A 52,815-nucleotide genomic window follows, 5' to 3' on the forward strand; every position below is an offset into this window, starting at 1 on the left:
TCGGCGACCGCCTCGCGGTGCGGCCCGGCGAGCGTGTGCCGGCCGATGCGCGCGTGATCGAAGGTCAGTCCGAGGTCGATGAATCCATGCTCACGGGCGAGCCGCTGCCGGTGGCCAAGGGGCCTGGCGATGCATTGACGGGCGGTGCGGTCAACGGCGACGGCCGCATGGTGATCGAGGTGAGCGCGGTCGGTTCCGAAAGCGTGCTCGCACGGATCATCCGGCTGGTCGAGGATGCACAGGCCGCCAAGGCGCCGATCCAGCGCCTGGTCGACAAGGTCGCGGCCGTGTTCGTGCCGGTGGTGCTGGTGATTGCACTGGTCACGCTGGTGGGTTGGCTGATCGCGGGCGCGGGCATCGAGACCGCGTTGATCCATGCGGTGGCGGTGCTCGTCATCGCCTGTCCTTGTGCGCTGGGCCTGGCTACGCCGGTGGCAGTGATGGCGGGAACCGGCGTGGCGGCGAAGCACGGCATCCTCATCAAGGACGCCCGCGCGCTGGAGATCGCGCACCGCGTCGACACCGTGGCATTCGACAAGACGGGCACTTTGACGCTGGGCCGCCCGGTGCTCACCGCGCTCGTGCCGGCGGCGGGCAGCGATGCGACCGAAGACCAGTTGCTGGCCATCGCTGCGAGCCTGCAGGGCGGCAGCGAGCATCCGCTGGCCAAGGCCGTGCTGAATGCCGCGGTCGAACGCGGCGTGCAGGCGCCGCCGCTGGGTGCGATGCAATCGATGCCGGGGCGCGGCGTGCGCGGCGAAGTCAACGGCGCCACCTGGGCCATCGCCAGCCTGCGCTGGTGCCGCGAACTCGATGCGATGCCTGAGGCCGCCGATGTCGATGGCCTGCAGGCGCAAGGCGCCACGGTCTCCGCGCTGCTGCGTTTCGATGCCGCGGGCACTGCGTATGTGCAGGCGCTGCTCGCCTTTGCCGACGAGCCGAAGCCGCAGGCCGCCGAAGCGATCCGCACGCTGCGTGCACGCGGCCTGCGCGTGGTGATGATCTCGGGCGACAACCTGCGCGCGGCGCAGGCCATGGCGGCGCGGCTGGGCATCGCGGCCGAAGACGTGCGTGCCGACGTGCTGCCGGCCGACAAGGCCGCGCAGGTTGCCGCGTTGCGCAAGAACGGACACGTGGTGGCCATGGTCGGCGACGGTGCCAACGATGCGCCCGCACTCGCGGCGGCCGACGTGGGCATCGCCATGGCGCCTTCGGGCGGCGGTACCGACGTCGCGATGGAAGCGGCCGGCATCACGCTGATGCGTGGCGACCTCGCATTGGTGGCCCAGGCCTTCGAGCTGTCGGGGCGCACCGTGGCGAAGATCCGGCAGAACCTGTTCTGGGCCTTTGCCTACAACGTGGCCGGCATTCCGCTCGCGGCCTTCGGCTTGCTGAGCCCGGTGGTGGCCGGTGCGGCCATGGCGCTGTCGAGCGTGAGCGTGATGGCGAATGCGCTGCTGTTGCGGCGCTGGAAACCTTGAAGATTTGTCAGGCGACCAGCAGCGCCATCAGGTGGTCGTCGATGGCTTCGGCATCACCCGCCCGCTTGTAGAACTTGCGCAATGTGCCTTCGCGCTCGAAGCCGAGCTTTTCGTAGAAGCGCAACGCGGGCGCGTTGTCGCTTTCGACGATGAGTTCGATGCGCTTGACGCCCTCGGCGATCAGCGTGTCGATGGCTTCGGTCACCATGGCCAGCGCGATGCCTTGTCCGTGCAGCGCCGGGTCGACCGCGAGCGTGCCGAGCGAGGCCACATGCCGCACGCGGCCCGGGTAGCGGGTGGCGCGGTAGAAGCCGGCGATTCTTCCGTCGCGTTCGTAGATGTAGAAGCAGCGGCTGTCGAGCAGGTCCTGGTAGATCGCGCGAAAGTCGTCGAGCGGCATCGGGTCGTAGCCAAGGTAGGGCACGACCTTCTCGTGCATGTAGAGAGCAAAGACGGTGTCGATGTCTTCCGGGGTGGCCAGCCTGCGCATGATGAGAGGAGCTTCGGAACGATGAAGCGCCCGAGCATAGCGAGGCGCCGGAACGCCGCTGGAAAGTCTCAGGCCGCTCAGGCCATTCAGGCCAGCAGTACGGCCGAAACCGCAACCAAGGCCACCTGCGCGCACCAGGCCCATCGCAGCCGCAGGCGCGAATCGAGCACCGCACCGATCGCCCAGAAGCCGCCGATGGCCAGGGCCAGAAGGATCAGCCCGGTCTGAAAAGCCAGGTCGTCGGCGCGCCACAAGAAGGCCAGCGTCACGCCGACCCAGGCGACGAAGTGGGTGGCGGCCGATGCGACCTGGGCGCGTGTCAGCACCGGGTCGTGAATGTGCTTGGCTTCTTCGAGCGAGAACGGCGCTTCGGGAAAACGTGCCGCCACATCGGCAGGGCGCCAGCCCGGTGGCTTGAACCAGACGGCGAGCTTGTCCTGCCAGCGGCGCGTGTGCCAGCTGTCGCGCAGCAGCGGCGCGTAGGGTCCGAGGATCGCGCGCAGCGGGTCGAAGCTTGCCAGCGTCTTGCGGGTGCCGTAGATGCAGCGCTCGCCTTCTTCCGCGAAGGTACCGAACATGCGGTCCCATACCACCAGCATGCCTCCGTAGTTGCGGTCGACATAGCCGTCGTTCACCGCGTGGTGCACGCGGTGGTTGGAGGGCGAGGAGAACACGCGATCGAACCAGCCGAGCTTGCCGATGTGCTCGGTGTGGATCCAGAACTGGTAGACCAGCACGATCAGCCCCGCCAGGCCGAACTGCTCGGGTGGCACGCCCACCACCGCCATCGGCAGGTAGAAGGCCCAGCCGAGAAAGGCCACGGCGCTTTCCTGCCGCAGTGCGGTGGAGAAGTTGAATTGCTGGCTCTGGTGATGCACCGAGTGCGCGGCCCAGAACACGGCCGACTCATGGCCCGCGCGGTGCAGCCAGTAGTCGAAGAAGTCGAACAGCAGCACCGCGGCGATCCAGCCCATGGCGCTGTCCCAGAAGCTGGGGCGCGTCCAGATCGCGACGACGGGGTAGACCATCGCGTACAGGCCGATCTGGAAGAGCTGGGTGCAGACGGCGAGCGCCTGGCTCAGCAGGCCCTGGCTCAGGCTGCCGATGGTGTCGCTGAAACGGTAGGTGTTGCGCCGCTTGAGCCAGCCCCATGCGAACTCGCACGCCATGAGCAGCGCGAACACGGGCACGACGAAAACGACCAGCCGGTGCACCGCGTTCGATTTTTCAGGAAGTCTTCAGCGAATCTTCAGCGTTCGGCCGCGCGACCGGCCACGATGACCGCGTTCGTGCCGCCAAAAGCGAAGGAATTGGACAGCGCATAGCGGATGCCCTTGGCCTGGCGCGCCTCGCCCTGGACGAAGTCGAGATCGAAAGCCGCGTCGGGCGTCTGCAGGTTGGCGATGGGAGGCAGGGCCTCGCGCGCCAGCGCACGCAGCGCCGCAATCAGTTCGATGGCACCGCCGCCGCCGAGCACGTGGCCGTGGATGGCCTTGGTGGCGCTCACGGGTGCACCCTTGCCGAACACTTCGCGGATCGACGCGGCTTCGGCGGCATCGCCGGCCGACGTGGCCGTGCCGTGCGCGTTGATGTGGCCGATGTCGGAGGCCTCGATGCCGGCATCGCGCAGGGCGGCACGCATGGCGCGCACCTGGCCGCCCGCATCGGGGTTGGTGATGTGCGTGCCGTCGCAGTTGGTGGCGTAGCCTGCGAGCACGAAGGGCGAGGCGTCGGCACCGCGTGCCAGCGCATGCGCTTCCGATTCGAGCACCAGCGCGGCCGCGCCTTCGCCGATGGCAAAGCCCGCACGGTCGCCCGAGAAGGGGCGGCAGGCGGACGACGGCGCATCGGCCGGCGGCGACGCCATCACGCGCATGGCGTGCCAGCTGGCCATCACGCCGGGGGTGAGCATGGCGTCATGGCCGCCGACGATGGCCACGTCGATCCAGCCGCCGCGGATGGCGCGCATCGCTTCGCCGATGGCCACGGCCGAGGAGGCGCAGGCACAGGCGTAGGCAATGGCCGCGCCGCGCGCGCCGAAGTGCAATGCCAGCTCTGCCACCGCTGCGTTGGGCATCACGGTGAGCACGGTCGTCGGGCGCATGCGGCGTTGTTCGCCGTAGAGCGCGCTGGTGGTGTTGTCGAAGGTGCCGGCGCCGGCCAGGCCGCTGCCCCAGTAGATGCCGAGGCGGTCGCGGTCGATGGTGTCCAGGTCGAGCTTGGCTTCGGCGGCGGCGTCTTGCGCGGCGGCCAGGGCCATGGCGGTCCCGCGGTCCAGCGGCAGGCGCGAGGTGCTGCGCACGCCGTTCGATTCGAAATCGCAGGCGGCAACGGCCAGCTGCATCGGGTCCATGCCCTTGATCTCGAGCGTCTGCGCACGCACGGCGGAACGGCCGGCGAACAGGGCGTCGTCGAAGGCTTCGACGGTGCGGCCGATGGGTGTGATGAAACCGAGACCGCTCACACGCACCGGCGTGGATGCGGCGCGCGCTGCAGAAGCGGCGAGCACGGCGTGAGCGGCTCCGCTGCTCATGCGTGTGCTTCGACCGATTGCGTGGAAGGGGCCGCCGCGCCGCTGCTTTCCGTGTCGATCACTTCGCACAGGCGCTGCAGCGTGATGCCGGCTTCGCGCGGGTCGAGGCGGTCTTCGGGAATGCGCAGGTGGAATGCGTCTTCGACGGCGAAGACGAATTCCATCAGCGCGAGCGAGTCGAGACCGAGGTCGGACAGCGCCGTGGCAGGCGAGATGGCCGAGCGCTCGACCTTGAAGTCGGTCTCGAGGATGGTCGCGATGCTGTTGAAAGTGGGCGAAGAGGAATCGGAAGAAGACATGGGGATGTTTTCCTTTCAGGCGGGTTCGAGCCGGGTCAGGCGTACAGGGGATGCTCAGGCATCGTGCCATGAGCCACGGCATCGGCGAAAGACACTGTTTCGCGAACGACCTGTTGACGGTCATTGTCGATGGTGATCATGTGGTAGCTGTTGGCGACCACCACGGTGCGGAAAGCCTGGCAACGCAGGCCGCGCGCCAGGATGTCGAGGTTGGCCACGCTGGCCACCTCGTCCTGCTGGGCGTGCAGTGCGAGTACGTTGTCGCATTGCACGCTGTTCAGGTTGCGGCGCACGTGGCGGATCAGCCGGTCGTGCTCGCGCAGGTGACCCACGCCGATCACCGAGCTGCCCGCGCGCGAGACCTTGCGGTGGCGCAGCTCGCGCTCGATCCAGGCGCGCACGCGTTCGTTCTTCACGCCGTAGGGCGGGCGTTCGCGGTATTGCCAGAGGCGGCCGAGCGGCGTGTAGAAGGCCAGCGGCAGCAGGAACTGCGTGCGCGGAATGGCCCAGCCGTCGAAGCGCAGCGTGGTCGACATGAGCACCAGTGCATCGACGTCGCTGCCGCAGCGGATGGCCGCGCCGAGCGCGAGCGAGGAGCCGGCCGAAATGCCGATGAGCACCACGCGGTCGTGCTGCGCACGCAGCGCCTTGACCTGCGCCTGGATGTTGTCGAGCCAGCGTTCGTACGGTGCCGCGCGCTGCAGGGGCGCGCTGGCATCGAACGAGTAACCCTCGATCGACAGCGGATGCACCGGGTAGCCACGGCTGCGCAGTGCCGACTGCACGGTCAGCAACTCGTCAGGCGTGCTGCATAAACCATGCAACAGGACCACGGCGGTGCGTTGCACCTCGGAAGGCACCACGCTCAACAGATCGGAGGGTTCGCGCGCACTCATCGTGTCGCGCCGGCCACGAAATTGGCCCGTGTTTCATATTGCTGTCGTATGCTCATGTTGCGTTTATCGCTGGAGCGACTGACCGGCTGCTGACCCGTCATTCGTAAGGGCAGATTACCCCAACCAACCAAATACCATGCGAATTCTGCTTGTCGAAGATGACGCCGTACTGCGCGACGTGATGCTGCGCAGCCTTGCGGATGCAGGCCACCGGGTCGACGTGTCGACCAATGTCGAGGATGCCGATCACCTTTGGCGCGTGCAACCCTTCGACGCAGTGCTGCTCGACCTGAACCTGCCCGCCACCGCGAGCCCCACCAGCGGCCTGGCCAGCGGCCTCACCGCGCTGCGGCAGGCACGGGCACGCGGCGACCGCACGCCGGTGCTGGTGCTCACCGCGCGCGGCCGCACCGAAGAGCGCATTGCCGGCCTCGATGCCGGTGCCGACGACTACCTGGGCAAGCCCTTCGACCTGGCCGAGGTCGAAGCCCGCCTGCGCGCGCTGGTGCGCCGCGCCAAGGGCACCGAAGACATCGTGGTGCTGGGCCAGCTCAAGCTGGACCGCAAGGCGCGGCGCTTCTCCACCACGGGCGGCCCGCTCGACCTGCCGGCGCGCGAGTTCGAGGTGCTGTGGGAGCTGATGAGCCCGCCGGGCCGCACGGTCAGCAAGCGTGCACTGTCCGACAAGCTTTCCAGCTTCGACGAATCGCTCGGCGACAACGCGCTCGAGGCCTTCATCTCGCGCCTGCGCAAGAAGCTGCTCGGCACCGGCGCGAGCATCCGCACGCTGCGCGGCATCGGCTACCTGCTCGAAGCCGAGGTGTGATCCGCGCGTGACCGAGCCGACCGCCTCGATCGAGGAAACGCCCGCCAAGCCGCGCCCGGCGCCCTCGCTCACGCAGCGCGTGCTGCGCAACGTGCTGGTGCCGCTGGCGCTCACATGGATGGTCGGCGCGGTCATCGCGCTGGTCATCGCCAACTACTTTTCGGAACAGGCTTTCGATCGCGGCATGCTCGACGACGCCTACGCGTTGTCGGCCAACGTGCAGGCGGGCGAGCGCGGCATCGAGCTGCTGCTGACGCCGCGCGAAGTGGCCACCGTGCTCTTCGACCAGGTCGACAAGGTGTACTTCGCGGTGCAGCGGCTCGACGGCACGCTGATCTCGGGCCAGGCCGGGCTGCAGGCCCCGCTGCCGGTGGACGGTTCGCGCTATCGCTTCTCGGATGTGGAATACGAAGGCAGCGTGCTGCGCGCGGTGGTGCTCGAGCACGACGCCGAGCCCGACCTCAGCATGCCCTACCGCGTGGTGGTGGCACAGACCACGCTGAGCCGCACGGCGCTTGTGCGGCAGCTGCTCGGCTACGCGCTGGCACCGCAGATCCTGTTGCTGGTGCTGCTCGCCGTGTGGCTCTGGTACGGCATCCGCAGCGACCTGCGGCCGTTGGCCGAGTTGCAGCGCGCGCTTGACCGGCGCGACGTGCGCGACCTGTCGCCGGTGGCGGTGGCGCAGACCTCGCGGGAGCTGCAGCGCCTGGGCAATGCGGTCAACTCGCTGTTCGACCGCCTGGGGCAGAGCCTGCAGGCGCAGCGCGAGTTCGTGGGCAACGTGGCGCACGAACTGCGCACGCCGCTCGCCGGCATTCGCGCGCTGGCCGAGTACGGGCTCGCGCAGCACGATGCCAAGGTCTGGCGCGAGCAGCTGGAGCGCGTGTCCGAACGGCAATCGCGCGCGAGCCACCTCATTGACCAGTTGCTCGCGCTGGCGCTCGCCGAAGAGGCGCGCACGGGCCTGGACCGCGTGCCGGTGCGGCTCGACGTGCTGGCCGAGCAGACGGTGCTGCGCCACCTGATGCGGGCGGATGCACGCGGTGTCGACCTGGGCGCGCGCGGCCTCGACGATGCCGTGGTGGTGTATGCCAACGAGGCGCTGGTCGAAGGCATCCTCGACAACCTGATCGACAACGCACTGCGCTATGGCGGCCGCACCATCACGGTCGAGCTGGCGGGACAGACACTGAGCGTGATCGACGACGGCCCCGGCATTCCCATCGAGGCGCAGCGCGATCTGATGCAGCGATGGGCGCAAGGCCCCGCCGGTGAAAAGCTGGGGCAGGGCTCGGGCCTCGGGCTGTCGATCGTCTCGCGCTATGCCGAGCTGCTGGGTGCGGAGCTGCGGCTCGATGCGGCCGAGCCCACCGGCCTGCGCGTGAGCGTGGCCTTCGGCGAAGTGCCCTGAAGGCCTGCGGTGCTCAGAGCGGTGTTCCCTGATGGAACGCCATGCGCCAGCGGCCGCGCCGCAGCCGCCACAGCGAGCTGCGCAGCGAGTCCGCCGAAGGCCGCTCTGCGGTGGCCTTGCGATGCACGCGGTAGGTGACCAGCGCGGCATCGGGTGCGATGCGCTTCACACGAAATTCCGACATCGTGCGCTCCGAAAAAGCCTCGTCGCGCAGGGCCTCGATGATGGCGGGGCGTGTCCACGCGGTGCCCGAAATACCGATCTCCTCGAAGTCTTCTTCGAGCAATTCTTCGAGTCGTGCGGCGCTCGCGCGCACCTCGCGCAAATGCAGATCGCCTTCGAGTTTCAGCAGCAATGCATCGAGGTTTTCGGCCGGCGCGGCTTCGTAGAGTTCCAGCGGCAGCCCGTCCGGATCGGCAAAGAAGGTGAAGCGCCGGCCCGTGTATTCGTCGGTGCGCAGCGGCTCGACCGCGATGCCTTGCGCCGTGAGTTCGTCGGCGGCGGCCTGCACGTCGTGCACCTCGAAGGACAGATGGCGCAGGCCCTGTGCCTCGGGCCGCGTGGGGCGCGCGGGTGCATCGGGGAAGGAGAAGAGTTCGATCTGCGAGCCATCGGGCAGGGCCAGGTCGAGCTTGTACGAATCGCGTGCGGCGCGGTAGTTTTCAGCGACGACGCGCAGGCCCAGAACCTCGGTGTAGAAGCGCTTCGACACCGCGTAGTCGGCGCAGATGACGGCGACGTGATGGATCTTTTCGAGTTGCATGGTGTTGAAGGTCACAGCCGCTTGCGCAGAAAGACGCGTGTGCGTTGCTCGAGCACGAGCCGCTTGTATTCGACATAGCCGATGCGTTCGTAGAGCGCGCGGTTCTCGGTCATCTTCTCGTTGGTGAAGAGGTAGATCGAGTCGTGGCCCTGCCGCCGTGCCTCACGCTCCGCAAGTTCGAGCAGCGCGCGGCCGACGCCCGTGCCCTGGTGCTGCGGCAGCACGGCAATGACGTCGATCAGGAAGCCTTCGTCGGTGGTGTCGAGCACCAGCGCGGCCACCACCTGCTGCTGTTGTTGATGCTGCTGCGTGGCGACCCACACCTGCGCGTTCGCGATGGCCGCGCCATAGTCCTTTGCCATCGGGGTCGGCGTGAGGCCCAGGCGCGGGATGTAGGTGCGGAAGGCTTCGATGGCGCACGCGGCAACCGCGTCGGCATCGGCGGCATCTGCGCGCCGCAAGGTCCAGGTGGCGGGGCTCTTCATGCCGCGAATTCCACTTCGCCTTCGATCTCGACCGGGATGTTGAACGGCAGCTCGGCCATGCCCACGGCGCTGCGCGCATGGGCGCCGATGTCGGGGCCGAAGAGTTCGAGGATGAGGTCCGAAAAACCGTTGATGACGGCAGGCTGCCTGTCGAAGCCAGGCGCCGAAGCGACCATGCCGAACACGCGCGTCCAAGCGGTGATGCGATCGAGATCGCCGAGGGCGCGCTGCAGGCTGCCGAGCATGGCCAGTGCCGTGAGGCGTGCGGCCGCGTAGCCCTGTTCGACGGTCAGTTCACGGCCCAGCTTGCCCAGTGGCGCGGCGATGGTGCCGTCGGCGTTGAGCGGGCCGTGGCCCGAGATCAGCGCGCGGCTGCCGGCCATGCGCACGAACTGAAAGGGCAGCACCACGCCGGGTGGCGGCGTGACGGTGGGCGGAAGCACGAGGCCGAGTGCGGCCAGTCGTTGTTCGATGCGGGCCATGGCGTTTCTTTCTCTTCGGTCGGAAGACGGATGCGTCGCCGCATCTTGCCATGGCCCATTTCACATCCGCGGCGCCTGAGCGGCGCCCCCGGGGCCTTGTCAGGCCAGTGCCGGATAGTCCGTGTAGCCCTTTGCGCCGCCGCCGTACATCGTGGCTTTGTCGAGCTCGTTCAGCGGTGCGTTCTCGCGCAGGCGGCGCACGAGGTCGGGGTTGGAGATGAAGGGCTTGCCGAAGGCCACGAGGTCGTCGCCTTCCTTCAGTGCTTCTTCCGCCAGCGGGCGGTCGTAGCCGTTGTTAACCATCCATGCGCCCTTGCCGCCGGCTTCGCGGTATGCGGCCTTGAGGGCTTCGTAGTCGAAGGGGCGGTCTTCGATTTCTCGCGGGCCGCCGGTGGCGCCTTCGATGATGTGGATGTAGGCCAGGTTGAGCTTGGCGAGCTGCTTGACCACGTAGGCGAAGAGCGGCTGCGGGTTGCTGTCGTGCACGTCGTTGGCCGGCGTGACGGGCGACAGGCGGATGCCGGTCTTGCCGCCACCGATGGCGTCGACCACGGCGCGCGTGGCTTCGAGCAGCAGGCGGGCGCGGTTTTCGATGGAGCCGCCGTAGTCGTCAGTGCGTTTGTTGCTGCCGTCTTTCAGGAACTGGTCGAGCAGGTAGCCGTTGGCGCCGTGCACTTCGACGCCGTCGAAGCCGGCGGTCTCGACCGCGCTGCGGGCTGCGACCGCATAGGCGTGGACGATGCCGGGCAGTTCACCGGCGTCGAGCGCGCGCGGCTCGGAGGTCTCGACGAAGGTCGGCACGCCGTCCTTGATGAGCACGGTCTTGGTCTTGGCGGTGATGGCCGAAGGCGCAACGGGCTTTCCGCCATCGGGTTGCAGTTCGGTGTGCGAGACGCGACCCACGTGCCACAGCTGCACGACGATCTTGCCGCCCTTGGCATGCACGGCGTCGGTCACACGCTTCCAGGAGTCCAGCTGCTCGGTGCCGTAGAGGCCCGGCACGTCGGCATAGCCCTGGCCCTGGTGGCTGATGGCGGTGGCTTCGGTGATGAGCAGGCCGGCCGTGGCGCGCTGGCTGTAGTAGGTGGCGGCGATGTCGGGCGGAATCGCATTGGGCGAGCGGTTGCGCGTCAGCGGCGCCATCACGATGCGGTTGGCGAGCTTCAGGTCGCCGGCCTGTACGGGGTCGAAGAGGGTTGACATCGTGTGAGAGCAAAGGAAGTGAAAACAGGCCGAAGGCTAAGCCCGGGGCCTCAACCCTGCTGCGACGGGGTTGTCCGGTTGGTGCTATGCGTTCGGCGGGAGCGCCAACGCCTCGGGGATCAGCGCGCCGTGGTAGTTGGCCCAGGTGTCGAAGGGCATCTCGACGTCGGACACGAAGCGGTCGCCCCGGTACCAGAAGCGCCCGGCGAGCGCGATGCGGCCCTGCGTGTCGAAGATGCGGCGCTCCATGTGGGCGATGGGCGTGGCGAAGGAGCAGTGCAGGTACTGCGCGAGCAGCAGGTCGGCCGGTGCGACCGTGAGCGTCTGCTGCACCTTGTGCATGCGGTCGGCGGCGTAGGTGTCGAGCAAGTAGGCGATCTTGTGATGCTGCTCGCCATCGGGCGGAAAGAGCGCATGGATTTCCGAGGCGACGTGGATCTCGACGAGGCAGAAGGGCTCGCCGCCGTGCACATGGATCTTGCGGATGAAGGCGTAGTCGGCGTAGGTGGCGCCACCGCGCGCCAGGCCTTCGGGCAATGGTTGCTGGCGGCGCTGCTCGAGGATGTCGAAGCGGATGTCGCGCGCACGCGGGTCGTTGATGGCGTTGCGTAGCAGGAGCGGATCGGTGCCCGTGGAAGGCTGTGCCGAGACGAAGGTGCCGCGCCCGCGCTGGCTGGTGAGGAGGCCCTCGCGCGCCAGCACGCCATAAGCCTGCCGCACGGTGACGCGCGCCAGCTTGTAGTCGGCCGCGAGCTGCGCGACGGTCGGCAGTTGCTGGCCGCTTTGCAGCTCACCGTGTGTGATGCGGTGGCGCAGCACGCTGGCGAGCTGCAGGTACTGCGTGACGCCCGCGCCGTGCTCGCCGCCGATAGGGGAAGAGGGGGGCGGGGCTGTGGGGTTCATGTCGGTCTTCAACTGCTTTGGTGGTTGGGCTCTTGCTCGGGGCTTTCTTCAGGGCGCGTGCACAGGACACCGGGTACTCCCCTCCGCGAATGTCCCCCGCTTCGCTCCTCCTTTATTTCGCTGCGGGGAGCACCCGGTGCCCTGCGCACAGTGGGCGCTGCGCTGGTGCTCGCCGATCAACAACTGCACTGCCCAACGATCACGCTGATGGGGTGCCTTGCGCACCGAAATAAAGGAGGAGGCCGCAGGCCAGAAGACATTCGCAGAGCAAGGTACCCCGTCGGCGTGAGCGCGCCCTGAACAGCGCACTCCAAGCACAACCCGACGAATGGAAGAACAGAAAGTCATCCTAGGGATTGTCGATGTGCAGCGACCGGATGAACGGAACCCACCGCACACGCTCGGCCCGGCCATAGGCTTCGGCCTGCGCGGGTGTCGTGGGCCCGAGCGGATCCGACGCACCCTGCGCGAGCCGCGCCTGCACGGCCGGCAACGCCAGTGCCTGATTGAGCGCGGTGTTCAGCTTGGCGAGCACCTCCGGCGGCGTGCCCGCAGGCGCCATCAGGTCGTTCCATGTGTAGGCCTCGTAGTCGCGCAAGCCTTGCTCGGCGAAGGTCGGCAGCGTGGGGGCCATCGGGCTGCGCTTGTCGCCCGAGATCGCGAGCATCTTCAGCTTTCCCTGCTTGGCGAGTGGCGTGGTCGAGATCAGGCCGTCGAACAGCAACTGCACGTGGCCACCCGACAGGTCGACCAGCGCGGCGCCGTTGCCCTTGTAGGGCACGTGCAGCAGCTGCACGCCCGCGGCCTTCGCGAAAGCTTCGCCGACGATGTGGCTGATGGAGCCCGGCCCGCCCGAACCGTAGCTGATCTGGCCCGGCTTGGCCTTTGCGAGCGCGATGAGTTCCTTCAGGGTGCCGGGCATGTCCGCGCTGCCCACCAGCACGAGCGGCGTGCGCGAGACGAGGCCGATGGCATGCAGGTCTTTCTCGACATCGAAGGGCAGCGAGCGGTACAGGCCCACGTTCATCACGAGCTGCGAGCTGGTGCCCAGGCCGATGGTGTAGCCATCGGGCGGGGCCTTGGCGACGGCCTCGGTGCCGATCACGCCGCCACCGCCGCCACGGTTTTCCACCACCACGCTCTGGCCCAGGCTCTGCGTCATGGCGATCGCGAGTTCGCGCGCGATGGTGTCGTTGCCGCTGCCGGTGCTGAAAGAAACGATGAGGCGGATGGGCTTGTTGGGCCACGCCGATTGCGCGAAGGCATGCAGTGGCGCACCGAGCGTTGCAGCAGCGGTCGCTGCTGCGGTGCAGCCGAGCACGAGCCGGCGCCGCTGGAGGTGCGCGGTGTTCATGGCAACAAGGCGAGCAAGGCCGTGCTCACGCGCACCGGCACTGCGAGCAGGATCTGCCCCATGCCCTTGCCGAGCGGGTCGTTGCGCAGCGACGCCATGCCACCGCCGCCCAACGCCTGTTCGCAGACGAAGTTGAAGGCGTCGATGCCGGGCACGTCGTAGCGCGTGACGCGGCCCTTCACCAGATGCGCAAGCCATTCGGCCACGCGGGCTTCGGTGAGTTGTTCGCGCAGCAGTGGCAGCAACGCGGGGTGGCGCGCGATGACGCCGATGTTCGAGGTGTCGCCCTTGTCGCCGCTGCGTGCCCATGCGAGGCGGATCAACGGGACTTCGATGCTGTCGGCGGTGTCGACTGCCGCGACGGTTGGTACGGGCGCTGCTGCGTTCGTCGCGCGTGGTGCGTCGTTGTTCGATGAAGCCTGCGCCTGCGGCACATCGACTTGTGCACCATCGAGCACAACGCGCGCTTGCACGCGGCCCTTGTCGAGCAGGAAGGCGTACTGCCGTATCGATGGCGACACCGATGCACGCCCGCCGCCCGACCCGGTGGTGCCCGGTGCCCATGACGTGCCGGCCGGCGCGACCTCGCGCGCGAAGAGTTCCAGTGCCTCCTTGCGCGGATGCGTCACCGCGAGCCGCAGGATGGCTTCGCGCGTTTGCGTGGCTTGTGCGTGGGGTCCGTAGCAGGACTCGGCACCGAGCACTTCGAGCTGCGTGCCGCTGTAGGGGCCGAATCCGTATTGAGCGAACAGCTCGCCCGTGCGCGCAAGAATGGCCTCGCCCGTCCGCCGGGCCTTCGCCACCGCATCGAAGCCCACGATGGTGAGCTGCGCGGAGGTCTTGAAGCCGTCGACATACGTGGCGCACACCTTGTAGGTGGCCGTCGGTGCGCGGCCGCGCGCGCCGTGCACCGCCACGCGGTGTTCGCCAGCCTGCGCGATGCGCACCTGCGTGAAGTTGGCCACCACGTCGGGCAGCAGATAGGCGGCGGGGTCGCCGATTTCGTAGAGCAGCTGCTCGCCCACCACCGCGGGCGTGAGCTTGCCGCCGGTGCCTGTGGGCTTGGTGACGACGAAGCTGCCATCGGCTTTGCACTCGACGATCGGGTAGCCGATGTGGGGCCAGTCGGGCACGGTGTCCCAGTCGGTGTGCAGGCCGCCCGTGGCCTGGCAGCCGCATTCGATGATGTGGCCCGCGAGGCTGCCGGCCGCCAGCAGGTCGTGGTCGCCGGGCTGCCAGCCGAACTCGTGCATCAGCACGCCGAGCGTGACGGCCGAGTCGACGCAGCGGCCGGTGATGACCACTTGCGCGCCGGCATCGAGCGCGGCCTGCACGGGCCGTGCGCCGAGGTAGGCGTTGGCGGTGAGCACGCGTTCGGGCAGGGCGGCGCCGCTTTGCAGTTCGCGCACCGGCGGTTGCGATTGCCGCAGCTCGGGCAGCAGCGGCGACACGTCGTCGCCGCTCACCACGGCGATCTTCAGTGCGATGCCTTGCTCGGCCGCGAGCGCGGCCAATGCATCGGCGCAGCCTTGCGGATTGACGCCGCCCGCATTGCTCACGACGCGGATGCCTTGCTTCACCACGTCCTTGAGCACGGCCTTCATCGCGACCGACACGAAGTCGGTGGCATAGCCCAGCTCGGGCTTCTTGAGCCGCGCGCCCGCAAGGATCGACATGGTGAGTTCGGCAAGGTAGTCGAACACGAGGTAGTCGATCTGCCCGCTGGCCACGAGCTGCGGCGCACCGACGCTGCTGTCGCCCCAGAAGCCCGAGGCGCCGCCGATGCGGACGACGCGGTCCTTGTTGTTGGTGCTTGTGTTGCTGTTCATCGGCCACTCCATTGCGGCTTGCGCTTTTCGCGGAAGGCGAGCTGGCCTTCGGTGGCGTCTTCGGTGAGGGCGAAGAGGGCGATCTGGCTTTCGGTGAAGGCCATCGATTCTTCAAAGGCCATGGCCTCGATCTTCTTCATCGTGTAGAGGCCGCGGCGGATGGCGGCGGGCGATTTGTCGAGCATGCGGCCGAGCAGCCAGTCGACGCTTTCATCGACGTTGTCGCTCACGCGGTTGACGAGCCCGTGTTCGAGCGCCTGCGCGGCGGTGATGGGTTCGCCGGTGATGCACATCTCGGACAGCACGCGGCGCGGCAGCAAGCCGCCGAGCACGCTGAGCACCTGCGCGGGAAAGAGGCCGACCTTGACCTCGGGCAAACCGAACACGGCCTGGCTGCTGGCCACCGCCATGTCGCACATGCCCATGATGCCCATGCCGCCGGCCATGCAGGCGCCGTTGACGCGCGCGATCAGCGGCACGGTCGATTGCTTGGCCTGGCGGAAGAGATTCGCGAAGCCCTGGTAGGGCTGCGAATAGTCGAACTTGAAGGCGCTGCCGCTTTGCAGGTCGGCGCCCGCGCAGAAGGCCTTTGTACCGGCGCCGGTGATGACGACGGCGCGCACGGCGGTGTCGGTGTTGGCGCGTGCGAGTGCGGCGGACAGGCCCGCGAGCACGCCGGGGCTGATGGCGTTGCGGCGCGCTTCGCGGTCGATGGTGAGCCACAACACGGACCCGCGCATTTCCTCGCGCAGTTCGGTGGTGGCAGGAGCGGTGTCGGTCATGCGGCGGGTCCTTGGTTCAAGAAGTAGAGGAGGGAGATGAAGAAGTCGCGGGCGTGGCGGGCCACTGGAAGCGCGCCGGCCGGCGTTGCGTGAAGTCGTCGATGGCCTGGCGGTGGTCGTCGGTTGCGAAGGCCAGGCCTTGGGCCATGGCTTCGAACTCGAACATCGCGTCCATGTCGCTGTCGTGCGTGCGTTGCAGGCCCTGCTTGGTGAGCGCGATGGCGGTGGCGGGGCCGTTCGCCAGCGCGGCGGCAATGGCCTGTGCATGCGGCAGAAGCGCATCGGCGGCGATGACTTCGTGGACGATGCCCCAGTCCATCGCGGTCTGCGCATCGAGTTCGCGTGCCGAGAGCATCAGCGCCTTGGCACGGTTCAGGCCCACGCTGCGCGCGAGCGTGAAGAGCGAGCCGCAGTCGGGCACGAGGCCGACCTTCATGAACGACATGCAAAAGCGTGCGCTCGGTGCGGCGAGCACGATGTCGGCCGCCAGAGCAAGGCCGAAGCCGCCGCCATAGGCACAGCCTTCGACGGCCGCTATGACGGGCTTGTCGCTCTGCATCAGCAGGCGCATGCCGGCTTGCGCATCCTTCATGCGAAGGCGGCCTGCAGCGGCTTCGAGGCGTTCGATCTCGCGCATGCCCTTGACGTCGCCGCCGGCGCAGAAGTGGCCACCGCGTCCGGTGAGGACGATGGCACGCACCTGCGGGTTGTCCACCGCGCCACGGATCGCATCGAACATCTGCGCGCGCATTTCGAGGTCGAAGGCGTTGCGGCGTTCGGGCCGGTCGAGCGCGATGGTGGCGACGTGGCCGTCGATGTCGCAAGCGATGAAAGAGGAAGGAGAAGATGAAGTGGTCATCAGGATGCGCGCACGGCGCCGTTGTGAATAAGGGCGTCGATGCGCGCGTCGTCGTAGCCGGCTTCGCGCAGCACTTCGCGGCTGTGCTGGCCCACGCGCGGGGGCGGCGTGGCCTGGCCCGGCGGCGTGCCGGACCATTCGCTGGGCACGGCCATCTGGCGGATGCGGCCGACGTCGGGGTGGTCCATCTCGCTGAAGAAGTCGATGTCCTGCAGGTGGGCGTCGTCCAGCAGCGTGTCGAAGGTGTGCATCGGAAAGACGGGGATGTCGGTGCCGCCCAGCAGCGCCTGGCACTCGGCGGTGGTGCGCGTGGCAAGCGCTTCGCCGACCATCGCATAGAGCGCATCGATGTGCCGTGTGCGCACGCGGATGTCGGCAAAGCGCGGGTCGGTGTCGAACAGCGCCGGCTGGCCGATGGCCGCGAGGAAGGCGCGCCACTGCAGGTCGGTGTAGATCAGGCAGCAGACGTGGCCGTCGAGCGTTTTGTAGGGGCGGCGTTCGGGCGAGAGCAGGCGCGGGTAGCCGAAGTCGCCCTGCGCCGGCACGAAAGTCTGGTTGTAGAGGTGGTCGCCCAGCACCTGCGGCACCATGGTCTCGAACATCGGTACGTCGATGCGCTGGCCGCGCCCGGTGCGCTCGCGGCCATAGAGCGCGGCGCTGATCACGCCGAAGGCATAGAGGCCCACCGAGCGGTCGGCGATGGTGATGGGCATGTAGCGCGGCGTGCCGTCGGCGCTGCCCATGGCCATGGCCTGGGGCAGAGCGCAGGCGGCCTGGATGAGGTCGTCGAAGGCGGCGCTGGCGGCGTGGCGTCCGCGCTGCGAGAAGCCGAACATGCCGACGTAGAGCAGGCGCGGGTTGATGGCGGCGAGCGTTTCGTAGCCCAGGCCCAGGCGCTCCATGGCCTGCGGGCGCACGTTGTAGGTCAGCACGTCGGCGTCGCGCACGAGATCGATCAGCGCGGCGCGGCCATCGGGCGATTTCAGGTCGAGTGCGATGCTGCGCTTGTTGCGGTTCATGCCCAGGAACAGCGGGCCCATCTTCTGGTGGCCCTGCGCGCCGATGCCGCGCACCACGTCGCCTTCGGGCGATTCGACCTTGATCACATCGGCGCCGAGGTCGCCGAGCATCTGCGTGGCCGAGGGGCCCATGAAGATGGTGGTGATGTCGATGACCCGCACACCGGTGAGGGGGCCGCGTGCGCAGGGTTCGTCGCCGCCGGGGCGCGGGGAGTTGGAAGAAGAAGACATCGGCCTCAATCTCTAAAGTTCTATTTATAGAGTTTATGAGGCGAAAGAAAAGCCGCGCAAGGCGGCTTGTGGCTGAATCGATCCGGGTTTTCCCCCGGATCGGAGCGCTTTGGCTTACTTCAGCAGGCCTTCTGCCTTCATTGCTTCCTGAACGGCCGGGCGGGCGCCCACGCGTGCGTGCCAGGCCAGGAGGTTGGGGTAGCCGGAAATGTCCACGCCGGTGGGCTTGGTCCAGTTGGTCACGGTGAACAGGTAGCCGTCGGCCACGCTGAAGCTGTCGCCCATCAGGTACTGCTTGTCGGCCAGTTCGTTGTCGAGCCACTTGAAGCGCGAGGCCAGCTTGTCCTTGAAGATGGTCTTGGCTTCTTCGGGCATGGCCGGGTTGAACAGCGGGCTGAAACCCTTGTGCACTTCGGTGCCGATGAAGGTCAGCCACTCCTGCAGGCGGTAGCGCTGCAGCGTGCCGGCGGCGGGCGCCAGGTTCTTGGTGGGTGCCAGGTCGGCGATGTATTGCAGGATGGCCGGGCCTTCGCGCAGGCGGGTGCCGTCGTCCAGCTCGAGCATGGGCACGTAGCCCAGCGGGTTGATGCCGTAGTAGTCGGTGCCGTCTTGCAGCTTGTGGCTCTTGGTGCTGGCCAGCACGGGCTCGGCGGCAATGCCTGCCTCATGCAGGGCGATGTGGGGCGAGAGCGAGCAGGCGCCAGGCGAGTAGTACAGCTTCATGCGAAAAACTCCAATGGATATCGAGGTTGGATTTTTGGAACCGAACCGGATGCTAGCGGGTTTGGCCGCATCGCGTTTTTGTCCTACGGCTGCATGCGCGTGCTGACTATCGGTGCGGCGTCGACGCCTTTCTAAGCTGCCGGCACGGTGGGCGAGGCCTGCCGAAGGAGTTGTGGAATGCTGAAGTACGCCATCATTTTTGCGGTGATCTCGTTGGTGGCCGGCCTGCTTGGTTTTGGCGGCGTGGCCGCCGGTGCCGCAGGCATTGCGAAGCTGTTGTTCGGCCTGTTCCTGGTGCTTGCGGTGCTGTTCGTGGTGCTCGCCGCGCTCGGCGTGGGCGCGGTGAAGAAGGCGCTGGATTGATGCTGCGCGTTCCTCTGAAGTGGCCGAAGGCGCGCTCGCTCGGGCTGCTGCTGCAAAGCCCCGCGCACCGCGTGGTGCGGGTGCTGCTGGTCACGCAGACCCACTGGCAATTGCCGGAGCATCGCTCGCGTCGACGCCGGGGCTGAAAGACCGGGTGCGCCTGTTTCACGCGGAAGGGCGTGGATCGCTGGCAGTGCGCGCGCGTGATGGGCAAGGCGCTGGTGGGCATGAAGAACCCCGCGCCAATGGCGCAAGTGGCCCAGATGACGAGCCGATGCGGGTTGTTTGCTATTAAATATATAGCAAACTATTCAATGAAGACGGGCGTATGACCCCTATTTGGCAAGCCCCTCTAGCTTGTCCACACAGGCGGCGCAAAGCGGCATCGACGATTAAAATTGGCGCCCCCTTTTGCGCCGCGCACGCGTCAGTTGTGCGCCCCCATTTCAAATGCTGTACCCCGAAGAATTCGACGTGATCGTCGTCGGCGGTGGCCATGCCGGCACCGAAGCCGCGCTCGCCGCCGCGCGCATGGGCGCCAAGACGCTGCTGCTCTCCCACAACATCGAGACGCTGGGGCAGATGAGCTGCAACCCGTCGATCGGCGGCATCGGCAAGGGCCACCTGGTGAAGGAGGTCGACGCATTGGGCGGCGCGATGGCGATTGCCACCGACGAGGCCGGCATCCAGTTCCGCATTCTCAATTCGAGCAAGGGCCCGGCCGTGCGCGCGACCCGCGCGCAGGCGGACCGGGTTCTGTACAAGGCGGCGATCCGTCATCGCCTGGAGAACCAGCCGAACCTGAGCTTGTTCCAGCAAGCCGTCGATGACCTGATGGTCGAAGGCGACCGCGTGGTCGGCGCCATCACGCAAGTGGGCATCGCCTTTCGGGCGCGCACCGTGGTGCTGACCGCGGGCACTTTCCTCGATGGTCGCATCCACGTTGGCCTGGACAACTACCAGGCTGGCCGCGCGGGCGACCCGCCGGCCATCAGCCTCTCGGCACGGCTCAAGGAACTGAAGCTGCCGCAAGGCCGCCTCAAGACCGGCACGCCGCCGCGGCTCGACGGTCGCAGCATCGATTTTTCGAAGTGCACCGAGCAGCCCGGCGACGGCATGCCGGGTGGGGCAGGGCCGATGCCTGTGTTCAGCTTCATGGGCCGAGCCGACATGCATCCGCAGCAGATGCCGTGCTGGATCACGCACACCAACGCGCGCACGCACGACATCATCCGCTCCGGCTTCGACCGCAGCCCGATGTTCACCGGCAAGATCGATGGCGTCGGGCCGCGCTATTGCCCGAGCGTGGAAGACAAGATCAACCGCTTTGCCGACAAGGAAAGCCACCAGATCTTCCTGGAGCCCGAAGGCCTGACGACCAACGAGTACTACCCCAACGGGATCTCGACCAGCCTGCCGTTCGACATCCAGTACCAGCTGGTGCGTTCGATGCCCGGGCTGGAAAACGCGCACATCCTGCGGCCGGGCTACGCGATCGAGTACGACTACTTCGATCCGCGCGAGCTCAAGAGCAGCTTCGAGACGCGTTCAGTCAAGGGCCTGTTCTTTGCCGGGCAGATCAACGGCACGACCGGCTACGAGGAGGCGGCGGCCCAAGGCCTGTTCGCCGGCATCAATGCCGCGCTGCAATGCCGCGGCGAAGACGCCTGGCTGCCGCGTCGCGACGAAGCCTACCTGGGCGTGCTGGTCGACGACCTCATCACCAAGGGCGTGACCGAGCCGTACCGCATGTTCACCAGCCGCGCCGAGTTCCGGCTGCAACTGCGCGAAGACAACGCCGACATGCGTTTGACGGAAGCAGGGCGCAAGCTGGGCTTGGTAGACGATGCGCGCTGGGATGCTTTCAGCCGAAAGCGCGATGCTGTTTCACGTGAAACAGAGCGCCTCAAGTCGATCTGGGTGAACCCCCGCAACCTGCCGGCGGCCGAGTCGGAGCGGGTGTTGGGCAAAGTCATCGAGCACGAATACAACCTGGCCGACCTGCTGCGTCGGCCCGACGTGAGCTACCAGACGCTGATGTCCCTGGACGGCGGCAAGTACGGCGCCCCGGCGGCGCTGAGCGAAACCGAGATCGAGCAGATCGAGATTTCGGCCAAGTACTCCGGCTACATCGAGCGCCAGCACGATGAAGTGGAGCGCGCCGCGCACTTCGAAAACCTGCGCTTGCCCGCCGACTTCGACTACGGTCAGGTCAAGGCGCTGAGCTTCGAAGTTCGCCAGAAACTGGACAAGCATCGCCCCGAAACCCTGGGCCTGGCTTCTCGCATTTCGGGTGTGACGCCCGCAGCCATCTCTCTCTTGATGATCCATTTGCGCAAGGGTGGGCACAAAGCCTTTGCCCGCGACACCGCCACCGAAGCTGCTGCCGAGCCGCAATCCGCAGAATGACGGCGCCCATCGACACGCTGCGCGCAGGCGCAGTCGCCCTGGGCGTGGCCTTGTCCGATCGGCAGGCCGAGCAACTGCTGGCCTACGGCACGCTGATGCTCAAGTGGAACAAGGTCTACAACCTCACAGCGGTGCGCGATCCGGCCGGCGTGATGACGCACCACTTGCTCGACAGCCTCGCGGCCGTGGCGCCGTTGCAGCGCGAGTGGGCAGGGAAGGGGAAGCTGCTCGACGTGGGTTCGGGCGGCGGTCTGCCCGGCGTGGTCATCGCGATCATGCGGCCCGACATCGAGGTGAGCTGCCTCGATGCGGTCGCGAAAAAGGCTGCGTTCGTCCAGCAAGTGGCGGCGGAACTGGAGTTGCCGAACCTTCGGGGCTTGCACGCCCGGGTCGAATCTCTGGCGGGCAGCTACGAAATCATCAGCTCCCGCGCCTTTGCTTCGCTGCCCGATTTCTTCAATGGCTCCGTTCATCTGCTCGCACCCGGCGGCGTGTGGCTCGCGATGAAGGGCAAGGTACCGACTGACGAACTCGCTGTCTTGCCCAAGGGCGTGGCTGTGTTTCACGTGGAACAACTGACGGTTCCGGGCCTGGACGCCGAGCGTTGCATCGTCTGGGCGCGCAAAGAAGCAGCCTGAATCTGCAAAAGAACGGGGCGCGCCAGCAAAAGCGCGCCACGGAACAGCCCTCGCGGCGTTGGCCTCGCTTAGACTCGACAGCTCCCCCTTGGCTCTCTTTTTCGAGGCAAATCCATGTTCGGCATCGCTGACTACGGCGCTTTCGTCGCCGCCATCGTTCTGTTTCTCCTGATTCCCGGTCCGGGCAATCTCGCGCTGATCACATCGACCAGCAAAGGCGGAATCCGAGGCGGACTGGCAGCGACAGCGGGGCTGATCATTGGCGACCAGTGCCTTCTGTGGGCGGCGGTGGCCGGCGTGTCGGCCGTGATGGTCGCTTACCCTGCAGCATTCAAGGCGGTCCAGTGGCTGGGCGCGGCATATCTGGGCTGGCTGGGCATCAAGATGCTGCTGGCCAAGCCGGGCGCGGCGCCCATTCTCAACATCAAGCCGGGCCATTTCATGCGCCAGGCGTTCACGATCACCTTGCTGAACCCGAAGGCGATCGTGTTCTACATGGCCTTCTTTCCGCTGTTCGTCGACCCGGCCCGTCATCAAGGCGTGGTCACTTTCGGCGTGATGGCGCTCACGATCGCGACGCTCACCTTCCTGTACGGCCTGACCTCGACGCTGCTCACGCACTTCCTGGCCGAGCGCATTCGTGCCAATCCGCGCATTTCCACCACGCTAGAAAAGCTGGCCGGCACCTTCCTGGTCGCCTTCGGCATCAAGCTCGCGATCACTCGCTGAACACCCTCCAAGACACTGATGCCCCCACACTCATCACTTCGTGTATTCGCTGCCCCCCAAGGGGGCGAGGTCTCCCTTGGGGCGGCCCTGCGGGAGACCTGACATGGCCAAGATTTTCTGCATCGCCAACCAAAAAGGCGGCGTCGGCAAGACCACCACCACCGTCAATCTCGCCGCCGGCCTGGCCAAGGTCGGTCAGCGTGTGCTGATGATCGACCTCGATCCGCAGGGCAATGCGACCATGGGTTCGGGCATCGACAAGCGTCAGCTGGAGCTGACGGTGTACGACGTGCTGCTCGAATCGGCCTCGGTGGCTGAAGCACGGGTGAAGGCCGACAAGCTGGTGGAGGGCGGTTGTGGCTACGACGTGCTGGGCGCCAACCGCGAACTGGCCGGTGCCGAGGTGGAAATGGTCGCCATCGACCGCCGCGAAAAGCGCCTGCGCACCGCGCTGGCCGCCGTCGGCGCCGAGTACGACTTCATCCTGATCGACTGTCCGCCGTCCCTGAGCATGCTCACGCTCAATGGCCTGTGCGCTGCCCATGGCGTGATCGTGCCGATGCAGTGCGAGTACTTTGCGCTCGAAGGGCTGACCGATCTGGTCAACACCATCAAGCAGGTGCACGCCAACCTCAACAAGAACCTGCAGATCATCGGCCTGCTGCGCGTGATGTTCGATCCGCGCATCACGCTGCAGCAGCAGGTGAGCGAGCAGCTCAAGTCCCACTTCGGCGACAAGGTGTTCGACACCGTGATCCCGCGCAATGTGCGCCTGGCCGAAGCGCCGAGCTACGGCTTGCCGGGCGTGGTGTTCGATCCGGCCGCGCGCGGCAGCCAGGCCTTCATTGCCTTTGCGCAGGAGCTGATCGAGAAGATGCCGCCGGCGAGCGCCTTCGCCTCGGGCGCGGTGGCGCCGCCGATTGCGCCCGTCGAGCGCATCACGCCAGACCTGCCGATTCCCGACGATGTCATGGCGCCGGCCGTGGCTGCTGCACCAGTCACCGATTCGACCAGTGAAAACAATGCCTGACGTTCGCCCGATGCTGGCAACGTGCTATCAAGTTTGTAGCGAATGACAGCCCCCCGCATCCTGCTGCTGCCCGGTTGGCAGAACAGCGGCCCCGGCCATTGGCAAACCCGCTGGGAATCGGTCCATGGCGACCATCGCGTCGAGCAGCACGAGTGGATGCGCCCGCTGCGCGGCGACTGGTCCGTGCGGCTCGAAGAAGAAGTGCTGGCCGCGCCCGGCCCGGTCGTGTTTGCGGCGCACAGCCTCGGCTGCATCCTCGTCGCCGCGTGGGCCGCGCACTCGCGCAATACCCACAAGGTGCGCGGTGCGCTGCTCGTGGGGCCGGGCGATGTGGAGCGCGACGACCTGCGCCAGCTGATCCCTGGCTGGGCGCCCATCGTGCGCCAGCCGCTGCCGTTTCCGGCGGTGCTGATCGCCGCCAACGACGACCCTTATTGCGAGGCCTCGCGCTCGCGCCAGCTGGCCAGCGATTGGGGCGCGCGCTTCGTCGATGCCGGTGCGGGCGGCCACCTGAACGCCGAATCCGGCCTGGGCGACTGGCCCGAGGGCCGGCAACTATTGAACGAAATCTCGAAAGACAAGAACTGATGGCGACCAAGAAACCCAAGGGCCTGGGCCGCGGCCTCGAAGCGCTGCTCGGCCCGACGGCCGCACCTTCCGCCGACAACAACGCCGGCGGCGGCAATGCGGGCCTGGAAGAGGGCGGTGCGCCGCAGAACCCGAACACGCTGAAGCTCGACCAGATGGTCGCCGGCGTCTACCAGCCGCGCACGCGCATGGACGAAGGCGCGCTCTACGAGCTGGCCGAGAGCATCAAGGTGCAGGGCATCATGCAGCCGATCCTGGTGCGCCGGCTCGACGCTGAATCGGCGGCCGCCAAGAACGCCGAATACGAAATCATCGCGGGCGAGCGCCGTTTCCGCGCCGCCAAGATCGCGGGCCTCGACAGCGTGCCGGTGCTGGTGCGCGACGTGCCCAACGAGGCCGCGGCGGCCATGTCGCTGATCGAAAACATCCAGCGCGAAGATCTCAACCCGCTCGAAGAGGCCCAAGGCCTGCAACGCCTGGTCACCGAGTTTGGGCTCACTCACGAGATGGCGGCGCAGGCCGTGGGCCGCTCGCGCAGCGCGGCCAGCAACCTGCTGCGCCTGCTGAACCTGGCCGAGCCTGCGCAGATGATGCTGATGGCCGGCGACATCGACATGGGCCACGCCCGCGCGTTGCTGTCGCTCGACCGGGGCACGCAGATCACGGCCGCCAACCAGATCGCCGCCAGGAAGATGTCGGTGCGCGAGGCCGAGGCGCTGGTGAAGAAGCTGGCCGCCGAATTCACGCTCACACCATCGCGCCGCGGCAACGCCGGCGAGAAGTCGCGCGACCTGCAACGCGTCGAAGAAGAACTGGCCGACCTGCTCACCGCCGAGGTCGAGGTGCGCATCAAGAAGCGCACCAAGCGCGGCGAAAGCGGCGAGCTGGCCATTCACTTCGGCTCCATCGAAGCACTCAACGGGCTGATCGAACGCATCCGTCGAACGGCCTAGTGTTGCGAACTCGGCGTCGGGCATTCGTTTGATTGATTCCTGCAATCCTTTGCGCGTATCCTCGACCGCTGGTTTTTTCACCTCAGATCTTTGACAACAGAGGGAGTCCCCCATGCAGTTCACAAGGTTCCCGCTTGCAGCCATCGCTGCGGGCGCGCTTCTTCTCACTGGCTGTGCAGCCACCGACATGCAGATGGGCAGCCAGTCGGCCAAGACCATGGCCACGGGCAGCGCGGCAGGCGGGTCGACCGACAACGCCAGCAGCCAGCTGGAGCGTTGCGAATCGCCGCTCGGCACGGTCTCGCTGATCGAGAACCAGAGCGCGGGTTGGTACACCATCCTCACCGGTGAATACCGCCTGCCGCCTACTGCAAATCTGTTGCGTTTGCTGGTCCAGCAATCCAACTGCTTCATCGTGGTCGAGCGCGGCGCGGCCGGCATGAACGCCATGACGCGCGAACGCGCGCTGCAGCAGTCCGGCGAAATGCGCGGCGGCAGCAACTTCGGCCGCGGCCAGATGGTGGCTTCCGACTACGGCCTATCGCCCGAGATCGTGTTCAGCAACAGCGATGCCGGCGGCATCGGCGGCGCGCTCGGCGGCCTGGTGGGTGGTGGCCGTGGCCGCGCACTCGCCCAGCTCGGCGGCAGCATGCAGACCAAGGAAGCCAGCGCGCTCCTGACGCTGATCGACAATCGCTCGGGCGTGCAGGTCGCGGCTTCGGAAGGCAGCGCCTCCAAGACCGACTTCGGCGCCTTCGGTGCGCTGGCCGGCCGCAGCGCGGGCGGCGGCCTGGGCGGCTACACCAACACGGCGCAGGGCAAGGTGATTGCCGCGGCCTTCATGGACGCCTTCAACCAGATGGTCCGTTCGCTGCGCAACTACAAGGCGCAGACCGTGCGCGGCCAAGGCCTCGGTGGCGGCGGCCGCCTGGGCGTGGACGGCGGCGCAGCACCGTCGCAAACCTATGTGCCGGCGGAGAAGGCACCGACGCGTCGCCGCAGCAACAACAACAACTGATCGACCGCACACACTGCGGCCAGCCGGAAGGCAGGCCGCAAAAAAGCCCGGGGCTCTTGCGAGCCGCCGGGCTTTTTTTCGATGGGCGCGGGTCTTGCGCCGGTCAGAGGTTGAAGATCTTGCCGGGGTTCATGATGTTCTTCGGGTCGAGCGCGCGCTTGATCGTGCGCATCATGTCGATCGCGCCCACGCCCGCTTCGGTCACCAGGAAGTCCATCTTGTGCAGGCCCACGCCGTGCTCGCCGGTGCAGGTGCCTTCGAGCGCCAGCGCGCGGCTCACCAGCGCATGGTTCAGCTCTTCGGCCTTCACGCGCTCTTCGGGGATGTTCGGATCGAGCAGGTAGCCGAAGTGGAAGTTGCCGTCGCCCACGTGGCCGACGAGGAAGTAGGGGATGCCGCTGGCATCGGCCTCGGCCACCGAGTCGAGCAGGCAATCGGCCAGGCGCGAGATCGGCACGCAGGTGTCGGTCGAGATCACGCGGCAGCCGGGCCGCGACTGCACCGCCGCAAAATAGCTGTTGTGCCGCGCGGTCCACAGGCGCGTGCGTTCTTCGGGCGTGCTGGCCCACTCGAAGGCCTTGCCGCCATGGCCGCTCGCAAGCTCCTGTACCGTCTCGGCCTGCTCCTTCACGCCGGCGGGCGAGCCGTGGAATTCCATCAGCAGCATCGGCTCTTCGCGCAGGCCCAGCTTGGCGTAGGCGTTCACCATGCGCACCGTGTTCACGTCGATCAGTTCGACGCGCGCGATCGGCACGCCGAGCTGGATGGTTTCGATGGTGGTGCGCACGGCCGCCTCGATGCTCGGGAACGAGCAGATGGCCGCCGACACCGCCTCGGGCAACGGGTAGATGCGTAGCGTGATCTCGGTCACCACGCCCAGCGTGCCTTCGCTGCCCACCATGAGGCGCGTGAGGTCATAGCCGGCGGAAGACTTCTTGGCCCGCGTGCCGGTGCGAATGACCTCACCGGCGGCGGTGACCACTTCGAGCGCCAGCACGTTCTCGCGCATGGTGCCGTAGCGCACCGCGTTCGTGCCGCTGGCGCGCGTGGCCGTCATGCCGCCGATGGACGCGTCGGCACCGGGGTCGATGGGGAAGAACAGGCCCGTGCTCTTGATCTCTTCATTGAGCTGCTTGCGCGTGACACCCGGCTGCACCGTCACCGTGAGGTCGTCGGCGTTGATCGACAGCACGCGGTTCATGCGCGACACGTCGATGCTGATGCCGCCTTGCACCGCCAGCAGATGGCCTTCGAGCGATGAGCCCACGCCGAAGGGAATGACCGGCACGCTGTGCTCGCTCGCAAGCTTCACTGCATCGGCCACATCCTGCGTGTTTTCGGCGAACACCACGGCCGAAGGCGGCGGCGCATCGAACGAAGACTCGTCGCGCCCGTGCTGCGTGCGCACCGCCATCGCCGTGGAACAGTTGTCGCCGAAGCGCGCCTTCAGCCCGTCGATCAGGCTGGCGGGCACGTCGCGCAGATGAAGCGCCGGCATCAGGTGCGAGGTTTGGGTCGGGGCGTTCATCGGGGTGTCTCCTGAAGGGAAATGGGGGCGGGGGTGCGCGGTCATTTTACGGAGCGAGCACCATAATGCGCTTCGGAAAAAACATGAACCCCACCACACTCAGCGCACTCGCGGCCTTTCCGTCGCAACTGGAGGCCCACTACGCGGCCATTCCCGCCGCCTTCCGGCATTGGGCGCCGCCCTCGTGGGAGGGCGTGCCCAGCGAGGCCTTCACCGCCATCGAGCAGCTGTGCCATGTGCGCGACATCGAGGTCGAGGGCTACCACGTGCGCTTTCGCCGCACGCTGGCCGAGACCCATCCCACGCTGGCGTCGATCGACAGCGAACCGCTCGCCATCGAACGCAACTACGGCGCCGCCGACGTCGCGAAGGTGCTTGCCGAATTCCGCCTTGCGCGCGTGCAGACCATGGAAATCATCTCGAACCTGAGCGATGCGCAACTGGCGCGCACGGCCGTGTTCGAGGGCTATGGCCCGCTCACCATGCGCAGCCTCATTCACTACCTCTGCAGCCACGACCAGCAGCATCTTGCAGGTCTGCAATGGCTGGCCGGCAAGATCGACGCCTCGACCGTCGCGCTGTAACGCCATACCGCAGTCACGCAGCCAACAGGAGCGCCCATGGGCAACCGACTTTCCCAGATCGCCACCCGCACCGGCGACGACGGCACCACCGGCCTGGGCGACAACACCCGCGTGCCCAAGGACCACCTGCGCGTGCACGCGATGGGCGACGTGGACGAGCTCAACTCGCAGATCGGCGTGCTGCTGTGCGAGCCCATGCCCAAGGCCGTGCGCGAGCTGCTGATCGACGTGCAGCACCAGCTTTTCAACCTGGGCGGCGAGCTGTCGATGCCGGGCTTCACGCTGCTGAAGGCCGACGCGCTGCTGCAGCTCGACAACGCGCTGGCCGAGCACAACGCCGCCTTGCCGCGCCTGGCCGAATTCATCCTGCCGGCCGGCACGCGCGCAGCCTCGCTCGCGCACGTGTGCCGCACGGTGGCGCGGCGGGCCGAGCGTGCGGTGGTCGCGCTCGGTGCGACGGCCGAACTCAACGACGCACTGCGCCAGTACCTCAACCGGCTCAGCGATCTGCTCTTCGTGCTGGCGCGCGTGCTCAACCGCATGAACGGCGGCGACGACGTCTACTGGAAGAGCGAGCGCATGGCGCGCGCGGCAGCAGTGGCAGCGGCCGAAGCCGAAGACAACACCAAGGAAACGCCATGAAGATTTCTCATCACACCGCCTCGCTGGCTGCCACGGTGGCGATGGCCGCAGCGCTCGTGCTGCCGGCCACCGCGCAGGCGCAGAGCGCCGACAACCCGCCCCAGGCGCAGCGCGCCCACACCATCAAGTCGCCGTCACGCAGCGGCAAGGTGGTGGGCAGCGTGCAGCGCGGCACCAATGCCGCCGGCCGCGGCGTCAACCGTGCCGACGCGGCTACGCGTCGCGGTATCAGCAGCGTGTCGGAGAAGGCCAGCCGGCCGGTGCGCAACGTGGGCGAGGCCTTCGGCCGCAAGCTCGCGCCGGGTTCGAGCGGGCGTGCCGCGCCGCCGCCAGTGGGGCCGCAGGGCAACGCGCCTTGATGTTGTGAGCGGGCGCGAGCGGCGCGTCAGTCTTGGCGTCGCTGTTCAGGGGGCGCCCGCGCTGACGGTGTGCTCTGCTCCGCGAATGTCCCCCGGCCTGCGGCCTCCTCCTTTATTTCGCTGCGCAGAGCACACCGCCAGCGCGAGCGTTTTCAGAGCACCGGTTGATCGACCGCAAACGCACAGCGTGTCCACGTGCGAATGGCATCGGGTGTTCCCCGCAGCGAAATAAAGGAGGAGGGGCGCAGCCCCGGGGGACATTCGCGGAGGGGAGTACCCGGTGTCATTCGCACGCGCCCCGAAGAACGACAGCACCCCGAACAAGAAACGAGCACACAGCTCAACACAAGACAGAGAGATGGCAAGAAACATAGAGATCAAGGCCCGCATCGACAGCGTGGAACGCGTGGCCCTCATCGCCGCGAAACTCGCCGACCAAGGCCCCATCGAGATCGCGCAGGACGACACCTTCTTCCGCTGCAACGACAGCGCCGACCGCCTCAAGCTGCGCACCTTCGCGCCCGACCGCGCCGAGCTGATCTTCTATCGCCGCGCGAACAGCAGCGGCCCGAAGGAATCGTTCTACCTGATCACGCCTACCGACAAGCCCGACGTGCTGCGCGAATCGCTCACGCTCGCCTGGGGGCAGGTGGGCCGCGTGCGCAAGCAGCGCCGCCTGTTCATCGTCGGCCGCACGCGCGTGCACCTGGACCGCGTCGAAGGCCTCGGCGAGTTCCTCGAACTCGAAGTGGTGCTGAAGGAAGGCGAGACACCCGAGGCCGGCGTTGCCGAGGCGCACGCGCTGATGGCGCAACTCGGCATCGGTGCCGACCAGCTGGTGCAGGGCGCCTACGTCGATCTGCTGAATGCCTGATCGGTAGGGCCGGTCAGCGCCAGCCCGCGGCCTTGAGCTGGTCCGCCAACTGCTGCGCGACCTTTTCATAGCCTCGTGCATTGGCATGGATGCGGTCGGAGCGCAGCGACGCATCCGACAGCACGCTTGAATACACATTGGCCACCAGCAGCGCCTGCCCCGACTTCGCGACCTCTTCGTAGACCGGCGCATCGCTGAGCGAACCGATGGCCGCGCGCATCGCATCGGGCGCGGGCGTGGCCAGCAGCGCGACGTGCGACGTGTGCGCACGCGCTTGCGCGACCAGCGCTGTGAGGTTGCTTCGCGTGGCTGCGGGCGACACGCCGCGCAGCATGTCGTTGCCGCCGATGCCGATCAGGATCGCGTCGTAGCTGCTCGCGGACAGCTGCGCCGGCAGCCGCTCCAGAGCACCGGCTGAGGTGTCGCCGTTGATGCCCGCGTTCTCGACCTGCCAGCCCGTCAGCGCGCCCAGTTTCACGGGCCACGCAGCGTCGGGCGATGCGCCGTAGCCGAAGGTGAGGCTGTCGCCCAGCGCCAGCACGCGGGCATCCGGTTTCAGCGCGGTGGCCGAGGCCTTGCGCTTGCCGCAGGCCGCGAGCGCAGTGGCAGTTGGCACGCCGGCCAGCAGTTGGAGAAGGTGTCGTCGCTTCATGCTGCGCGCAGCTTAATTGCTGGCCCGCATCGAGCCGATGCAAGGCCCACGGGCATGCGGGCCTTTGCTCGGAAAGCGCATAAGCCTCTCCGTTTTTGTTCGTTCTCGCGCAAGGCACAGGCGCGAAGAATCGCGGCCCTGCACGCTCATTCATTACCGGGGTCCGACACCATGTCGCTGTTCAATCGCCATCGTTTCCTGCGCCATGTGGTCGCACTTTCCGCCGCGCTGCTGGCCGCACCGATCGTGGCCTGGGCCGCGCCCGCCACCGGCGAGCCCGTATGGTTCGGCGTGAGCGGGCCGCTCACCGGACAGAACGCGCAGTACGGCGCGCAATGGAAGGCCGGCTTCGACCTGGCGCTCGAACACATCAATGCGCAGGGCGGCATCCATGGCCGCCCGTTGGCCTACAACTTCGAAGACAGCCAGAGCGATCCGCGCCAGTCGGTGGCCATTGCGCAGAAGCTGGTGAACGACAAGCGCGTGCTGATCGAACTGGGTGACTTCTCGAGCCCGGCTTCGATGGCCGCGTCGCCCATCTACCAGCGCGCGGGCCTCGTGCAGCTGGGCTTCACCAACTCGCACCCCGACTTCACCAAAGGCGGCGACTTCATCTGGAGCCCGTCCATCAGCCAGGCCGACGCGCAGCCGCTGCTGGCCGAGCTCGCGGTGAAGACGCTGGGCTTCAAGCGCATCGCGGTGCTGTACCTCAACACCGACTGGGGCCGCACCAGCAAGGACGTGCTGGTGAAGGCCGCGCAGGAGCGTGGCGCGCAGCTCGCGATTGCCGAGGGCTACCAGCCCGACGAGAAAGACTTCCGCTCGACGCTGGTGCGCGTGCGCGACGCCAACCCCGATGGGCTGGTGCTCATCTCCTACTACCCCGACGGCGCGCTCATCGCGGGCCAGGTGCGCAGCGTGGGGCTCAAGCAGCCGATCGCCGCGGTGGGCTCGGTGTATTCGCCGAAGTTCATCGAGCTTGGCGGCGCTGCGGTGAACGGCATCTACACCAACACCGCCTTCTATCCCGAAGAGCCGCGCGCCGAGGTGCAGGACTTCGTGAAGAGCTTCCGTGCGAAGTACAACAAGGAGCCGGATGCCTTCAACGCCTACGCGTATGACGCTGTGGTGTACGCCGCGGCAGCGCTGCGCCAGGCCGGCCCGAAGGCCGATCGCAAGGCGGTGCGCGATGCGTTCTACAAGATCAAGGACGTGCCCAGCGTGATCTTCGGCAAGGCGAGCTTCGATGCGCAGACGCGCCGGGTGGTGGGCGTGAAGAGCGTGAATCTGGTGGTGAAGGATGGCAAGTGGGCGCAGGTCGATAAGAAGGCGACGCTGGCCTTGTCGAAATGAGCGGTCTTTTGTCTTTTTCCCTCTCCCTCTGGGAGAGGGCCAGGGTGAGGGCAGTCGGCATCACAACATCGCGCGGCCTTGATTGCCGCGTGCCCTCACCCCAACCCTCTCCCAGAGGGAGAGGGAGAAAGACGGGGAGAGGGGGCGCGGCCCTCATCAAGGCTGCCCGATGAGCTTCACCTCCTTCTTCGACTACACGGTCAACGGCCTGATCATCGGCAACATCTATGCGTTGCTGGCAGTCGGGCTCGCACTGATCTTCGGCGTCTCGCACCTGATCAACTTCGCGCACGGCTCGGTCTACACCGTCGGCGCGTACATCGGCTGGGCCAGCATCACCTACCTGCACACGCCGCTGCCCGTGACCATCCTGCTCGTGGTGCTCGGCTCGGGCGCACTCGGCATGCTGATCGAGCGCGTGGGCCTGCGGCCGCTGCAGGGCGCCGCGCGCATCGCACCGCTGCTGGCCACCATCGGCATCAGCTTCGTGCTCGACATCCTCGTGCAGCTGGTCTTCAGCCCCGACCCGCGTTCGCTGCCTACGCAGCTGCCCGACTGGCGCCTGCAGATCGGCACCGGCACCATCGGCGCGCTCGACCTGCTGATCGCGGGCATCGGCATCACCAGCGCAGCGGTGCTGTTTCTCTTCCTGCGTTTCACGAAGCTGGGCTGGGCCGTGCGTGCCACCGCGCAAGACCGCGACGCGGCGCAGCAGATGGGCGTGGACGTCGACCGCGTCAACCAGACGGTGTTTGCCATCGCCGCCGCGCTGGGTGGCCTCTCGGGTCTGCTGGTGGGCATGTACTACAACAACATCAGCCCGGCGATGAGTTTCCAGGCCACGCTCAAGGGCGTGGTGGCCACCGTGGTCGGTGGCGTGGGCAACGTGCCGGGCGCCATCGTCGGCAGCCTGCTGCTGGGGCTGATCGAGAGCTATGGCGTGGCAATTCTCGGCACGCCGTACCGCAACCTCTTTGCCTTCGCGCTGCTGCTGGTCATCCTCGTGTGGAAGCCCAACGGCCTGTTCGGTCGCAAGCGTGCGCTGCCGCCCGAGCCGTTGACCGGCACCTTCATCGCGCCGAGCAAGCCGTGGCACATACCGCGCCGTGTGCTTGCTGCGGTGTTCGCGGCGGCGGTGGCATTGCCGTTCTTCGATCCATCGCCGTACCTGCTGCAGACGCTCACCAACGCATGGCTCTATGGCGCGCTGGCATTGAGCCTCACGCTGGTGGCTGGCACCATCGGGCAGATCTCGCTCGGCCATGCGGGGTTGCTGGCCATCGGCGCGTATGCCTCGTCGCTGCTGGTGCTCGACCTGCATCTGCCGGTGGGCACCGGCATCGTGCTCGCGGGCATCCTCACCTCGCTGATCGGCACCGCGCTGATCTTCCCGGCATTCAGGCTGCGCGGCCACTACGTGTCGATCGCCACGCTCGGCATCGGCGAGATCGTGGCGCTCACCATCCTCAACTGGGAGAGCCTCACGCACGGGCCCATCGGCGTGTCGGGCATTCCGCCGCTCTCGCTGTTCGGGCGCGATGCCTCGTCGAACGAGGCCATCTACTGGGCCTCGTTCGGTGCGATGGTGTTGCTGGCCCTGCTGCAGTGGCGCTTGCTGCGTTCGCACCTGGGCCGCACCTTCCGCGCGGTGCGCGAAGACGAGGTGGCCGCGCGCGCCTACGGCGTGAGCCCCGATCGCTACAAGGCGCTGGCCTTCGGCTTCGGTGGTTTCGCGGCGGGCGTGAGCGGCGCCTTCACCGCGCACATGTACTCGTACATCAACCACGAGACCTTCGGCTCGCAGATCTCGATCCTCGCGCTGACGATGGTGATCCTCGGCGGGCTCGGCAACATCAGCGGCGCCTTGCTCGGCGCGGTCGCGCTCGTGAGCCTGCCAGAGCTGTTCCGCGTGACGGCCGAGTACCGGATGCTGATCTACGGCGTCGCATTGCTTCTGTTGATCCGCTTCCGCCCGCAAGGCCTGTTGGGCACTGTCTGAAAGAACCACACACACCATGAGCCACCTCAACGACTACCTCGCCGAGAAACGCGCTGCCGTGCTGGCACGCAATGCCGCCGTCGAGGCCGGCACCGCGCAGCCCCTGCAGCTCAAGGCCAGCGTGAAGGCCGAAGGCCGCAGCGGCGTGCGGCGCCTGCGCATTCGCGACCACCAGGTCATCAGCGACAGCCCACCCGATTTCGCGGGCTACAATCTGGGACCGAGTTCGCCCGAGCTGCAGCTGGGTGTGCTCGGCACCTGCGTCACGCACATCTTCCTGATCCAGGCGGCCGAGCGCCAGGTGCCGCTCGAAAGCCTCGAAGTCGAGGTGACCGGCATCATCGATCCGCGCGGCGGCAAGCCGGGCCACGAGCAGACACCCATCTGGCCGCACCAGATCGGCTACACGGTGCACATCGATTCGCCCGCGAGCCGCGAAGACATCGACGCATTGTTCGAGGCCGTGGAGCGCAACTGCCCCATCCTCAACCTGCTGCGCAATCCGCAGACCATCCGCGCCGAGGTGAAGCTCGTCAACTCGAAGGCAGAGGCGGCCAACGCGCCGTCGAAGGCGGGCGATGCCGTCGCTGCTTGAGATCCGTGGGCTCACGCGCCGCTTCGGCGGGCTGACGGCGGTGGACGCGATCGACCTGCAGGTGGGCGAGGGCGAACTGCTCAGCGTGATCGGCCCCAACGGCGCGGGCAAGACCACGCTCTTCAACCTCGTGACCGGCCTCGACCGGCCCGATGCCGGGCAGGTGCTGTTCGACGGGCAAGACATCACCGGCTTGCCGGCGCAGCAGCTCGCGCAGCGCGGCCTGGCGCGCACCTTCCAGCATGGCCGCGTGTTCGCGAACCTCTCGGTGCTCGACAACGTGCTGGTCGGCGCGCACACGCGGCTGCGCGCCGTGAAACCGCGCGTGGGCGGTGTGCCGGGGCTCGGTGCGCTGGCCGAGTTGGCGCTCGCGCTGGTGCAGCCTGCCGCCGTGCGTCGCGAAGAGCAGGCGCTGCGCGATGAGGCGCACGCCATCATCGCGCTCTTCGGCGAACGGCTCACGCCACGCACCGCGCATGCGGCATACAGCCTCTCGTACGCGAACCGCCGCCGCGTGGAGATCGCACGCGCGCTCGCCCTCAGGCCGCGCCTGTTGCTGCTCGACGAGCCCACCGCGGGCATGAACGAAAGCGAGACCGCGGAGATGCTGGAGATCATTCGCGGCCTCAAGTCGCGCGGCCAGACCATCCTGCTGATCGAACACAAGCTCGACCTCGTGATGCAGCTGTCGGACCGCGTGGTGGTGCTCGACGATGGCCGCAAGATCGCCGAAGGCCTGCCTGACGAGGTGCGCAACGACCCGGCGGTGGTCGAGGCCTACCTCGGCCATCGCCATGTGGGCGAGGCTCATGAGTTGCGCCAGGCCAGCGAAGAAGCGGTGCCCGCATGATCGCCACCGTCGCCCGCTCCGGTCTTGCTCCCTCTCCCCTGTGGGGAGAGGGTTGGGGTGAGGGTCTGCCCGAACGCACGACGGCGACCGCTTCCAGCAGCGCCACACAGCCCCTTCTTCAACTCAGGAAGATCAACAGCTTCTACGGCCCCGTGCAAGCCCACTTCGACCTCGACATCGAAGTGCGCAAGGGCCAGATCGTCAGCCTGCTCGGCGGCAACGCCAGCGGCAAGTCGACCACCATGAAGATCGTGCTCGGGCTGCTCAAGCCGCGCTCGGGCGAAGTCAACTTCAACGGCGCATCCACGCTCGGCCTGAGCACGCCGCAGATCATCCGCAAGGGCATCGGCTCGGTGCCCGAGGCGCGCCGCCTGTTCCCCGCGATGACCGTGCGCGAGAACCTCTTGATGGGTGCCTACGCGCGCAGCGACCGCAAGGCCGTGGCCGAAGACTTGGAGCGCATGCTCGAGCTGTTCCCACGCGTGGCCGAGCGCATCGAGTTCCAGGCCGGCACGCTCTCAGGCGGCGAGCAGCAGATGGTGGCGATGGCGCGCGCGCTCATGGGCCGCCCGCAGCTCATCTGCATGGACGAGCCGACCATGGGCCTGTCGCCGCTGTATGTCGACAAGGTGCTCGAACTCATCGCGCGCATCAACGCGCAGGGCGTCTCGGTCTTCATGGTCGAGCAGAACGCCAGCCTTGCGCTGCAGATCGCGCACCACGGCTACGTGCTGCAGACCGGGCGCATCGTGCTGTCGGGCCCGGCGCGCGAGCTGCTGGCCGACGTGCGCATCCGCGATGCCTACCTTGGCGGCGAGGGCGCTGCCCGCACCGCCTCCTGAAGACGAACGACCGAACGGACACGGGGAGACCGAACACCATGCCATTGACACTCGACCACATCGTGATTGCGGTGCACGACCTCGAACGCACCATCGCCGACTACGGCGCGCTCGGGTTCCACGTGCTGCGCGGCGGCGACCATCCGGGCCGCGCCACGCACAACGCGCTGGTGGTGTTCGGCGACGGCAGCTACTTCGAACTGATCGCGTGGCGCCAGCCGTCCCCCAACGAGCGCTGGTGGCAACTGCTGCAGCGGCATGGCGAGGGCATCGTCGATTTCGCGCTGCTGCCGCGCGACACCGCGATCACCGTGGCCGATGCCAAGGCGCGCGGCCTCACGCTCGAAGGCCCGCTCGACGGTGGCCGCGTGCGCCCCGACGGCGAGCGCCTGCGCTGGCAGACCGCGCGCCCATCGACGGCCGACTTGCCCTTTTTGTGTGGCGACCTCACGCCGCGCGTCTTGCGCGTGCCCGAGGGCGATGTGCGCGTGCATGCCAATGGCGCGCTCGGTGTGGCGAGCCTTGCGATCGCGGTGCGCGACCTCGACGCCACGCTGGCGCGCTACCGCGCCTTGCTCGGCATCGTGCCCGACGATGCCGACACCCACATCGGCGAGCCGGTGGCGGTGCCCGGCAGCAACGTGCGCGTGGCGGTCATTGCGCTGGGGCGCAGCGTGCTCGTGCTTTCATCGCCGCGTGACAACAACGCCTCGGCCGCGCAAGAGGGCGGCAGTAACACGCTCGCGCAGCGGATCGCGGCCCGTGGCGAAGGCCCGTACGCGCTGGTGCTGCACACCGACCGGCCGCAATCGACGGGCGTGTTCGACCTGGCACGCACGCATGGCGCGTTGATCGAACTCGACCTGCCGCCACTGGACCGTGCCGACAGGCATGGCGCCCCGCACGGCTACCACGGCAGCAGCCTGGTGGGCGGATAGGTCGCAGGCCCGGGCCCGACCGACGGCGAAGAGCGCGCGTTCAAGCCACGCGTTCGCGCAGCTGGAACACATTGCCCTCGGGGTCGTGCCCGTCGCAATGGCGATGGCCATTGAATTCCCATTCGGCGGTGGCCGACTTCAACGCGCCGCCGCCTTCGGCCGCGAGGGACCGCGCGCGTGCGAGGCTGTCGACCGGGAAGATGAATTTCAGCGCGGTGTTCTCGCGCGGCACCGGCGGTTGTGCGATCTGCACTTTCGCAGCGACGCCCGGATTCATCGCGACAATGAAGAGCTGCAGCGCCGGTGATTCTAGGCTCGCATGGTCGGGCGCCGGTGGCGCGAGTGTCAGCTGCGCGACCTTCGCGTAGAACGCGCCCATGCGGGCCACGTCCTTGGCATAGATGACGGCGGCTGCAACGGTTTGATCTGGCATACGTACCTCCTCGATGGCTTCCTTGTTGTTCGGCTACTTCGTTTCGATTCTGCCTGCGGGTGTGCTCGCGCTGGCCTTGCTGCTGCTGATTCCACGCGCACTCGTCGGCGCGCGGTTGGCCGTGCACATCCTGTTCTTCATCCTGGCACGCGATGCCATGAGCCCTGCGGGGTTCTGGCAGCTGAATGCGGGCTCGATGCGCTTGAGCGGACCGGCGCCGGTGCTGCTGGCGTTGGCCGGCATGTCGGCCGCGCTGGTCGTTGGCGTGGCCTGGCTGGAGCGTGCGGCGCGCGAGGGCATGCCGTGGTGGCGCAAGGGGCGGGTGGTGGCGTCGGTGCTCTGGGGCGTGGCGGGTGCGGTCGTGGTCACGGCCATCGCGGCTGCGCTGAAGGCGGCGTTGGGGCTGCCATCGCTGCCGGCGCCGGGCCCCGCCATGTACGCGCCGATCCTGGTCTTCGCGCTCCTGGGCAACGCGTATGAGGAGCTGCTGTTTCGCGGCATGCTGCAGGAGCGCCTGGCGCGGCACATGTCGGCGACACGCGCTCTGCTGGTGGGTGCCGTGCTGTTCAGCCTGTGCCATGCGTGGCTGGCGCTGATCGTCACGCGCGTGGGCCTGCCGGTGCTGGTCTTCACGCTGATCGAAGGGCTAGTCGCCGGTTTCGTGTACCGGCGCGCGGGGCTGCTCGGCGCCACGCTGGCGCACGGCCTCGCGATCTTCGCGCTCGCGATCGGCCTGTACTGATCGATCCGACGCCGGTCAGGCCGCGCGGCCGGCAGCGTGCGCCTTGCGCAACTCGGCCTGCATCTTCTTCTGCAGCGGCAGGCCGCCTTTTTCGAGCGCCGCGGCGGGCGCTGCGCTCTGCTTCGTGGCGGACGTGTGCTTGCGCCCCCAGATGCCGAGCTGCGTCACCACCGGAAGAAGGTCGATGCCCTTCGGCGTGAGGCTGTAGATGGCCTTCTGCTTGTGGCTCGGGTCGTCGGTCTTGGTGAGCACGCCCTGTTCGACAAGCGTGTTCAGCCGCTCGGTCAGGATGTTCGAGGAGATGCCTTCCTCGGACTGCAGGAACTCCCGGAAGTGCCGCTTGCCGGCAAACATCATGTCGCGAACGATCAGCAGGCTCCAGCGGTCGCCGAGGACTTCGAGCGCGAGGTTGATCGGGCACAGCGATTTCTGTTGGGTGGCCATGGGGCTCGTGCGGGTTGAAAAAACTGATTGCAGTTTCGCACCAGTTCACCAATACTCCAACCGCTTGCATTTCAAGAGCAGTTGCATTGAAAGAAACGAAGGAGAAGCCGCATGCGAAAACTCATACTCCAGATGCAGATGTCCGTCGATGGATACGTCTCGCCGGCCAACGGCAATCTCGACTGGCAGGTGTGGGGCTGGGGCGACCGCTGGGCCTGGGACGATCGGCTGAAGGAAGACTTCAACACCGTCTTCAGTGGCATCGACACCATCCTGCTGAGCCGCAAGATCGCGCAAGAGGGCTACCTCGACCATTGGGGCCGCGCGGCGAAGAACCATCCGGCCGACCCGCACTACGACTTTGCACGGAAGGTGGTCGATGCGCGGAAGATCGTGCTCACCGACAAGCTGAAGGCATCGCGCTGGGAGCGCACCGTCATCGCGCGCGGCGGCATGGCCGACGAGGTGAACGCGCTCAAGCAGCAGGGCGGCAAGAACATCCTCTGCATCGGTGGCGTGGGCTTTGCGTCTTCGCTGGTGGCGCATGGGCTGGTCGACGAGTTCCAGTTCTTCGTCAATCCCACGGCCGTGGGCGGTGGCCGCTCGGTGTTCCACGACCCGCACAAGGGCCACAAACTGCGCTTGCTGCAGTCCACGGCCTACGAATGCGGTGTGGTGGTCAACCGCTACGCTCCGATTTGAAGGACAAGGCCTCGTGCAGATACCAGCGCTTACCTGATTTCACCTGACCCTGACCTGAAGTGTTCGATCGCGACACATGCGCGGCACACAATGGACTCGTCATCAACGCATGAAGGAGTTCCAGATGATCAGCAATTCAAGGAGCATGGCCGTCGCTGCTGCGGCGCTCGCGATGTGCATGGCCGCAGGGAGCGCCTTTGCGCAAGACCGCCGCTTCGACGGCCGCCCCGGCGACGGTCGCTATGAGCAGCGCGGCCCCAACGTCGATCACCGCGGCCCTCCGGGCTATCGCGGAAACCAGGACTTCCGCGATGGTCGCCAGTTCGATCGCCGTGGCTTCCCGCAGCCGCACGTCGAATGGCGCCGTGGTGGCCGCGTGCCGCCCGAGTACCTGGGCCGCAACTACGTGGTGAACGACTGGCGCGGCTATCGCCTGCAGCCGCCGCCCCGTGGGTATCAGTGGGTCGGCGTGGGCGGCGACTTCGTGCTCGCGGCCATTGCCACCGGCGTGATCGCGAACATCATCGCAGGCCAGTAAACAGAGGCCTGCGTCGCATGTGGCCGCGCAACCGCGCGGCCGCGACCGACGACCCGAAGCCGCCACAGGCCACTGTGGCGGCTTTTCTTTGGGGGGAGGCGGGCCCTCAGGCCAGTGCGGTGGGCACAGACTGGGCGCACACGTTGCGCCCGGTGATGGTCAGCCGAAGGCCGCCACCGTGCCATTCGAGCCAGTTAAGGCTCACATACGCGTCGATGTCGCTGTCGTCGATGCGGTCGGCCTGGCGGCTCTGCAGAAGTTCCACCGTGGCGGGCAACGCCCGTCTCAATCGCTCGCGCCGCTCGGCTGCATCGGCCGCCTTGAGGGCGGCCCTTGTTTGCTGTTGCTGCTGCTGCGGGGTCGATGCCATTGCTGATCCGTTTCCAGGAAGCCAGGGAATTAACCCGAATGTACGCCCCTTGTGTGAAGGCGCATTCTTCTTTTTTAACCTCTCTGTCGTCCGTAGTACACGCCACGCAACAGCTGCTGGACAGTCCCTAGATTTCGTAGTGCGATGCCCTTGCCTCATCGCCCAAAGCCTTCTCCACAACCGCGCGCGTCAGCGTGGGCGCAAACGACTCGATGAAGGCATAGACGTACTTGCGCAGATAGGTGCCGCGCCGCACCGCGAGCTTGGTGAGATTGATGCCGAACAGGCGCCCCGCGTCGAGCGCGCGCAGCTGCGTGTCGCGCTCGGCTTCGTAGGCCACGCCGGCCACGATGCCCACGCCCAGGCCCAACTGCACGTAGGTCTTGATCACGTCGGCATCCATGGCGGCCAGCACGATGTTCGGTTGCAGCCCGCGTTGCTCGAAGGCTTCGTCGATGCGCGAACGGCCTGTGAAGCCGGTGTCGTAGGTGATGAGCGGATAACGTGTGAGCGCATCCAGCGTGAGCGGCGCGTCGAGCAGCGGATGGCCCGGCGGCACGATCACCGAATGCGTCCAGCGGTAGCAGGGCAGGGCAACCAGCTGCGGGTAGTCGCCCAGTGCCTCGGTGGCGATGCCCACGTCGGCCTCGCCATCGAGCAGCATCTGCGCGATCTGCTTGGGTGAGCCCTGGTGCAGGTGCAGTTTCACGTTCGGGAACTGCACACGAAATTCCTGCACCGCCACCGGCATCGCGTAACGCGCCTGCGAGTGCGTGGCTGCCACCGAGAGCAGGCCGCTCTGCTGCGCGACGAACTCCTGTCCGGCGTGCCGCAGGTTGCTGCTCTCCATGAGCATGCGCTCGATGATCGGCAGCACATGGCCGCCCGGCTCGGTAAGGCCCGTGAGGCGCTTGCCGGCGCGTACGAAAAGCTCGATGCCGAGTTCTTCCTCGAGCTCGCGGATCTGCCGGCTCACGCCGGGCTGGGAGGTGTGAAGGGTGTGCGCGACTTCGGTCAGGTTGAAGCCGCAACGAACGGCCTCGCGTACCGAGCGCAGTTGTTGAAAGTTCATCTGGCGCGGAAGGGTCGGGGCCCCGGAGCGGAGCCGACCGGCGATTCTCGGCACAAGTGCTTATTCGGGGAACGATGCGTTTGTTGGTTTCACATGAGCAAAACATCTTTAGAGCCTTTGCCGATGGGTGGCTTGTAATTTCGCACGCCTGTGCTAAAGTTCGCCGCATGGACGCCAAGACCCAGAAAAGCGAACTCACCCGCACCGCCATCGTCGGTGCGGCGATGAACTTTGCGCTGGCCGAAGGGCTGGAGGCGATCACGCTGCAGGCCGTCGCGAGCCGGCTCGGGCTGTCCAAGAGCGGCGTGTTCTCGCGCGTGGGTTCGCGCGAGGCGCTGCAGAAGGCCGTCATCGAGGAGTACGGTCGCGGCTTCCTGGCCGACGTGTTCGTGCCCGCCATGCAAAAGCCCAAGGGCCTGCCCCGCCTCAACGACATCGTGGCGCGCTGGATCGCCCGCACGCGCGATGTCGAGATGCACACCGGATGCCTCTATATGGCCGGTGCCTTCGAGTTCGACGACCGTGAGGGCGAGTTGCGCGACGTGCTGTTCGACGAGATCACGCGCTGGCGCGCCGCGCTGCGCCGCACGGTGATGCTCGCGGTGGAAACCGGCGAGCTCAAGGCCGACACCGACCCCGCGCAAGTCGTCAGCGAAATGAACGGCGTGATGATGACCCAGCTGCACGACGCGCGCTTCCTGCGCGATCCGCAGGCCGCCGACCGCGCCACGCAGACCTGGCAGCGGCTTCTTTCCAGCTACCTCGCCTGACTCGGGAAGAAACAGGCTGATTCCCCGCGTTTCCATTTGCCAATATTTCGCACAGTCGTGCGATAAATAGGAGAAGCACCATGCTGATCATTGCCCTCTTTCTCGCCGCCTACGCGGCCGTCCTCGGCGTCCGGACGATGTGCGACACCCTGCGCAGCCTGCCTCGCAGCAATCGCGACTGGGTCTGGTACTAGGCAAGCCTTGTTGTTCAAGGCGCGCAATGCCTCGTGCACGAACAACACACATCTGTTGAATCGATCCCTGAGGACCCCCTCATGACAAGCACTTCCGCAGCCTCGAAGACCGCACCCGTCAACTACTACGGCGCTAGCCGGCTGATGCGCGCCATGCGCTTCGGCCTGGGCGCCTCGCAGCGCCTCTGGCCCGCGCTGGGCGTGCGCGCCGCCTACCGCGTGTTCGGCACGCCGCTGCCACCCAAGTGGCTCTATCGCGGCCAGCATCCCGGTGCCGACTGGCGGCACGAGGCCTGGTCCTTCGAGGACGCGAGCGTGGGCATCTACCACCTCGCCGCACAAGACTCGGCCGCGGAATCGGCACCCATCGTGCTGCTGGTGCATGGCTGGGGCGGCCATGCCGGCCAGATGCTGCCGCTGGCCCACGCATTGGCTGCTGCAGGCCTTCGGCCGGTGTTGCTCGAACTGCCGGCCCACGGCCGCAGCGCGGGCACCGCCACCAACGGCGCGCAATTTGCGCGCGCCATCGACTACGTGACCGCGAGGCTCGCGAACGACGGCCACGCGCTGCGCGCGGTGGTGGCGCATTCGCTCGGCGCCAACGCACTGGCCTATGCGGCCGGGCGCGGGCTGCCCGCCGAACGCATCGTGCTGCTCGCACCGCCCGCGTCGCCGCGCGAATACACGCGCTACTTCGCGCACGCGTTCGGCCTCAGCGAATCCACGCGGGCCGCGATGCAGCGGATGTTCGAGGCGCGCGAAGGCGTGCTCATGCCGCAGTTCGAACCCGCCTTCGCCGGGCCGCGCATTGCGCAGCCCACGCTGATCGTGCACGACCGCGATGACCGCGTGAACCGCTTCGCCGATGCCGAGGCCTATCGTGATGCCATCGCCAGCGCACGGCTCGTGGCCACGCGGGGCTGGGGCCATCGCCGCATCCTCAAGGAGGCGGACGTGCTCGACGAAGTGACGCGCTTCCTCATGACGCTGGCATAGGCCGCTTCGAGCCCGCCGGCGGCTACCACGTCGGATGCACCGGCGTGAACACCGGCCTGAACAGGTGCCGCCACACGATCTGCCCGTACCCCCGGTAGTAGAAATGGCCGTTCGCTTCCAGCACCGCCGCGCGGTGGCGCCGGAAGTACACCGGGATCTCGTACCAGGGCATCGTCGGCGCACGGTGATGCACGTGGTGCAGGTTGTTGAAGAGATAGAGCAGGCCGAAGACGACGTTCGATTCGACGATGGCCACCCGCTCGTGCGGCGTGTCGGCCCAGCGGTGCTCGGTGAAGGTGCGCAGCGAGCCCAGCATCATCCCGGGATAGACAAAGTACAGCAGGTACTCGCCCAGGCTCATGCCGCAGACCCCGATCACGTAGTACAGCACCGGCGCCACGCTCAGCGCATGCCAGCCCCAGGTCGGCAGGCGCGAGAAGTTACCCGAGAGCACCTGCCCGACCTCGAAGCGCACCAGCTTCCAGAGCCGCAGAAACGGCCCCAGCACCACGCGGAACGCGATCGTCTGGTTCGCCATGTAGATCCATCGCCACACCGGTCCGTAGCCGGCCCACGCGGGGGCCGAGTGGTACGCACTTTCGGTGTCGCGCTCGGGATGCGTCAGGTGGAAGTTGACGTGGTGCGAGCTGTGGCCGCGGTTGTAGAACGGGTAGGGCAGCCACAGGTTGAGCGGCGGCCACACCACGGCGTGGCGCAGCCAGGTCGGCAGATGGCGCATCGCATGGATGCTTTCGTGCTGCAGCGAGAAATGCAGCTGCGCGAGAAAGCCGCCGAGCACGAACAGCGCCCAGCCCGGCAGCGCCCTGTGCCACCACAGCAATGCGGCCCATGCGGCGTACAGCGCGGCGGCCAGCAGCAGCGTGGGCACTTCGTAGCGCCACCACCAATGCTGGCGCGCGGCGGTGGCATTGGTGACAGGTGCGCGCAGGGGCGCGGGTGACGGTTCGGCGGTCGAGGTCATGGTGCGAAGGACTGCGATCCTAGGTATGAAGAACCCGCTTGCATGCGCGCATTTCGCATAAACAAGATCGTGAAACTTCGTTCCTGCCAGAGGGCCTCGCGACCTACGCTTCATGGCTTTGCCGCGCTCTTGCCGCCGCTTTCGCCCGTCATCGCGTTCGCCCCATGAAACCCACCCTGTTCCGTCTTGCCGCTCTGCTGGGCGCGTTGTCGTCCGCGCTGTTGGTTTTCGCGCCGGCCCACGCCGCCACCGTGGACGACTACCCGACCAAGACCATCCGCGTCGTCGTTCCCTATCCCGCAGGCGGCATCGCCGACAAGCTCGCGCGCGAGGTCGCCGAGCAGCTGCAGCAGCGGCTCAAGCAGACGGTGGTGGTCGAAAACCGCAGCGGCGCGGCCGGCAACATCGGCTTCGATTACGTGGCGCGCCAGCCGGCCGACGGCTACACCTTGCTGCTCGCGCCCGCGTCCAACCTCACCGTGCAGCCCGCGCTTTTCAAGCAACTGAGCTACGACCTGGCGCGCGACTTCACACCCGTCTCGCTGCTGGTGCAAACGCCGCAGGTGCTGCTCGTCAACCCGAAGCTGCCCGTCGGCACACCGCGCGAGCTGATCGACTACTCGAAGAAGCATCCCGGCAAGGTCAACTACGGCATCAGCGTGGGCGCGTACTCGCACCTGGCGGGCGAGCTGCTGAAGACGCAGACCGGTGCCGACTTCACCGCCATCCCGTACCAAGGCAGCGCACCGGCCATCAACGACCTGCTGGGCGGCCAGACGCAGTTCATCTTCAACGAGGTGATCACCGCCATTCCCTTCGTGAAGGCCGGCACGCTCAAGCCGCTGGCCGTGGCCTACAAGACCCGCGCGCCGTGGCTGCCCGACGTGCCCACGACCGCCGAAGCCGGCCTGCCCGGTTTCGAGGTCACCTCGTGGTATGGCGTCGTGGTGCGCAGCGGCACACCGGCGCCACTGGTGCAGCGCCTGTCGCGCGAGCTGCATGACATCGTGCAGTCGGCAGATTTCAGGAAGCGCTACGACGACATCGGCGCATTCACCGTGGGCAACACGCCGGAGGAGTTCGGTCGCTTCATCCAGACCGAGACGGTCAAGTGGACCGCCGTTGTGAAGCAGGCGGGCATCCAGCCCAACTGATACCTGGATGAGATCTTGCTTTGCTGTTCGTCATGGAGTGTTCGGAGTGCGTCGTTCGGTCAGAGCGACTGTTGATCGATCCGCACAAGCGCAACGCTCATCGTGCACAGGGCATCGGGTGCTCCCCGCAGCGAAATAAAGGAGGAGGCCGCAGGCCGGGGGACATTCGCGGAGGGGAGTACCCGGTGTCCTGTGCACTCGCCCCGAAAGCCCTGAGCAAGATCGAAAAACACACCAAATGCCAACGTAGTAGAAAACCGAAATGAGCTGGACCCCGAAGAAGGCCATCACCCCCGCCGAACTGCAGACCTTGCTGCTGGCCGAGCCAGCAGAAGAACTGGCCCTGCTCGACGTGCGCGAAACCCGTTGGTTCGTGCAGCGCCACCCCAACCTCGCACGCAATGCGCCATTCAGCGGCCTCGAACTGCAGATCGGCACATTGGTGCCGCGTCGCACCACACCCGTGGTTCTCTACGACGACTACAACGCGCCCGACGGCGCCGCGCACGCCGCAGAAGCACTGCTCACGCGCATCGGCTACACCGACGTGCGCACGCTAGACGGCGGCCTGCAACGCTGGGTGACCGAAGGCCTGCCCGCCATCGACGGCTACGGCACGCTGGTCAAGGCCTTCGGTGATCGCGCCCGCCTGCACTACGGCACGCCGGCCCTGTCCACCGAGGCGCTGCGGGCACGCCAGCGCGACGGCTTGCCGACCACGTTGATCGATGCCCGCCCGCGTGCGGAGTTCGAGTTCCTGTCGCTGCCCGGTGCACGCAACCATGCCGGCACCGAACTGGCACTGCGCCACTTCGCACCGCGCGACACGGCCCACGTGTGGGCCATCAACTGCTTCAGCCGCACACGCGGCATCATCGGCGCCACCACGCTGCGGCTGCTCGGCAATGCACCCGACGCGGTGTTCGTCGAAGACGGCGTCATGGCCTGGGGCCTGCAGGGCGCGCCGACCGTCCAGAACGCTGCCCCCGAGGACGAGCTTCCGCCCGAATCGCCCCAGGTGCTGCGCCGCATCGCCGACGAACTCATCGAACGCCTCGCCCTGCCTCTGGCCGATGCCGGGCAGCTCGCGCGCTGGCGCACCGACGACACACGCACGCTCTACATCTTCGACGTGCGGCCCACCGCCGATCCGGCCCTGTCTGGCACGGCCGTGCAGCACGTGCCCGGTGGCCAGCTGCTGATGCATTTCGAGAACCTCATCGGCACGCGCGGCGCTCGCATCGTGCTGCTCGACGACCCGGCCCATCGCCTGCGCGCGGCCGTCACCAGCTTCTGGCTCACGCAGCTCAACCAGGCCGAGGTGCACATCTACGGCGGCGATGCGTTCCAGCCGGAACAGGCCCCGCCCGCAGCCTCGGTCACCGTCAAAGAAGCACCCCAGGCACTCGACCATGCCGGCCTTGCCCAACTGCGCAGGAACGGCGCCGTCACGGTGATCGACGTCGGCCCCAGCCTGGACTTCGAACGCGGCCACCTGCCCGGCGCGCTCTACATGCTGCCGGCCTCGCTCGCGCCCCTGGCCGCGCATGCCGCGCCCGGCCGCACGCTGGTCTTCACCTCGCCCGATGGCGCGGTGGCGGCCCGCGTGGCGCGCGATGCGCACCGGCGCTGGCCGGGTTCGGGGGCGGTGTTCACCTGGCTCCAGGGCGGAACGCAGGGCTGGAAGGCCTCAGGGCGGCCGCTGACGACCGCATTCGTGCCGGCCCAGCTCCTGACCCCGTTCGACGACGACTGGGGCTCGGTGATGCGTGTGTTCGGTCCGCGCCGCGATGCGGCCTGGGCCGACTACCTGGCGTGGGAGCGCGCGCTGTCCGAGCGGGTCGTGCAAGACCCGTCGGTGCGCTTTCGCTTCTTTCCCTGGCCGCCGCTCAGCGCGCAGGCGCAGGCGTCGGATCGGGCAGCTCGATCTTGATGTCGAGCACTTCGAGGTTGTCCTGGGTTTCCAGGTGCACCTTGATGTCGTCCGCGTTGATCGACACGTACTTGGAAATCACTGCCACCAGCTCGCGCTGGAGTTCGGGCAGATAGTCGGGGCGCTTCTTGCCGCTGAGGCTGGAGCGCTCGTGCGCGAGGATGATCTGCAGGCGCTCTTTCGCGACGCTTGCAGTCTTCTTCTTCTCGCCGAGCAGGAACGAGAGAAACGACATGCCTACTTACTCCCGAAAATCCGCTTGAAGAAGCCCGGCTTCTCGGCGTCGACGAAGCGCATCGGTTTCTCTTCGCCGAGAAAGCGCGCCACCACGTCGCTGTAGGCCTGCGCCACGTCGGTGTCCTTGTCGTGGATCGCCGGCACGCCCTGGTTGGAGGCATGCAGCACGCTTTCCGACTCGGGGATCACGCCGATCAGCTTGATGCGCAGGATGTCCTGGATGTCTTCCAGCGAGAGCATCTGCCCGCCCGCCACCCGGTTCGGGTTGTAGCGGGTGATGAGCAGGTGCTCCTTGATGGGGTCGCCGCCGTCCTTGGCACGCTTGGTCTTGCTGCTGAGCATGCCCAGGATGCGGTCGGAGTCGCGCACCGAAGAGACTTCGGGGTTGGTCACGATCAGCGCCTCGTCGGCGAAGTACATCGCCATCATGGCGCCGGTCTCGATGCCGGCGGGCGAGTCGCAGACGATGTATTCGAAGTCCATCGCGGCCAGGTCGGCCAGGATCTTCTCGACGCCTTCCTGCGTCAGGGCTTCCTTGTCGCGCGTCTGCGAGGCGGCCAGCACGAAGAGGTTCTCGCACTGCTTGTCCTTGATGAGCGCCTGGCTCAGGTTGGCTTCGCCCTGGATGACGTTGATCAGGTCGTACACCACGCGGCGTTCGCATCCCATGATCAGGTCCAGGTTGCGCAGGCCCACGTCGAAGTCGATCACGGCCGTCTTCTTGCCCGCGAGGGCCAGGCCCGATGCAAAGCTGGCGCTCGTGGTCGTCTTGCCGACGCCGCCCTTGCCCGAAGTCACCACCACAATTTTGGCCATGGCCATTCCTTCTTGTTTCGATTCAGTTGTTGGTTGTCAGGGTCGTCGCGTTCCGTGAGCCGGTGATCCGGGTCATGGAATCGCGTCGATCGCGATTTTCTTGCCGTCCAAGCGCACCTGGGCCGACTTGCCCAGCACCGTGTCGGGCAGCGGCACCTCATTCGTCCGGTAGATCCCGGCGATGGCCACCAGCTGCGCTTCCATGCAGGTCGAGAAGATCCGCGCCTCGGTGTTGCCGCGCGCGCCGGCAATCGCCTTGCCGCGCAGCGGTGCATACACATGCACGTTGCCGTCGGCAATGACCTCGGCGCCGAAGCTCACCACCGCCGTCACCACCACGTCGCCGCCACGGGCGTAGACCTGCTGGCCCGAGCGCAGCGGCTTGTCGATCAGCAGCGTGCCGTTGGCCGGCACCGGCACTTCGCGCACGATCTGCGGCGCTTCCGACGCGGCCGGGGCCTCGGCGGGCGGGGCAGGGGGGCGGGGCGCGGGCGCCGAGGGCATGGCCGCCAGCGACAGGCCGGCGGCACGGGCCGCGGCGTTCTGGGCGGCATTGCCGCCGCGCACGGCGATCGGCTGGGTCTGGTGGCGCGCCAGCAGGCTGCGCAGGGCGGCGAAGTCGATCTCGGCGGTGGCGTCGGCATTGCCGCCGTCCTCGTCCTGCCCTTGCAGCAGCGAGAGGTCGATCACCACCGGCTCCTGCTCGAAGAAGTCGGGAGAGTCGGCCAGCTGGGCGTCGAGTGCCTCGGCCAGCACGTCCAGGTCGGACGTCTTGAGGATCACTGCAATCAGCGGCAGCGTGGCGCTCTTGAATTCGAAAACCGCCTTGGTGCGCGCGGCGGAGACATCGGCCATTGGGAAAACGTCGGTGCGAAAAGCGTTGGAGTCTAACGGGCGCGGGCTTCCGGCCGGTGACCGGCCCCTCTTTCAAGTACCCGGCACAACACTTCTTGCACGACGTTTCACTTTCCCAAGGGTCAGGCGTTGCGCGATTTGCCCAGCAGCGCGTAGAGGAGGATCGCCCCGAAAGTGGCGGTTCCGATGCCACCCAGCGCGAAGTCGCCGAACTTCAGCGTGAAGTCGCCCGTGCCGATGATCAGCGTGATCGCCGCCACGATCAGGTTCTTGTTCTGCGAGAAGTCGACCTTGTTGTCGACCCAGATCTTGGCGCCGGCAATGGCGATCAGGCCGAACACCACGATGCTCACGCCGCCCATCACCGGCAGCGGAATCGCCTGGATCAGCGCGCCGAACTTGGGGCTGAAGCCCAGCACCAGCGCGATCAGCGCCGCCACCACGAACACCGCGGTGGAGTAGATGCGCGTGGCCGCCATCACGCCGATGTTCTCGGCGTAGGTCGTCACGCCCGTGCCGCCGGCCGCGCCGCTCACCACCGTGGCGATGCCGTCGCCGATGAAGGCGCGGCCCATGTAGGGGTCGAGGTTGCGGCCGGTCATGGCCGTCACCGCCTTCAGGTGGCCGAGGTTTTCCGCCACCAGGATGATCGCTACCGGTGCGATCAGCAGCATCGCGTTGGCCGTGAACACCGGCGTGGTGAAGGTCGGCATGCCGACCCAGGCCGCGTTGGCGATGCCGCTCAGGTCCACCGGCTTGCCCCAGCCCAGGCCGTTGGTCAGCACCGCGTAGACCACCGTGGCCAGGATCAGCCCGGCCAGGATCAGCAGGCGCTGCAGCATGCCGCGCGCGAACACCGCCACCAGGCCCACGCACAGGAAGGTCACGGCCTGCATCCACGACTCGAAATTGCTGGCCGCCATGTTCTTGATCGGCACGCTCGCCAGGTTGAGCCCGATCACCGCCACCACCGCGCCCGTGACCACCGGCGGCATGAAGCGCTCGATCCACCCCGTGCCGATGGCCTGCACCAGGGCGCCGATCAGGATGTAGACCACCCCGCAGGCGATGATCCCGCCGAGCGCCACCGCGATATTGGCGTTGGGCCCCTTGCCCGCGTAGCCGCTGGCCGCGATCACCACGCCGATGAAGGCGAAGCTCGAACCCAGGTAGCTGGGCACCTTGCCGCCGGTCACGAAGTAGAAGATCAGCGTGCCGATGCCGCTCATCAGGATCGCGATGTTGGGGCTGAAGCCCATCAGGATCGGCGCCAGCACCGTGGCGCCGAACATCGCGATGACGTGCTGCACGCCCATCGCGCCGGTCTGCAGCCAGGGCAGCCGCTCGTCCGGCGCGATGACCGCGCCGTTGGCCAGCGCGGACGCCGGTCTTTCAGTCCAGTTGAACATGTCTTCTTTGCTCCTCTTGAGGGGGTGTCGGTTGGTGGTGGTCGTCGAATCGCCTGCGCTTGTCCCAGCGCGCCCTGGCTCTCCCGGGGCGTGATTGTGGTCGAAGCGTCTCGTGCTGAACATCCGGGAGCACAGCAGGGGCGGCGTGCGCGCGAGAAGAATGTGAACCGGCAATTTGCGGCCCGACCGTGACGGATTGGGTATGACGTCCCGGCGTATGTCTCTAGCCTCGCGGCGTCACAACATCAACAACGGGAGGAAAGATGGCCAACGAAACCATGAGGATGAGTGCCGCGGGCATGTCCGAGCTTCGCCGCCGGGAGCGCGCCGTTCTGCGGTACTACGACGACGTGGCAAACAACTGCACCTTCGGCGCCGGCACGCTGGCTCACCTGGGCGGATGCACCGCCGAAGAACTGGGACGCACCGTCACGGTCGCTCAAGTGGATGCTGCACTGGCCTCCAGGGTCGCCTCGGCCGAAGAGACGGTGCGCCGCCGCGTGACCCGTCAGACGCTCACACAGGAACAGTTCGACGCACTGGTGAGTTTCACTTTCTACGCGGGCCCGACCGGCGCGCGCAGAACCCTCGACGCCGCGGATCGCGGCAGCCATGCGGATGTGGCGGCGAACATGACCAATCACGTTTTCATTCATCCCAGAGATGCCAGTGGCCGCAGGGGACGGGCGGTCAGGTCCTCCGGGCTCGTGAACCGGCGCCGTGAAGAGGTGACGCCGTTCCAACCCGTCGCGCCGTCCCGATGAACACAGGACGTCTTGCTGCGTGCTTGTGGCTCATCGCCATGAGCTTTTGCGCGTCGGCGCTTGCGCAGCCTTCCGAAAAGTCCGTCGAAGCGCCTTCCGCCCAAGAAGTCCTGTCCGCACTCTCCCGGCGCAGCCAGCTGCCCGAGGAAGAACTGAGCCGCCTGACCGCAGATTGCGCTGCCGACCAGCAGAGCATGTACTTCTGCGCTTACCGCGATGTGGTGGCGGCCGAGCTGACGCTCGATCGCGTGGTCGCGGACAAGGTGCATGGGCGCCCCGCGTGCAAAGGGGCGATCGAAGCCAGGGTCGAGCGGTGGAAGGCTGCCCGCGACCGGGCATGTACAAAGCGCGCCGCCAGGGCGTGGGGCGGCGGCTCCATGGAGCCCACTGCGCGGAGTGCCTGCCTCGCGGAGGACACGGGGCGCCTGGTCAGGCAGGCGCAGCGCCTGGACAGCTGCCCGCGGAAATAGCGCGGAAATCGGGCGAGCGAAAGCGCGGCCGCCGCCTCAGCGCGGCTGCAGCACCGCCATCGTGATGCGCGACACGCAGGTCAGCTCGCCCGCCTCGTTCGTCAGGTCGATCTGCCAGACCTGCGTGGTGCGGCCCCGGTGCACCGGGCGCGCCGTGCCGATGACCCAGCCGCTGGTGACCGAGCGGATGTGGTTGGCGTTGATGTCCAGGCCCACGGCGCGGTCGCCTTCGGGGGCCGAGTAATGGGCGCCGCAGGAGCCCAGCGTTTCGGCCAGCACCACCGACACGCCGCCGTGCAGGATGCCGTAGGGCTGGCGGGTGCGTTCGTCGACCGGCACGCGGGCGCGGATGAAGTCGTCGCCCACCTCCAGGAACTCCATGCCCAGCGTGGCGACGGCGGTGCCGACATGGTTGCGGGTC

Annotated in this window: 59 protein-coding genes (2 of these 59 running past the window's edge); 31 read left to right on the forward strand and 28 right to left on the reverse strand. The window is 67.2% G+C overall.

What is annotated here, in order from left to right:
* Positions 1 to 1,481, forward strand: the 3' portion of a protein-coding gene (locus tag ACGLHS_RS22055) for a heavy metal translocating P-type ATPase (RefSeq protein ID WP_394483214.1). Its footprint begins 766 nt before the window's first position; the window shows 1,481 of its 2,247 coding nt (coding positions 767-2,247); its start codon lies beyond the left edge, outside the window; its stop codon occupies positions 1,479 to 1,481.
* Between the two features lie 7 nt (positions 1,482 to 1,488).
* Here the strand turns inward: ACGLHS_RS22055 and ACGLHS_RS22060 are convergent, their stop codons facing one another.
* The 5 genes from ACGLHS_RS22060 to ACGLHS_RS22080 all read right to left on the reverse strand — a co-directional run bounded on the left by ACGLHS_RS22060 (position 1,489) and on the right by ACGLHS_RS22080 (position 5,699).
* Positions 1,489 to 1,971 (reverse strand): GNAT family N-acetyltransferase, encoded by a 483-nt coding sequence (locus tag ACGLHS_RS22060; protein WP_394483216.1) that lies wholly within the window; start codon positions 1,969 to 1,971, stop codon positions 1,489 to 1,491.
* Between the two features lie 86 nt (positions 1,972 to 2,057).
* Positions 2,058 to 3,185, reverse strand: coding sequence for a sterol desaturase family protein (locus ACGLHS_RS22065; protein ID WP_394483217.1), 1,128 nt, complete (start codon positions 3,183 to 3,185; stop codon positions 2,058 to 2,060).
* 35 nt (positions 3,186 to 3,220) lie between these two features.
* Complete coding sequence (locus ACGLHS_RS22070; RefSeq protein WP_394483219.1) at positions 3,221 to 4,504, reverse strand: beta-ketoacyl-[acyl-carrier-protein] synthase family protein; 1,284 nt, start codon at positions 4,502 to 4,504, stop codon at positions 3,221 to 3,223.
* Positions 4,501 to 4,803, reverse strand: coding sequence for a phosphopantetheine-binding protein (locus tag ACGLHS_RS22075; RefSeq protein WP_093242199.1), 303 nt, complete (start codon positions 4,801 to 4,803; stop codon positions 4,501 to 4,503). Before ACGLHS_RS22075 ends, ACGLHS_RS22070 begins: the two co-directional genes overlap by 4 nt.
* Before the next feature lie 35 nt (positions 4,804 to 4,838).
* Complete coding sequence (locus tag ACGLHS_RS22080; RefSeq protein WP_093242196.1) at positions 4,839 to 5,699, reverse strand: carboxylesterase; 861 nt, start codon at positions 5,697 to 5,699, stop codon at positions 4,839 to 4,841.
* A 136-nt stretch (positions 5,700 to 5,835) separates the two neighbouring features.
* On the opposite strand from ACGLHS_RS22080, the gene ACGLHS_RS22085 reads away from it, so the two are divergent.
* Together ACGLHS_RS22085 and ACGLHS_RS22090 are read left to right on the forward strand one after the other, a co-directional pair.
* Positions 5,836 to 6,525 carry a response regulator transcription factor gene (locus ACGLHS_RS22085; protein ID WP_093242194.1) on the forward strand — a complete coding sequence of 230 codons (690 nt, stop codon included), beginning with the start codon at positions 5,836 to 5,838 and terminating at the stop codon, positions 6,523 to 6,525.
* A gap of 7 nt (positions 6,526 to 6,532) precedes the next feature.
* On the forward strand, positions 6,533 to 7,936 hold the full coding sequence (locus ACGLHS_RS22090) for a sensor histidine kinase (RefSeq protein WP_394483222.1): 1,404 nt from the start codon (positions 6,533 to 6,535) through the stop codon (positions 7,934 to 7,936).
* A gap of 13 nt (positions 7,937 to 7,949) precedes the next feature.
* Here ACGLHS_RS22090 and ACGLHS_RS22095 read toward each other — a convergent pair whose 3' ends face one another.
* The 11 genes from ACGLHS_RS22095 to gstA form a co-directional block, all read right to left on the reverse strand.
* On the reverse strand, positions 7,950 to 8,699 hold the full coding sequence (locus ACGLHS_RS22095; protein WP_394483224.1) for a VOC family protein: 750 nt from the start codon (positions 8,697 to 8,699) through the stop codon (positions 7,950 to 7,952).
* An 11-nt stretch (positions 8,700 to 8,710) separates the two neighbouring features.
* Positions 8,711 to 9,184, reverse strand: coding sequence for a GNAT family N-acetyltransferase (locus tag ACGLHS_RS22100; RefSeq protein WP_394483226.1), 474 nt, complete (start codon positions 9,182 to 9,184; stop codon positions 8,711 to 8,713).
* On the reverse strand, positions 9,181 to 9,666 hold the full coding sequence (locus ACGLHS_RS22105; RefSeq protein ID WP_093242189.1) for a RidA family protein: 486 nt from the start codon (positions 9,664 to 9,666) through the stop codon (positions 9,181 to 9,183). The genes ACGLHS_RS22100 and ACGLHS_RS22105 overlap by 4 nt, the downstream gene beginning before the upstream one ends.
* A 99-nt stretch (positions 9,667 to 9,765) precedes the next feature.
* Positions 9,766 to 10,869, reverse strand: a complete 1,104-nt coding sequence (locus ACGLHS_RS22110; RefSeq protein ID WP_394483228.1) for an alkene reductase — start codon at positions 10,867 to 10,869, stop codon at positions 9,766 to 9,768.
* 84 nt (positions 10,870 to 10,953) lie between these two features.
* A complete protein-coding gene (locus tag ACGLHS_RS22115) occupies positions 10,954 to 11,772 on the reverse strand; it encodes a GntR family transcriptional regulator (protein ID WP_394483230.1) in 819 nt (272 codons plus the stop codon).
* Positions 11,773 to 12,121: 349 nt separating this feature from the next.
* Entirely contained in the window at positions 12,122 to 13,126 is a 1,005-nt protein-coding gene (locus ACGLHS_RS22120) for a Bug family tripartite tricarboxylate transporter substrate binding protein (RefSeq protein ID WP_394483232.1), read from the reverse strand.
* Positions 13,123 to 14,955: an acyclic terpene utilization AtuA family protein gene (locus tag ACGLHS_RS22125; protein ID WP_394483234.1), complete on the reverse strand. Its 1,833-nt coding sequence runs from the start codon at positions 14,953 to 14,955 to the stop codon at positions 13,123 to 13,125. Before ACGLHS_RS22125 ends, ACGLHS_RS22120 begins: the two co-directional genes overlap by 4 nt.
* Positions 14,952 to 15,737, reverse strand: a complete 786-nt coding sequence (locus tag ACGLHS_RS22130; protein WP_394483236.1) for an enoyl-CoA hydratase/isomerase family protein — start codon at positions 15,735 to 15,737, stop codon at positions 14,952 to 14,954. Before ACGLHS_RS22130 ends, ACGLHS_RS22125 begins: the two co-directional genes overlap by 4 nt.
* A 16-nt stretch (positions 15,738 to 15,753) precedes the next feature.
* Positions 15,754 to 16,596: an enoyl-CoA hydratase/isomerase family protein gene (locus ACGLHS_RS22135; RefSeq protein ID WP_394483238.1), complete on the reverse strand. Its 843-nt coding sequence runs from the start codon at positions 16,594 to 16,596 to the stop codon at positions 15,754 to 15,756.
* Entirely contained in the window at positions 16,596 to 17,846 is a 1,251-nt protein-coding gene (locus ACGLHS_RS22140) for a CaiB/BaiF CoA transferase family protein (protein WP_394483240.1), read from the reverse strand. The genes ACGLHS_RS22135 and ACGLHS_RS22140 overlap by 1 nt, the downstream gene beginning before the upstream one ends.
* A gap of 114 nt (positions 17,847 to 17,960) precedes the next feature.
* Positions 17,961 to 18,569 (reverse strand): glutathione transferase GstA, encoded by a 609-nt coding sequence (gstA, locus tag ACGLHS_RS22145; RefSeq protein ID WP_093242171.1) that lies wholly within the window; start codon positions 18,567 to 18,569, stop codon positions 17,961 to 17,963.
* Positions 18,570 to 18,746: 177 nt separating this feature from the next.
* On the opposite strand from gstA, the gene ACGLHS_RS22150 reads away from it, so the two are divergent.
* The 9 genes from ACGLHS_RS22150 to ACGLHS_RS22190 all read left to right on the forward strand — a co-directional run bounded on the left by ACGLHS_RS22150 (position 18,747) and on the right by ACGLHS_RS22190 (position 26,297).
* Positions 18,747 to 18,932, forward strand: a complete 186-nt coding sequence (locus ACGLHS_RS22150) for a DUF1328 family protein (protein ID WP_013538518.1) — start codon at positions 18,747 to 18,749, stop codon at positions 18,930 to 18,932.
* Positions 18,932 to 19,078 (forward strand): hypothetical protein, encoded by a 147-nt coding sequence (locus ACGLHS_RS22155; protein WP_176801155.1) that lies wholly within the window; start codon positions 18,932 to 18,934, stop codon positions 19,076 to 19,078. The genes ACGLHS_RS22150 and ACGLHS_RS22155 overlap by 1 nt, the downstream gene beginning before the upstream one ends.
* Before the next feature lie 304 nt (positions 19,079 to 19,382).
* Positions 19,383 to 21,341 (forward strand): tRNA uridine-5-carboxymethylaminomethyl(34) synthesis enzyme MnmG, encoded by a 1,959-nt coding sequence (gene mnmG, locus ACGLHS_RS22160; RefSeq protein ID WP_394483243.1) that lies wholly within the window; start codon positions 19,383 to 19,385, stop codon positions 21,339 to 21,341.
* A complete protein-coding gene (rsmG, locus tag ACGLHS_RS22165; RefSeq protein ID WP_394483245.1) occupies positions 21,338 to 21,979 on the forward strand; it encodes a 16S rRNA (guanine(527)-N(7))-methyltransferase RsmG in 642 nt (213 codons plus the stop codon). Before mnmG ends, rsmG begins: the two co-directional genes overlap by 4 nt.
* Positions 21,980 to 22,093: 114 nt before the next feature.
* A complete protein-coding gene (locus tag ACGLHS_RS22170; RefSeq protein ID WP_093242163.1) occupies positions 22,094 to 22,708 on the forward strand; it encodes a LysE family transporter in 615 nt (204 codons plus the stop codon).
* A gap of 103 nt (positions 22,709 to 22,811) precedes the next feature.
* Positions 22,812 to 23,738 carry a ParA family protein gene (locus ACGLHS_RS22175; protein WP_394483248.1) on the forward strand — a complete coding sequence of 309 codons (927 nt, stop codon included), beginning with the start codon at positions 22,812 to 22,814 and terminating at the stop codon, positions 23,736 to 23,738.
* A gap of 42 nt (positions 23,739 to 23,780) precedes the next feature.
* Positions 23,781 to 24,326, forward strand: coding sequence for an RBBP9/YdeN family alpha/beta hydrolase (locus tag ACGLHS_RS22180; RefSeq protein ID WP_394483250.1), 546 nt, complete (start codon positions 23,781 to 23,783; stop codon positions 24,324 to 24,326).
* The gene (locus tag ACGLHS_RS22185) at positions 24,326 to 25,279 is read left to right on the forward strand and encodes a ParB/RepB/Spo0J family partition protein (RefSeq protein WP_394483252.1); all 954 of its coding nucleotides are present in this window, start codon (positions 24,326 to 24,328) and stop codon (positions 25,277 to 25,279) included. Before ACGLHS_RS22180 ends, ACGLHS_RS22185 begins: the two co-directional genes overlap by 1 nt.
* 112 nt (positions 25,280 to 25,391) lie before the next feature.
* Positions 25,392 to 26,297, forward strand: coding sequence for a CsgG/HfaB family protein (locus tag ACGLHS_RS22190; protein ID WP_394483254.1), 906 nt, complete (start codon positions 25,392 to 25,394; stop codon positions 26,295 to 26,297).
* A 103-nt stretch (positions 26,298 to 26,400) separates the two neighbouring features.
* Here the strand turns inward: ACGLHS_RS22190 and ACGLHS_RS22195 are convergent, their stop codons facing one another.
* A complete protein-coding gene (locus ACGLHS_RS22195) occupies positions 26,401 to 27,825 on the reverse strand; it encodes an FAD-binding oxidoreductase (RefSeq protein ID WP_093242150.1) in 1,425 nt (474 codons plus the stop codon).
* Between the two features lie 83 nt (positions 27,826 to 27,908).
* Here ACGLHS_RS22195 and ACGLHS_RS22200 point away from each other — a divergent pair, with 83 nt between their 5' ends.
* The 4 genes from ACGLHS_RS22200 (at position 27,909) to ACGLHS_RS22215 (ending at position 30,284) form a co-directional block, all read left to right on the forward strand.
* Positions 27,909 to 28,409 (forward strand): DinB family protein, encoded by a 501-nt coding sequence (locus ACGLHS_RS22200; RefSeq protein WP_394483256.1) that lies wholly within the window; start codon positions 27,909 to 27,911, stop codon positions 28,407 to 28,409.
* Between the two features lie 36 nt (positions 28,410 to 28,445).
* Positions 28,446 to 29,051 carry a cob(I)yrinic acid a,c-diamide adenosyltransferase gene (locus tag ACGLHS_RS22205; RefSeq protein ID WP_394483258.1) on the forward strand — a complete coding sequence of 202 codons (606 nt, stop codon included), beginning with the start codon at positions 28,446 to 28,448 and terminating at the stop codon, positions 29,049 to 29,051.
* Positions 29,048 to 29,410 carry a hypothetical protein gene (locus ACGLHS_RS22210; protein WP_093242145.1) on the forward strand — a complete coding sequence of 121 codons (363 nt, stop codon included), beginning with the start codon at positions 29,048 to 29,050 and terminating at the stop codon, positions 29,408 to 29,410. Before ACGLHS_RS22205 ends, ACGLHS_RS22210 begins: the two co-directional genes overlap by 4 nt.
* Before the next feature lie 358 nt (positions 29,411 to 29,768).
* Positions 29,769 to 30,284 (forward strand): class IV adenylate cyclase, encoded by a 516-nt coding sequence (locus ACGLHS_RS22215; RefSeq protein WP_394483261.1) that lies wholly within the window; start codon positions 29,769 to 29,771, stop codon positions 30,282 to 30,284.
* Positions 30,285 to 30,297: 13 nt separating this feature from the next.
* On the opposite strand, the gene ACGLHS_RS22220 is transcribed toward ACGLHS_RS22215, so the two are convergent.
* Positions 30,298 to 30,936, reverse strand: a complete 639-nt coding sequence (locus tag ACGLHS_RS22220) for a GDSL-type esterase/lipase family protein (RefSeq protein WP_394483263.1) — start codon at positions 30,934 to 30,936, stop codon at positions 30,298 to 30,300.
* Positions 30,937 to 31,107: 171 nt separating this feature from the next.
* On the opposite strand from ACGLHS_RS22220, the gene ACGLHS_RS22225 reads away from it, so the two are divergent.
* From ACGLHS_RS22225 to ACGLHS_RS22250, 6 genes are all read left to right on the forward strand, one after another.
* Positions 31,108 to 32,289: an ABC transporter substrate-binding protein gene (locus ACGLHS_RS22225; RefSeq protein ID WP_394483265.1), complete on the forward strand. Its 1,182-nt coding sequence runs from the start codon at positions 31,108 to 31,110 to the stop codon at positions 32,287 to 32,289.
* A 169-nt stretch (positions 32,290 to 32,458) separates the two neighbouring features.
* On the forward strand, positions 32,459 to 34,288 hold the full coding sequence (locus tag ACGLHS_RS22230) for an ABC transporter permease (protein WP_394483267.1): 1,830 nt from the start codon (positions 32,459 to 32,461) through the stop codon (positions 34,286 to 34,288).
* Between the two features lie 16 nt (positions 34,289 to 34,304).
* The gene (locus tag ACGLHS_RS22235; RefSeq protein WP_394483269.1) at positions 34,305 to 34,883 is read left to right on the forward strand and encodes an OsmC family protein; all 579 of its coding nucleotides are present in this window, start codon (positions 34,305 to 34,307) and stop codon (positions 34,881 to 34,883) included.
* Positions 34,867 to 35,733, forward strand: coding sequence for an ABC transporter ATP-binding protein (locus ACGLHS_RS22240; protein WP_394483271.1), 867 nt, complete (start codon positions 34,867 to 34,869; stop codon positions 35,731 to 35,733). The genes ACGLHS_RS22235 and ACGLHS_RS22240 overlap by 17 nt, the downstream gene beginning before the upstream one ends.
* Positions 35,730 to 36,575 carry an ABC transporter ATP-binding protein gene (locus ACGLHS_RS22245; RefSeq protein ID WP_394483273.1) on the forward strand — a complete coding sequence of 282 codons (846 nt, stop codon included), beginning with the start codon at positions 35,730 to 35,732 and terminating at the stop codon, positions 36,573 to 36,575. The genes ACGLHS_RS22240 and ACGLHS_RS22245 overlap by 4 nt, the downstream gene beginning before the upstream one ends.
* A 38-nt stretch (positions 36,576 to 36,613) precedes the next feature.
* Positions 36,614 to 37,513, forward strand: coding sequence for a VOC family protein (locus tag ACGLHS_RS22250; RefSeq protein WP_394483275.1), 900 nt, complete (start codon positions 36,614 to 36,616; stop codon positions 37,511 to 37,513).
* 40 nt (positions 37,514 to 37,553) lie between these two features.
* Here the strand turns inward: ACGLHS_RS22250 and ACGLHS_RS22255 are convergent, their stop codons facing one another.
* Positions 37,554 to 37,946: a VOC family protein gene (locus ACGLHS_RS22255; RefSeq protein ID WP_394483277.1), complete on the reverse strand. Its 393-nt coding sequence runs from the start codon at positions 37,944 to 37,946 to the stop codon at positions 37,554 to 37,556.
* Between the two features lie 13 nt (positions 37,947 to 37,959).
* Between ACGLHS_RS22255 and ACGLHS_RS22260 the strand changes: the two genes are divergently transcribed.
* On the forward strand, positions 37,960 to 38,688 hold the full coding sequence (locus ACGLHS_RS22260; RefSeq protein ID WP_394483279.1) for a CPBP family intramembrane glutamic endopeptidase: 729 nt from the start codon (positions 37,960 to 37,962) through the stop codon (positions 38,686 to 38,688).
* 15 nt (positions 38,689 to 38,703) lie between these two features.
* Here ACGLHS_RS22260 and ACGLHS_RS22265 read toward each other — a convergent pair whose 3' ends face one another.
* Positions 38,704 to 39,132 carry a helix-turn-helix domain-containing protein gene (locus ACGLHS_RS22265; protein WP_093242120.1) on the reverse strand — a complete coding sequence of 143 codons (429 nt, stop codon included), beginning with the start codon at positions 39,130 to 39,132 and terminating at the stop codon, positions 38,704 to 38,706.
* 111 nt (positions 39,133 to 39,243) lie between these two features.
* On the opposite strand from ACGLHS_RS22265, the gene ACGLHS_RS22270 reads away from it, so the two are divergent.
* Together ACGLHS_RS22270 and ACGLHS_RS22275 are read left to right on the forward strand one after the other, a co-directional pair.
* A complete protein-coding gene (locus ACGLHS_RS22270; RefSeq protein WP_394483281.1) occupies positions 39,244 to 39,834 on the forward strand; it encodes a dihydrofolate reductase family protein in 591 nt (196 codons plus the stop codon).
* A gap of 124 nt (positions 39,835 to 39,958) precedes the next feature.
* On the forward strand, positions 39,959 to 40,372 hold the full coding sequence (locus ACGLHS_RS22275; protein ID WP_093243395.1) for an RcnB family protein: 414 nt from the start codon (positions 39,959 to 39,961) through the stop codon (positions 40,370 to 40,372).
* A 106-nt stretch (positions 40,373 to 40,478) separates the two neighbouring features.
* Here ACGLHS_RS22275 and ACGLHS_RS22280 read toward each other — a convergent pair whose 3' ends face one another.
* Together ACGLHS_RS22280 and ACGLHS_RS22285 are read right to left on the reverse strand one after the other, a co-directional pair.
* On the reverse strand, positions 40,479 to 40,742 hold the full coding sequence (locus tag ACGLHS_RS22280; protein ID WP_093242115.1) for a hypothetical protein: 264 nt from the start codon (positions 40,740 to 40,742) through the stop codon (positions 40,479 to 40,481).
* Between the two features lie 127 nt (positions 40,743 to 40,869).
* Positions 40,870 to 41,814, reverse strand: a complete 945-nt coding sequence (locus ACGLHS_RS22285) for a CysB family HTH-type transcriptional regulator (protein WP_093242112.1) — start codon at positions 41,812 to 41,814, stop codon at positions 40,870 to 40,872.
* Between the two features lie 167 nt (positions 41,815 to 41,981).
* Here ACGLHS_RS22285 and ACGLHS_RS22290 point away from each other — a divergent pair, with 167 nt between their 5' ends.
* Together ACGLHS_RS22290 and ACGLHS_RS22295 are read left to right on the forward strand one after the other, a co-directional pair.
* Positions 41,982 to 42,584 (forward strand): TetR/AcrR family transcriptional regulator, encoded by a 603-nt coding sequence (locus ACGLHS_RS22290; RefSeq protein ID WP_394483284.1) that lies wholly within the window; start codon positions 41,982 to 41,984, stop codon positions 42,582 to 42,584.
* Positions 42,585 to 42,859: 275 nt separating this feature from the next.
* Positions 42,860 to 43,774, forward strand: coding sequence for an alpha/beta fold hydrolase (locus tag ACGLHS_RS22295; RefSeq protein WP_093242107.1), 915 nt, complete (start codon positions 42,860 to 42,862; stop codon positions 43,772 to 43,774).
* A 22-nt stretch (positions 43,775 to 43,796) separates the two neighbouring features.
* On the opposite strand, the gene ACGLHS_RS22300 is transcribed toward ACGLHS_RS22295, so the two are convergent.
* Positions 43,797 to 44,756 (reverse strand): fatty acid desaturase, encoded by a 960-nt coding sequence (locus ACGLHS_RS22300; protein ID WP_394483286.1) that lies wholly within the window; start codon positions 44,754 to 44,756, stop codon positions 43,797 to 43,799.
* 164 nt (positions 44,757 to 44,920) lie between these two features.
* Here ACGLHS_RS22300 and ACGLHS_RS22305 point away from each other — a divergent pair, with 164 nt between their 5' ends.
* Both ACGLHS_RS22305 and ACGLHS_RS22310 read left to right on the forward strand, forming a co-directional pair.
* On the forward strand, positions 44,921 to 45,910 hold the full coding sequence (locus tag ACGLHS_RS22305) for a Bug family tripartite tricarboxylate transporter substrate binding protein (protein ID WP_394483288.1): 990 nt from the start codon (positions 44,921 to 44,923) through the stop codon (positions 45,908 to 45,910).
* Positions 45,911 to 46,172: 262 nt separating this feature from the next.
* Positions 46,173 to 47,843 (forward strand): rhodanese-like domain-containing protein, encoded by a 1,671-nt coding sequence (locus ACGLHS_RS22310; RefSeq protein WP_394483290.1) that lies wholly within the window; start codon positions 46,173 to 46,175, stop codon positions 47,841 to 47,843.
* Here ACGLHS_RS22310 and minE read toward each other — a convergent pair.
* From minE to ACGLHS_RS22330, 4 genes are all read right to left on the reverse strand, one after another.
* Complete coding sequence (gene minE / locus ACGLHS_RS22315; protein WP_093242098.1) at positions 47,800 to 48,078, reverse strand: cell division topological specificity factor MinE; 279 nt, start codon at positions 48,076 to 48,078, stop codon at positions 47,800 to 47,802. The genes ACGLHS_RS22310 and minE overlap by 44 nt on opposite strands.
* 2 nt (positions 48,079 to 48,080) lie before the next feature.
* On the reverse strand, positions 48,081 to 48,896 hold the full coding sequence (gene minD, locus ACGLHS_RS22320) for a septum site-determining protein MinD (protein WP_093243393.1): 816 nt from the start codon (positions 48,894 to 48,896) through the stop codon (positions 48,081 to 48,083).
* Positions 48,897 to 48,968: 72 nt separating this feature from the next.
* Complete coding sequence (gene minC, locus ACGLHS_RS22325; protein ID WP_394483292.1) at positions 48,969 to 49,751, reverse strand: septum site-determining protein MinC; 783 nt, start codon at positions 49,749 to 49,751, stop codon at positions 48,969 to 48,971.
* A gap of 122 nt (positions 49,752 to 49,873) precedes the next feature.
* Entirely contained in the window at positions 49,874 to 51,160 is a 1,287-nt protein-coding gene (locus ACGLHS_RS22330; protein ID WP_093242093.1) for a solute carrier family 23 protein, read from the reverse strand.
* 263 nt (positions 51,161 to 51,423) lie between these two features.
* Between ACGLHS_RS22330 and ACGLHS_RS22335 the strand changes: the two genes are divergently transcribed.
* Together ACGLHS_RS22335 and ACGLHS_RS22340 are read left to right on the forward strand one after the other, a co-directional pair.
* The gene (locus tag ACGLHS_RS22335; RefSeq protein WP_394483295.1) at positions 51,424 to 51,924 is read left to right on the forward strand and encodes a lysozyme; all 501 of its coding nucleotides are present in this window, start codon (positions 51,424 to 51,426) and stop codon (positions 51,922 to 51,924) included.
* The gene (locus tag ACGLHS_RS22340) at positions 51,921 to 52,394 is read left to right on the forward strand and encodes a lysozyme inhibitor LprI family protein (RefSeq protein ID WP_394483297.1); all 474 of its coding nucleotides are present in this window, start codon (positions 51,921 to 51,923) and stop codon (positions 52,392 to 52,394) included. Before ACGLHS_RS22335 ends, ACGLHS_RS22340 begins: the two co-directional genes overlap by 4 nt.
* 36 nt (positions 52,395 to 52,430) lie before the next feature.
* Here ACGLHS_RS22340 and ACGLHS_RS22345 read toward each other — a convergent pair whose 3' ends face one another.
* Positions 52,431 to 52,815, reverse strand: the 3' portion of a protein-coding gene (locus ACGLHS_RS22345) for a hotdog fold thioesterase (RefSeq protein WP_093242088.1). The gene runs 38 nt beyond the window's last position; 385 of the gene's 423 nt are visible here — the last part of the coding sequence; the start codon falls outside the window, past its right edge; its stop codon occupies positions 52,431 to 52,433.

Source organism: Variovorax sp. VaC1 (assembly GCF_043658315.1).
In the GTDB taxonomy this organism is placed as follows: Bacteria; Pseudomonadota; Gammaproteobacteria; order Burkholderiales; family Burkholderiaceae_C; genus Variovorax.

Excerpts from the sequence above, each read along its gene's own strand:
- ACGLHS_RS22060 (WP_394483216.1), bottom strand. The coding sequence starts at position 1,971 with ATGCGCAGGCTGGCCACCCCGGAAGACATCGACACCGTCTTTGCTCTC.
- ACGLHS_RS22070 (WP_394483219.1), bottom strand. The coding sequence starts at position 4,504 with ATGAGCAGCGGAGCCGCTCACGCCGTGCTCGCCGCTTCTGCAGCGCGC.
- ACGLHS_RS22075 (WP_093242199.1), bottom strand. The coding sequence starts at position 4,803 with ATGTCTTCTTCCGATTCCTCTTCGCCCACTTTCAACAGCATCGCGACC.
- ACGLHS_RS22080 (WP_093242196.1), bottom strand. The coding sequence starts at position 5,699 with ATGAGTGCGCGCGAACCCTCCGATCTGTTGAGCGTGGTGCCTTCCGAG.
- ACGLHS_RS22085 (WP_093242194.1), top strand. The coding sequence starts at position 5,836 with ATGCGAATTCTGCTTGTCGAAGATGACGCCGTACTGCGCGACGTGATG.
- ACGLHS_RS22095 (WP_394483224.1), bottom strand. The coding sequence starts at position 8,699 with ATGCAACTCGAAAAGATCCATCACGTCGCCGTCATCTGCGCCGACTAC.
- ACGLHS_RS22100 (WP_394483226.1), bottom strand. The coding sequence starts at position 9,184 with ATGAAGAGCCCCGCCACCTGGACCTTGCGGCGCGCAGATGCCGCCGAT.
- ACGLHS_RS22105 (WP_093242189.1), bottom strand. The coding sequence starts at position 9,666 with ATGGCCCGCATCGAACAACGACTGGCCGCACTCGGCCTCGTGCTTCCG.
- ACGLHS_RS22110 (WP_394483228.1), bottom strand. The coding sequence starts at position 10,869 with ATGTCAACCCTCTTCGACCCCGTACAGGCCGGCGACCTGAAGCTCGCC.
- ACGLHS_RS22115 (WP_394483230.1), bottom strand. The coding sequence starts at position 11,772 with ATGAACCCCACAGCCCCGCCCCCCTCTTCCCCTATCGGCGGCGAGCAC.
- ACGLHS_RS22120 (WP_394483232.1), bottom strand. The coding sequence starts at position 13,126 with ATGAACACCGCGCACCTCCAGCGGCGCCGGCTCGTGCTCGGCTGCACC.
- ACGLHS_RS22125 (WP_394483234.1), bottom strand. The coding sequence starts at position 14,955 with ATGAACAGCAACACAAGCACCAACAACAAGGACCGCGTCGTCCGCATC.
- ACGLHS_RS22130 (WP_394483236.1), bottom strand. The coding sequence starts at position 15,737 with ATGACCGACACCGCTCCTGCCACCACCGAACTGCGCGAGGAAATGCGC.
- ACGLHS_RS22135 (WP_394483238.1), bottom strand. The coding sequence starts at position 16,596 with ATGACCACTTCATCTTCTCCTTCCTCTTTCATCGCTTGCGACATCGAC.
- ACGLHS_RS22140 (WP_394483240.1), bottom strand. The coding sequence starts at position 17,846 with ATGTCTTCTTCTTCCAACTCCCCGCGCCCCGGCGGCGACGAACCCTGC.
- gstA (WP_093242171.1), bottom strand. The coding sequence starts at position 18,569 with ATGAAGCTGTACTACTCGCCTGGCGCCTGCTCGCTCTCGCCCCACATC.
- ACGLHS_RS22150 (WP_013538518.1), top strand. The coding sequence starts at position 18,747 with ATGCTGAAGTACGCCATCATTTTTGCGGTGATCTCGTTGGTGGCCGGC.
- ACGLHS_RS22155 (WP_176801155.1), top strand. The coding sequence starts at position 18,932 with ATGCTGCGCGTTCCTCTGAAGTGGCCGAAGGCGCGCTCGCTCGGGCTG.
- mnmG (WP_394483243.1), top strand. The coding sequence starts at position 19,383 with ATGCTGTACCCCGAAGAATTCGACGTGATCGTCGTCGGCGGTGGCCAT.
- rsmG (WP_394483245.1), top strand. The coding sequence starts at position 21,338 with ATGACGGCGCCCATCGACACGCTGCGCGCAGGCGCAGTCGCCCTGGGC.
- ACGLHS_RS22170 (WP_093242163.1), top strand. The coding sequence starts at position 22,094 with ATGTTCGGCATCGCTGACTACGGCGCTTTCGTCGCCGCCATCGTTCTG.
- ACGLHS_RS22175 (WP_394483248.1), top strand. The coding sequence starts at position 22,812 with ATGGCCAAGATTTTCTGCATCGCCAACCAAAAAGGCGGCGTCGGCAAG.
- ACGLHS_RS22180 (WP_394483250.1), top strand. The coding sequence starts at position 23,781 with ATGACAGCCCCCCGCATCCTGCTGCTGCCCGGTTGGCAGAACAGCGGC.
- ACGLHS_RS22185 (WP_394483252.1), top strand. The coding sequence starts at position 24,326 with ATGGCGACCAAGAAACCCAAGGGCCTGGGCCGCGGCCTCGAAGCGCTG.
- ACGLHS_RS22190 (WP_394483254.1), top strand. The coding sequence starts at position 25,392 with ATGCAGTTCACAAGGTTCCCGCTTGCAGCCATCGCTGCGGGCGCGCTT.
- ACGLHS_RS22195 (WP_093242150.1), bottom strand. The coding sequence starts at position 27,825 with ATGAACGCCCCGACCCAAACCTCGCACCTGATGCCGGCGCTTCATCTG.
- ACGLHS_RS22200 (WP_394483256.1), top strand. The coding sequence starts at position 27,909 with ATGAACCCCACCACACTCAGCGCACTCGCGGCCTTTCCGTCGCAACTG.
- ACGLHS_RS22205 (WP_394483258.1), top strand. The coding sequence starts at position 28,446 with ATGGGCAACCGACTTTCCCAGATCGCCACCCGCACCGGCGACGACGGC.
- ACGLHS_RS22210 (WP_093242145.1), top strand. The coding sequence starts at position 29,048 with ATGAAGATTTCTCATCACACCGCCTCGCTGGCTGCCACGGTGGCGATG.
- ACGLHS_RS22215 (WP_394483261.1), top strand. The coding sequence starts at position 29,769 with ATGGCAAGAAACATAGAGATCAAGGCCCGCATCGACAGCGTGGAACGC.
- ACGLHS_RS22220 (WP_394483263.1), bottom strand. The coding sequence starts at position 30,936 with ATGAAGCGACGACACCTTCTCCAACTGCTGGCCGGCGTGCCAACTGCC.
- ACGLHS_RS22225 (WP_394483265.1), top strand. The coding sequence starts at position 31,108 with ATGTCGCTGTTCAATCGCCATCGTTTCCTGCGCCATGTGGTCGCACTT.
- ACGLHS_RS22230 (WP_394483267.1), top strand. The coding sequence starts at position 32,459 with ATGAGCTTCACCTCCTTCTTCGACTACACGGTCAACGGCCTGATCATC.
- ACGLHS_RS22235 (WP_394483269.1), top strand. The coding sequence starts at position 34,305 with ATGAGCCACCTCAACGACTACCTCGCCGAGAAACGCGCTGCCGTGCTG.
- ACGLHS_RS22240 (WP_394483271.1), top strand. The coding sequence starts at position 34,867 with ATGCCGTCGCTGCTTGAGATCCGTGGGCTCACGCGCCGCTTCGGCGGG.
- ACGLHS_RS22245 (WP_394483273.1), top strand. The coding sequence starts at position 35,730 with ATGATCGCCACCGTCGCCCGCTCCGGTCTTGCTCCCTCTCCCCTGTGG.
- ACGLHS_RS22250 (WP_394483275.1), top strand. The coding sequence starts at position 36,614 with ATGCCATTGACACTCGACCACATCGTGATTGCGGTGCACGACCTCGAA.
- ACGLHS_RS22255 (WP_394483277.1), bottom strand. The coding sequence starts at position 37,946 with ATGCCAGATCAAACCGTTGCAGCCGCCGTCATCTATGCCAAGGACGTG.
- ACGLHS_RS22260 (WP_394483279.1), top strand. The coding sequence starts at position 37,960 with ATGGCTTCCTTGTTGTTCGGCTACTTCGTTTCGATTCTGCCTGCGGGT.
- ACGLHS_RS22265 (WP_093242120.1), bottom strand. The coding sequence starts at position 39,132 with ATGGCCACCCAACAGAAATCGCTGTGCCCGATCAACCTCGCGCTCGAA.
- ACGLHS_RS22270 (WP_394483281.1), top strand. The coding sequence starts at position 39,244 with ATGCGAAAACTCATACTCCAGATGCAGATGTCCGTCGATGGATACGTC.
- ACGLHS_RS22275 (WP_093243395.1), top strand. The coding sequence starts at position 39,959 with ATGATCAGCAATTCAAGGAGCATGGCCGTCGCTGCTGCGGCGCTCGCG.
- ACGLHS_RS22280 (WP_093242115.1), bottom strand. The coding sequence starts at position 40,742 with ATGGCATCGACCCCGCAGCAGCAGCAACAGCAAACAAGGGCCGCCCTC.
- ACGLHS_RS22285 (WP_093242112.1), bottom strand. The coding sequence starts at position 41,814 with ATGAACTTTCAACAACTGCGCTCGGTACGCGAGGCCGTTCGTTGCGGC.
- ACGLHS_RS22290 (WP_394483284.1), top strand. The coding sequence starts at position 41,982 with ATGGACGCCAAGACCCAGAAAAGCGAACTCACCCGCACCGCCATCGTC.
- ACGLHS_RS22295 (WP_093242107.1), top strand. The coding sequence starts at position 42,860 with ATGACAAGCACTTCCGCAGCCTCGAAGACCGCACCCGTCAACTACTAC.
- ACGLHS_RS22300 (WP_394483286.1), bottom strand. The coding sequence starts at position 44,756 with ATGACCTCGACCGCCGAACCGTCACCCGCGCCCCTGCGCGCACCTGTC.
- ACGLHS_RS22305 (WP_394483288.1), top strand. The coding sequence starts at position 44,921 with ATGAAACCCACCCTGTTCCGTCTTGCCGCTCTGCTGGGCGCGTTGTCG.
- ACGLHS_RS22310 (WP_394483290.1), top strand. The coding sequence starts at position 46,173 with ATGAGCTGGACCCCGAAGAAGGCCATCACCCCCGCCGAACTGCAGACC.
- minE (WP_093242098.1), bottom strand. The coding sequence starts at position 48,078 with ATGTCGTTTCTCTCGTTCCTGCTCGGCGAGAAGAAGAAGACTGCAAGC.
- minD (WP_093243393.1), bottom strand. The coding sequence starts at position 48,896 with ATGGCCAAAATTGTGGTGGTGACTTCGGGCAAGGGCGGCGTCGGCAAG.
- minC (WP_394483292.1), bottom strand. The coding sequence starts at position 49,751 with ATGGCCGATGTCTCCGCCGCGCGCACCAAGGCGGTTTTCGAATTCAAG.
- ACGLHS_RS22330 (WP_093242093.1), bottom strand. The coding sequence starts at position 51,160 with ATGTTCAACTGGACTGAAAGACCGGCGTCCGCGCTGGCCAACGGCGCG.
- ACGLHS_RS22335 (WP_394483295.1), top strand. The coding sequence starts at position 51,424 with ATGGCCAACGAAACCATGAGGATGAGTGCCGCGGGCATGTCCGAGCTT.
- ACGLHS_RS22340 (WP_394483297.1), top strand. The coding sequence starts at position 51,921 with ATGAACACAGGACGTCTTGCTGCGTGCTTGTGGCTCATCGCCATGAGC.